The following is a 57,671-nucleotide window of genomic DNA, read 5'->3' on the forward strand; positions in this document are numbered from 1 at the left end:
AGCCCTGTTCGCGGTAGAAACGGAAACTCTCCCGCGCGGCTTGCCGGATGACCGGGTCTTCCACCACCACTTCCGCCACGCGGGCGAAGCGCTGGGCGAAGGCCGGCACTTTCAGGTCAAGGTTGACCAGCAGGTCCTGATGCCCTGCGCAGTCATCCCCCAGCCCGAGCACGATTGCACCTTCTGACTCGCTTTCCGCCGGGCCATGGGGCACGAAGCTTTCGCCCTTGAAAGCCCACAGCCGTGCGTCGAGGTCCTCGCGCTGGGCGGCATCGCTGCAATGCAGGTAGATGCGGTGTCCCATGCGCCAGGCCTTTTCAGTGAGCTTGCAGGCGAAATCCAGTCGCGCCGAGGGATCGGCGCTGGGCAGGATATAGAAGTCGACTTTGGTCATTGCGGTTCCGGAGCCATCGCTGGCGCCACCCGAGGGCGACGCCAACGTCAATCATTGATGTCAGGCCTTGGCGCGGTCCAGCAGGTATTGGGTCAGCAGGGGAACCGGACGGCCGGTTGCGCCCTTGTCCTTGCCGCCGCTGGTCCAGGCCGTGCCGGCGATGTCCAGGTGCGCCCAGTTCAGGTTCTTGGTGAAGCGCGACAGGAAGCACGCCGCCGTGATGGTCCCGGCTTTCGGGCCGCCGATGTTGGCGATGTCGGCGAACGGGCTGTCCAGTTGTTCCTGGTATTCGTCGAACAATGGCAGCTGCCAGGCACGATCGTCGGCTTGCTGGCCGGCGCTGAGCAGTTGGCCGATCAGCTCGTCGTTATTGCCCAGCAGGCCCGAAGTATGGGCGCCGAGGGCGACGACGCAGGCGCCGGTCAAGGTCGCGATGTCGATCACCGCTTGCGGCTTGAAGCGTTCGGAGTAGGTGAGGGCGTCACACAGCACCAGGCGGCCTTCGGCGTCGGTGTTGAGGATTTCGACGGTCTGGCCGCTCATGGTGGTGACGATGTCGCCCGGACGCGAGGCCGTGCCGCTGGGCATGTTCTCGGCGCAGGCCAGGATGCACACCAGGTTGATCGGCAGTTGCAGTTCGAGCACGGCGCGCAGGGTGCCGAATACACTCGCGGCGCCGCCCATGTCGTACTTCATTTCATCCATGCCGGCGCCCGGCTTGAGGCTGATGCCGCCGGTGTCGAAAGTGATGCCCTTGCCGACCAGTGCGTATGGCTTCTCGGATTTCTTGCCGCCGTTGTATTGCATGACGATCAGGCGTGGCGGCTGGGCGCTGCCCTGGCCGACGGCATAGAACGAACCCATGCCCAGGTCCTTGATCTTTTTCTCGTCGAAGACTTCGACCTTCAAGGCCTTGAATTCCTTGCCCAGTGCCTTGGCCTGTTCGCCCATGAACGTCGGGTGGCAGATGTTCGGCGGCAGGTTGCCCAGGTCGCGGGTGAGCGCCATGCCGTTGGCAATCGCGGTGGCGTGGGTCACGGCGCGCTGGACTTCAGCCTGGGCGGCCTTGATGGTCAGCAGGGTGATTTTTTTCAGGGCGCGGGGTTCGGCTTTCTGGCTCTTGAAACGGTCGAACTGATATTCGCCGTCCACCAGGGTCTCGGCCAGCAGGCGATTCTTGCCGTAGCTGTCGCGGCCCTTGACCACCAGTTCGTCCAGCGCCAGTGCAGCATCGCCACCGCCCAGGCCTTTCAGGGTGCCGAGCACGCCGGCAATGATCTTGCGAAACGGACGGTCGCCCAGTTCGGCGTCCTTGCCCACGCCCACCAGCAGCACGCGCTCGGCCTTGAGGTTGGGCAGGCTGTGCAACAACAGGCTCTGGCCGACCTTGCCGGCCAGGTCGCCGCGCTTGAGCACCGCGCTGATCGCGCCGCCGCTCAAGGCGTCGAGCTGGGTCGCGACGACGCCGAGCTTGCGGTTTTCACCCACGGCAACCACCAGCGTGGCGGTCTTCAACGTTTCTGGGCTGACGCTTTTTACAACCAGTTCCATGTCCGGATCCTTGAGTCAATGGTCAAGAGGCCAGGCGCCAGGACGACATTGGCGCGCTGAACAGCTGTCTTCTCTATAAAAAGAAGCGCCGGGCTCGCCGGCGACAAAGGCCGCAGTTTGAACCTCGGCGCCCGAGCCTGACAACCCTCGCAACTGTTAACTTTTTAGCCATGAAGCGTCTGGTTAAAGCGTGCGCAGTGACAGGCGCGTCCAATCACAGGATAATGCGGCTCTTTTTTCGACGGCTCGATGCGTGGGCCGGCTCGATACGTGTCTTGTTTGGCCGCCTTAGCCTGACAATCCTGGAGTGTCTGGTTTGATCGTCTTCCGTTATCTGTCCCGCGAAGTCCTGCTGACCCTGAGCGCCGTCAGCGCCGTGCTGCTGGTCATCATCATGAGCGGGCGCTTCATCAAATACCTTGCCCAGGCGGCTTCGGGCGCCCTGGACCCTGGCTCGCTGTTCCTGATCATGGGGTTCCGCCTGCCGGGCTTCCTCCAGTTGATCCTGCCCCTGGGATTGTTCCTCGGCATCCTGCTGGCCTATGGTCGCCTGTACCTGGACAGCGAAATGACCGTGCTGTCGGCCACCGGCATGAGCCAGCAGCGCCTGTTCCGGATTTCCTTGTTCCCGGCGACGCTGGTGGCACTGGTGGTCGCCTGGTTGAGCCTCAGCCTGGCGCCCCAAGGGGCTAACCAGTTTCAACTGCTGATCAACCAGCAGGACGCCCTGACCGAATTCGACACCTTGGTACCGGGGCGCTTCCAGGCCCTGCGCGACGGGACTCGCGTCACCTATACCGAGGAGCTTTCGGAAGACCGCGTCAACCTGGGCGGGGTTTTCATTACCCAGAAGAACGTGTCTTCGGACACCAAGAAGGACCGCGGAATTTCCGTGCTGGTATCTGAAAAGGGGCGCCAGGAAATCAACCCTGACGGCAACCGCTACCTGATCCTGGAAAACGGCTATCGCTACGACGGCACGCCGGGGCAGGCCGATTACCGGGCGATCAAGTACGACACCTACGGCGTGCTGCTGCCCAAGCCCGAGGCCAGCGACGAAGTCACTGACCGGGATGCGATGTCCACGGCCAGCCTGCTGGGCAACGACGATATCCGCGCCCGTACCGAGCTGCAGTGGCGCCTGTCGCTGCCGCTGCTGGTGTTTATCGTGACGCTCATGGCGGTTCCGCTGTCGCGGGTCAATCCGCGCCAGGGCCGTTTCCTCAAGCTGTTGCCGGCGATTCTCTTGTATATGGCTTACCTCACCATCCTGATTTCCGCCCGCAGTGCCCTGGAGAAGGGCAAGATCCCACCGACGCTGGGCTTGTGGTGGGTGCATTCGATTTTCCTGGCCATCGGCCTCGGGTTGCTCTACTGGGAGCCGCTGCGGCTGAAACTCGCCAGCCGTCGCAGCGCGCTGGAGGTGGCCCGTGGTTAAGCTCGACCGCTACATCGGCAGCAGCGTGTTCATGGCGATCCTCGCGGTGCTGGGGATCATCCTTGGCCTGGCGACCTTGTTCGCGTTCATCGATGAGATGGGCGATGTCAGCGATACCTATACGCTTCTGGACGTCGCGAGCTATGTATTGCTGACCGCGCCGCGCCGCTTGTACGACATGCTGCCGATGGCTGCATTGATCGGCTGCCTGATCGGCCTGGGCAGCCTGGCGAGCAACAGCGAACTGACCATCATGCGCGCCGCCGGCGTGTCCATCGGTCGGATCGTCTGGGCGGTAATGAAGCCGATGCTGGTGTTGATGCTGGTGGGCTTGCTGATCGGCGAATACGTCGCCCCGGCCACCGAGAACACCGCCCAGGCCAACCGTTCCCTGGCCCAGGGCGGCGGTGACGCGCAAAGCGCCAAGCATGGCCTTTGGCACCGCCAGGGCGATGAGTTCATCCACATCAACTCGGTCCAGCCCAATGGCACCCTGTATGGCGTGACCCGCTACCGTTTTGACGACCAGCGGCACATGCTGTCCTCCAGCTTCGCCAAGCGCGCGAAGTTCGAAGAGGACCATTGGCAACTGAACGACGTCACGACCACGCTGTTCCATGACAAGCGCACCGAAGTCGTCGCCGTCCCGCAGGAGCGCTGGGACGTGGCGCTCAGCCCGCAGTTGCTCAGCACCGTGGTCATGGCGCCGGACTCCTTGTCGATCACCGGTTTGTGGGGCTACATCCACTACCTGGCGGACCAGGGGCTGAACAATGGTCGCTACTGGCTGGCTTTTTGGGTCAAGGTGTTGCAACCGCTGGTGACCGCTGCACTGGTCTTGATGGCCATTTCCTTCATCTTCGGTCCGCTGCGTTCGGTGACGCTTGGCCAGCGGGTCTTCACTGGCGTGCTGGTGGGATTTACCTTCCGTATCGCCCAGGATCTGCTCGGCCCATCGAGCCTGGTGTTCGGCTTCTCGCCTTTATTTGCCGTGCTGGTGCCGGCCGGTATCTGCGCGTTGGCCGGACTCTGGCTGTTGCGCCGGGCGGGTTGATTCAACGTTCATCGTGTCGAGCAGGCTTGGGTGGGGAGGGCGCTTGCTCCCTCGCCACTAAGTAGTCATCGACAGGTGAACGTGACGCTTGCGGGGTGTATCAGGTACAATTCCCGGCTATTTTTCGGCGGGCCATGCCTGCAGCCTTTTTGAGTGTTGATCCGTGAGTGATTTGAGTCATATCCGCAATTTCTCCATCATCGCCCACATTGACCATGGCAAGTCGACGCTGGCTGATCGCTTCATCCAGATGTGCGGCGGCCTGGCCGAGCGTGAAATGGAAGCCCAGGTCCTCGACTCCATGGACCTGGAGCGTGAACGCGGGATCACCATCAAGGCCCACAGCGTTACCCTTTATTACAAGGCTCGCGACGGAATTACCTACCAGCTCAACTTCATCGATACCCCAGGCCATGTCGACTTCACCTATGAAGTCAGCCGGTCGCTGGCGGCCTGTGAAGGTGCTTTGCTGGTGGTGGATGCCGGCCAGGGCGTCGAGGCCCAATCGGTCGCCAACTGCTACACGGCCATCGAGCAAGGCCTGGAAGTCATGCCGGTGTTGAACAAGATCGACCTGCCCCAGGCCGATCCGGACCGCGTGAAAGAAGAAATCGAGAAAATCATCGGCATCGACGCCACCGACGCGGTCACCTGCAGTGCCAAGACCGGCCTGGGCGTGGATGAAGTGCTCGAGCGCCTGGTCACCACCATTCCCGCGCCGACCGGCAATATCGAAGACCCGCTGCAAGCGTTGATCATCGACTCCTGGTTCGACAACTACCTGGGCGTGGTTTCCCTGGTTCGCGTGCGCCATGGCCGCGTGAAGAAGGGCGACAAGATCCTCGTCAAGTCCACCGGCAAGATCCACCTGGTGGACAGCGTCGGTGTCTTCAACCCGAAACATACCGCCACCGTCGACCTGAAGGCCGGTGAAGTGGGCTTCATCATTGCCGGTATCAAGGACATTCACGGGGCGCCGGTCGGCGACACCCTGACCTTGAGCTCGACCCCAGATGTCGATGTGCTGCCCGGCTTCAAACGCATCCAGCCGCAGGTCTACGCCGGCCTGTTCCCGGTCAGTTCCGACGATTTCGAAGATTTCCGCGAAGCGCTGCAAAAGCTGACGCTGAACGACTCGTCCCTGCAATACACACCGGAAAGCTCCGACGCCCTGGGCTTCGGCTTCCGTTGCGGGTTCCTCGGCATGCTGCACATGGAAATCATCCAGGAGCGCCTGGAGCGCGAGTATGACCTGGACCTGATCACCACGGCGCCGACGGTAATCTTCGAACTGCTGCTCAAGAACGGCGAGACGATCTACGTCGACAACCCGTCCAAGCTGCCGGACCTGTCGGCCATCGAGGACATGCGCGAACCGATCGTGCGGGCCAACATCCTTGTGCCTCAGGAGCACCTGGGCAACGTCATCACCCTGTGCATCGAGAAGCGCGGCGTGCAGCACGACATGCTGTTCCTCGGCTCCCAGGTCCAGGTGACCTACGACCTGCCGATGAACGAAGTGGTGCTGGACTTCTTCGACCGTCTCAAATCCACCAGCCGCGGCTATGCTTCGCTGGACTATCATTTCGATCGTTACCAGTCGGCTAATCTGGTGAAGCTGGATGTGCTGATCAACGGCGAGAAGGTCGATGCCCTGGCATTGATCGTGCACCGTGACAACGCGCACTACAAAGGTCGCGCATTGACCGAGAAGATGAAGGAGCTGATTCCGCGGCAGATGTTCGATGTGGCAATCCAGGCCGCCATTGGCGGGCAGATTGTGGCGCGTACAACCGTCAAGGCACTCAGAAAGAACGTATTGGCCAAATGCTACGGCGGCGACGTCAGCCGTAAGCGCAAGCTGTTGGAAAAGCAGAAGGCCGGTAAAAAACGCATGAAGCAGGTCGGCAACGTGGAAATTCCACAGGAAGCCTTCCTCGCGGTGCTCAGGTTGGATAGTTAGGTCCTATGTCGCTAAATTTCCCGCTGTTGCTGGTTATCGCCGTGTTCGTCTGCGGCCTGTTGGCGTTGCTTGATCTGTTGTTCCTGGCGCCTCGGCGCCGGGCCGCTATTGCCTCTTACCAGGGCAGTGTCAGCCAGCCTGACGGCGTGGTCATTGAAAAGCTCAACAAGGAACCACTGCTGGTCGAGTACGGCAAGTCGTTCTTCCCGGTGCTGTTCATCGTGCTGGTGCTGCGCTCGTTCCTGGTGGAGCCGTTCCAGATTCCGTCCGGTTCGATGAAACCGACCCTGGACGTGGGCGACTTCATCCTGGTGAACAAGTTTTCCTACGGGATCCGGCTGCCAGTGATCGACAAGAAGGTCATCGAGATCGGCGACCCGCAACGCGGCGATGTGATGGTGTTCCGCTTCCCAAGCGACCCGAACGTCAACTACATCAAACGTGTGGTGGGCCTGCCGGGCGACAAGATCCGCTACACCGCCGACAAACGCCTCTTCGTCAACGGCGAATTGGTGGCCGAGCAGTTGATCGGTTCCGAACCGGGCACGCTGGGCAGCGCTGAGCTCTACAAGGAAAAGCTCGGCGAGGCGGAACACCTGATCCGCAAGGAAATGAGCCGCTACCGCGCCACGCCGGACCATTCGTGGACCGTGCCGGCCGGGCACTATTTCATGATGGGCGACAACCGCGACAACTCTAACGACAGCCGGTACTGGGATGATCCGAACATACCCAAGGACCTGCTGGGCATGGTTCCCGACCGCAATATCGTCGGCAAGGCCTTTGCAGTCTGGATGAGCTGGCCGGAACCCAAACTCAGCCACCTGCCGAATTTCTCGCGGGTTGGCCTGATCAAGTAATCACACACGGCGCTGTTGAACACAGCGCCGAATGCATTTCTGGAGCCTGCACAAGGTTGCCCGAAGGCATGAAGCCAACGATAGTCAGGACGTCATTTTTGAACACAGCGTTAATTGTCCCAAGCCAACGGCGCCTCGTCGCCGTGGCGGTGGAATCCAGCCACGAACTCAGCGTGGGTAAACCGTGAGCGTTTCTCTAAGCCGTCTCGAGCGTCAGCTCGGCTACACGTTCAAGGATCAGGAGCTGATGCTCCTGGCCCTCACTCACCGCAGTTTTGCCGGGCGCAACAATGAACGCCTGGAATTCCTCGGCGATGCGATCCTCAACTTTGTCGCCGGCGAGGCGTTGTTCGAACGCTTCCCCCTGGCTCGCGAAGGCCAGTTGTCGCGTTTGCGCGCACGATTGGTAAAAGGTGAGACCCTGGCGGTACTGGCCCGTGGTTTCGACCTGGGCGACTACTTGCGTCTGGGTTCCGGCGAGTTGAAAAGCGGCGGTTTCCGCCGCGAATCCATCCTCGCCGACGCCTTGGAGGCGTTGATTGGCGCGATCTACCTGGACTCGGGCATGGAAATGGCGCGCGAGCGCGTGCTGGCCTGGCTGACGTCCGAAATCGACAGCCTGACGCTGGTGGACACCAACAAGGATCCCAAGACTCGCTTGCAGGAGTTTTTGCAATCGCGCAGTTGCGAACTGCCACGCTACGAAGTGGTGGATATCCAGGGTGAGCCGCATTGCCGAACCTTCTTCGTCGAATGCGAAGTGGTCTTATTGAATGAAAAAAGCCGGGGCCAGGGCGTGAGCCGTCGTATTGCCGAACAGGTAGCGGCCGCCGCAGCACTGATCGCCTTGGGCGTGGAGAATGGCAATGACTGATACAACCGTCACCCGCTGCGGCTATGTCGCCATTGTCGGTCGGCCGAACGTGGGCAAGTCCACGCTGCTGAACCACATCTTGGGCCAGAAATTGGCGATCACCTCGCGCAAACCGCAAACCACTCGGCACAACATGCTGGGCATCAAGACCGAAGGCGACGTGCAGGCGATCTATGTCGACACCCCAGGCATGCACAAGGGTGGCGAAAAGGCCCTGAACCGCTACATGAACAAGACCGCCTCGGCGGCGTTGAAAGACGTCGATGTGGTGATCTTTGTGGTCGACCGCACCAAGTGGACCGAAGAAGACCAGATGGTCCTCGAGCGCGTCCAGTACGTGACCGGGCCGCTGATCGTGGCGCTGAACAAGACTGATCGCATCGAAGACAAGGCTGAATTGATGCCGCACCTGACCTGGTTGCAGGAGCAGTTGCCGAACGCCCAGATCATCCCGATCTCTGCCCAGCATGGCCATAACCTCGATGCGCTGGAGCGGGTGATTGCCGAGCACCTGCCGGAAAACGATCATTTCTTCCCTGAAGACCAGATCACCGACCGCAGCAGCCGTTTCCTCGCCGCCGAGCTGGTGCGCGAGAAAATCATGCGCCAGATGGGGGCCGAGCTGCCGTACCAGATCACGGTGGAGATCGAGGAATTCAAGCAGCAGGGCAAGACCTTGCACATTCATGCCTTGATCCTCGTCGAACGTGACGGCCAGAAGAAAATCATCATTGGCGACAAGGGCGAGCGTATCAAGCGCATCGGCACCGAGGCGCGCAAGGATATGGAGCTGCTGTTCGACTCCAAGATCATGCTTAACCTGTGGGTCAAGGTGAAGGGCGGCTGGTCCGATGACGAGCGGGCGTTGCGTTCGTTGGGTTACGGCGACCTCTGATCAGCTGACTGGATGTACCGAGAACCATTGTGGGAGCGAGCTTGCTCGCGATGAGGGCCTGCTGTTCAACATGGATGTTGACTGACAGACCGCTATCGCGAGCAAGCTCGCTCCCACATTGGTTTGGGGCTGTTTGAAAACTCTGCTCGTCCATTGAGAACTCTGATTCCCATGCCCTCAGCCCAACCCACCGCCCAACCCGCCTACGTCCTGCACTCTCGCGCGTACCGCGAAAGCAGCGCCCTGGTGGACTTCCTCACGCCCCAGGGGCGACTGCGGGCGGTCTTGCGCGGTGCGCGAGGCAAGGCCGGGACGTTGGCGCGGCCGTTCGTGCCGCTGGAAGTCGAATTCCGTGGCCGGGGGGAGTTGAAAAATGTCGGGCGGATGGAAAGCAACGGCGTCGCGGCCTGGCTCAATGGCGAGGCCTTGTTCAGCGGTCTATACCTCAACGAACTGTTGATCCGCCTGCTGCCGGCCGAGGATCCCCATCCCGCGGTATTTGATCATTACACCGCCACGCTGCTGGCACTGGCCGAAGGGCGTCCGCTGGAGCCGTTGCTGCGCTCGTTCGAATGGCGGCTGCTGGATGACCTGGGCTACGGCTTTTCCCTCCACACTGACCTGCACGGCCAGCCCATCGCCGCCGACGGGCTGTACCGCTTGCAAGTGGACGCGGGCCTGGAGCAGGTCTACCAACTGCAACCCGGGCTGTTCAATGGCGTTGAACTCCTGGCCATGGCCGAAGCCGATTGGACCGCGCCGGGTGCGTTGGCGGCGGCCAAGCGTTTGATGCGCCAAGCCTTGGCCGTTCATTTGGGCGGTCGGCCGCTGGTCAGTCGCGAGCTGTTTCGCAAGCCCTGATCTCCCCGTATGCTGTGGGCCGAATCTCTGTCCATTCAGGAGCGCTTTTCGTGAGCACCAGCAATCGCATTCTTCTCGGCGTGAACATCGACCATGTCGCCACCCTGCGCCAGGCCCGTGGTACGCGCTACCCGGATCCGGTCAAGGCCGCACTGGATGCCGAAGAGGCGGGTGCCGACGGCATCACCGTGCATCTACGCGAGGACCGGCGCCACATTCAGGAACGCGACGTGCTGTTGCTCAAGGATGTGCTGCAAACCCGCATGAATTTCGAAATGGGCGTGACCGAGGAAATGATGGCGTTCGCCGAGCGCATCCGCCCGGCGCACATCTGCCTGGTGCCGGAAACCCGCCAGGAACTGACCACCGAAGGCGGACTGGACGTGGCGGGGCAGGAGGCGCGGATCAAGGCGGCGGTGGAGCGGCTGTCGAAGATGGGCGCCGAGGTGTCGCTGTTCATCGACGCCGACGAGCGGCAGATCGAAGCCTCCAAGCGGGTCGGCGCCCCGGCCATCGAACTGCATACCGGGCGTTACGCCGACGCCGAGACCCCGAGCGACGTGGCCGATGAGCTGCAGCGGGTCGCCGATGGCGTCACCTTTGGCCTGGCCCAAGGGCTGATCGTCAACGCCGGCCATGGCTTGCATTACCACAACGTCGAGGCTGTCGCCGCGATCAAGGGTATCAACGAGCTGAACATCGGCCACGCGCTGGTGGCCCATGCGTTGTTCGTCGGGTTCAAGTCGGCTGTGTCGGAAATGAAGGCGCTGATCCTGGCTGCCGCCAAACCTTAGATTCACTACGAGCCCCTGTGGGAGCGAGCTTGCTCGCGATGACGGTCTGACAGTCAACATTGATATTGATAGCCAGTCTGCTATCGCGAGCAAGCTCGCTCCCACAGGGTTTGGGGTATGCCCTTAAAGTTGCGGGGATTCCTGGCTCGGCTTGCTCTTGTCCACGCCCGGCACGTGCAGGTTGCCCTCGGCCACCTGGTTGCCTTCGAGCTGCGGCTGCGTCACCCAGGTCAGGATGTCGTAGTAGCGACGAATGTTCGCCACGAAATGCACCGGTTCACCGCCCCTGGCGTAGCCGTAGCGGGTCTTGCTGTACCACTGCTTCTGGGACAGGCGAGGCAGGATTTTCTTCACGTCCAGCCACTTGTTCGGGTTCAGCCCTTCCTTGGCCGCGAGCTTGCGTGCGTCGTCGAGGTGGCCGCTGCCGACGTTGTAGGCGGCGAGGGCGAACCAGGTACGGTCCGGTTCCTCGATGCTCTCGTCCAGTTGTTCTTTCATGTAGGCCAGGTACTTGGCGCCGCCCATGATGCTCTGCTTCGGATCGAGGCGGTTGGATACACCCATGGCCTGGGCGGTGTTCTGGGTCAGCATCATCAGGCCGCGTACGCCGGTCTTGGAGGTCACTGTCGGTTGCCACAGCGATTCCTGATAGCCGACGGCGGCCAGCAGCCGCCAATCGACCTTTTCCTTCTTGGCGTAGGTCTTGAAGTGTTGCTCGTATTTGGGCAGCCGCTGCTGCAGGTGCTGGGCGAACGTCGTTGCGCCCATGTAGCCGAGGACGTCAACGTGGCCGTAGTAACGATCCTTCAGGCGTTGCAGGGTGCCATTCTTCTGCACCTTGTCCAGGTAGTCGTTGATCTCGTTGAGCAGGCTGTTGTCTTCGCCGGGGCCCACCGCCCAGCTCTGGCTGCGGGTATCGCCCAGGTCGAACGCCACGCGCACGTTGGGGAAGTAGACCTGGTTCATCGCCACTTCGTTGGAATCGACGAGGGTCAGGTCGATCTGGCCCTCATCGACCATGCGCAGCAGGTCGACGACTTCAACGGCGTCGGACTCTTCGTATTCGATTCCTGGATATTGCTGCTTCAACTGCGCCAGTTGTTCGGCATGGGAGCTGCCCTTGAGCACCATGATCTTCTTACCGGCCAGGGCTGCCGCGTCGGTGGGACGTGATTGGCCATTGCGATAGATGATCTGCGGGGTCACTTCCAAGTAAGGGTGGGAAAACCGCACCTGCTTCTTGCGCTGTTCGCTGCTGACCAGTCCCGCAGCGGCGAGGACCGGGCCGTTGGGCTTGCCGACCTGGCTGAACAGGTCGTCGAGGTTGTCGGCGGTCTCGATTTTCAGCTCGACCCCCAAATCCTCGGCGAAGCGCTTCACCAGCTCGTATTCGAAGCCGGTTTCACCACTGCGATCCTGGAAGTAGGTGGCGGGGCTGTTCCGGGTAACGACCCGCAGCACGCCATCCTCCTTTACGCGCTCCAGTGTGTTGGGTTTCTCAACACAGCCACTGAGCACCAGGAAGAGTCCGGTTGCGATCAGCCATCTGGCGTACCGCGGACGCAAAGCCGTTGGGGAAAACATCTGCGCAGTATACGCAAACGGCCTCGACCGCCATATATCGACAGCAAAAGGCCAGTCTGCTAGAGGTTGCAAAACGTGTCCGCAAGCCAAGCGGGCCGGCGCGCGGCAGGGCTCATGGGGATAAAAAATATCTCCATGGCGTGGCGCCGATGACCGGGTAAGGCTGCCGCCGACAGCGCGACCGACGTTCGGCTGGCACCTGACGTAGCGTTTCGGGTGCCGTCGGCAGCGGTTTAGGCTAGAATGCACGGCCTCAAAGCACACCCCTTCCCGAGGCTGTCCCGAAGATGTTGATCCTGCGCGGCGCTCCTGCCCTTTCTGCCTTTCGCCACAGCAAACTTCTTGAGCAACTGAGCCAGAAAGTACCGGCTGTCAGTGGCTTGTATGCTGAATTCGCTCACTTCGCCGAAGTCACCGGCGGTTTGACCGGCGACGAACAGCAGGTGCTCGCGCGCCTTCTGAAGTACGGTCCAAGTGTTCCGGTCCAGGAGCCAACCGGTCGCCTGTTCCTGGTATTGCCGCGTTTCGGCACTATTTCGCCGTGGTCGAGCAAGGCCAGCGACATCGCCCGCAACTGCGGCCTGGCGAAAATCCAGCGCCTGGAGCGCGGCATTGCCTTCTATGTTGCCGGTGACTTCAGCGAGGCCGAGGCCCAACTGATCGCCGAAGGCCTGCATGACCGCATGACCCAGGTCGTACTGGGTAACCTGGAGCAGGCCGCCGGCCTGTTCAGCCACGCCGAGCCCAAGCCGCTGACCGCCATTGATGTGTTGGGCGGTGGCCGCGCCGCGTTGGAAAAAGCCAACGCCGAGCTGGGCCTGGCCCTGGCCGAAGACGAGATCGATTACCTGGTCAACGCCTTCCAGGGCTTGAAGCGCAACCCGCACGACATCGAACTGATGATGTTTGCCCAGGCCAACTCCGAGCATTGCCGCCACAAGATCTTCAACGCCAGTTGGGACATTGACGGCCAGGAACAGGAAAAAAGCCTGTTCGGCATGATCAAGAACACCTACCAGATGCACAACGAAGGTGTGCTGTCGGCCTATAAGGACAACGCCGCGGTGATCGTCGGCAACGTTGCCGGTCGCTTCTACCCGAACCCCGAGACCCGCCAGTACGGTGCGGTCCAGGAACCGGTGCACATCCTGATGAAGGTCGAGACCCACAACCACCCGACCGCCATTGCCCCGTTCCCGGGCGCGTCCACCGGTTCCGGTGGCGAGATCCGCGACGAAGGCGCCACCGGTCGCGGTGCCAAGCCCAAGGCCGGCTTGACCGGTTTCACCGTGTCGAACCTGCAGATTCCAGGCTTCCAACAGCCGTGGGAGAAGCCGTACGGCAAGCCTGAGCGCATCGTCAACGCCCTCGACATCATGATCGAAGGCCCCCTGGGCGGCGCGGCGTTCAACAACGAATTCGGCCGTCCGGCCCTGACCGGCTACTTCCGTACCTTCGAACAATCCATCACCACCCCCCGTGGTGAAGAAGTCCGTGGTTACCACAAGCCGATCATGCTCGCCGGCGGCATGGGCAACATCCGCGCCGAACACGTTCAGAAAGGCGAAATCCTGGTCGGCTCCAAGCTGATCGTCCTCGGCGGCCCGGCCATGTTGATCGGTCTGGGCGGCGGCGCGGCATCCTCCATGGCCACCGGCACCAGCTCGGCGGACCTGGACTTCGCATCGGTCCAGCGGGAAAACCCGGAAATGGAACGCCGTTGCCAGGAAGTCATCGACCGTTGCTGGCAGCTGGGCGAACACAACCCGATCAGCTTCATCCACGACGTTGGTGCGGGCGGCCTGTCCAACGCCTTCCCGGAACTGGTCAACGATGGTGGGCGTGGCGGTCGCTTCGAACTGCGCAACATTCCGAACGACGAGCCGGGCATGGCCCCGCACGAAATCTGGAGCAACGAATCCCAGGAACGTTACGTCCTGGCCGTCGGCCCGGCCGACTTCGAGCGCTTCCAGGCGATTTGCGAGCGTGAGCGTTGCCCGTTCGCCGTGGTGGGTGAAGCCACCGCCGAGCCGCAACTGACTGTGACCGACAGCCACTTCGGCAACAGCCCGGTGGACATGCCGTTGGAAGTGCTGCTGGGCAAGGCCCCGCGCATGCACCGTTCGGCCGTTCGCGAAGCAGAGCTGGGCGACGATTTCGATCCGTCCACCCTCGACATCGCCGATTCCATCGAGCGTGTACTGCATCACCCGGCCGTGGCGAGCAAGAGCTTCCTGATCACCATCGGCGACCGCACCATCACCGGCCTTGTGGCCCGCGACCAGATGGTCGGGCCATGGCAAGTGCCGGTGGCCGACGTGGCCGTGACCGCCACCAGCTTCGACGTCTACACCGGCGAAGCCATGGCGATGGGCGAGCGCACGCCGCTGGCGCTGCTGGACGCCCCGGCGTCGGGCCGCATGGCGATCGGCGAAACCCTGACCAACATCGCGGCTTCGCGCATCGGCAAGATCTCCGACATCAAGCTGTCGGCCAACTGGATGTCTGCCGCCGGCCACCCCGGTGAAGACGCCCGCTTGTACGACACCGTCAAGGCGGTCGGCATGGAGCTGTGCCCTGAGCTGGGCATCACCATTCCAGTGGGCAAGGACTCCATGTCCATGGCCACGCGCTGGAACGACGAAGGCGTGGACAAGAGTGTGACCTCGCCGCTGTCGCTGATCGTGACCGGTTTCGCCCCCGTCACCGACATTCGCCAGACCCTGACCCCGCAACTGCGCATGGACAAGGGCACCACAGACCTGATCCTGATCGACCTGGGTCGCGGCCAGAACCGCATGGGCGCCTCGATCCTGGCCCAGGTGCATGGCAAGCTCGGTTCGCAAGCGCCGGACGTCGACGATGCCGAAGACCTGAAGGCGTTCTTTGCCGTGATCCAGGGCCTCAACGCCGACGGTCACCTGCTGGCCTACCACGACCGTTCCGATGGCGGCTTGCTGACCACCGTGATGGAAATGGCCTTCGCCGGCCACTGCGGCCTCAACCTGACCCTGGACAGCGTGGCCGAATCGGCCAGCGAAATCCCGGCGATCCTGTTCAACGAAGAGCTGGGTGCAGTGATCCAGGTTCGCCAGGACGCCACCCCGGACATCCTCGCCCAGTTCAGCGCCGCCGGCCTGGCCGAGTGCGTCTCGGTGATCGGCCAGCCGATCAACAACGCCCACATCAACATCACCTTCAACGGCGACACCGTCTTCGAAGGCCAGCGCCGCCTCTTGCAGCGCCAGTGGGCCGAGACCAGCTACCAGATCCAGCGCCTGCGCGACAACGCCGAGTGCGCCGAGCAGGAATTCGACGCGCTGCTGGAAGAAGACAACCCAGGCCTGAGCGCCAAGCTCAGCTACGACGTCAACGACAACGTGGCCGCGCCTTACATCAAGAAAGGCATTCGCCCACAAGTGGCGGTCCTGCGCGAGCAGGGCGTCAACGGCCAGGTGGAGATGGCGGCCGCGTTCGACCGCGCCGGTTTCAACGCGATTGACGTGCACATGAGCGACATCCTGGCCGGTCGTGTCGACCTGAACGACTTCAAGGGCATGGTCGCTTGCGGCGGCTTCTCCTACGGTGACGTGCTGGGTGCCGGTGAAGGCTGGGCCAAGTCGGCGCTGTTCAACAGCCGCGCCCGTGATGCGTTCCAAGGCTTCTTCGAGCGCACCGACAGCTTCACCCTTGGCGTGTGCAACGGTTGCCAGATGATGTCCAACCTGCACGAGCTGATCCCGGGCAGCGAGTTCTGGCCGCACTTCGTGCGCAACCGTTCCGAGCAGTTCGAAGCCCGTGTCGCGATGGTCCAGGTGCAGGAGTCGAACTCGATCTTCCTGCAGGGCATGGCCGGTTCGCGCATGCCGATCGCCATCGCCCACGGCGAAGGCCACGCGGAGTTCGAAAGCGAAGAAGCGCTGCTCGAAGCGGACCTGTCCGGTTGTGTGTCGCTGCGTTTCGTCGACAACCACGGCAAGGTCACCGAAACCTACCCGGCCAACCCGAACGGCTCGCCGCGCGGCATCACCGGCCTGACCAGCCGCGACGGCCGCGTCACGATCATGATGCCGCACCCTGAGCGGGTCTTCCGTGCGGTGCAGAACTCGTGGCGTTCGGACGACTGGAACGAAGACGCGCCATGGATGCGCATGTTCCGCAACGCGCGCGTCTGGGTGAACTAAGACGGTGTACAAGCTCTGCTTCTTCGTCCCGGCCAGCCATGTGGATGAGGTCAAAAGCGCCGTATTCGCTGCCGGTGGCGGGCGAATCGGTGGCTATGACCATTGCGCCTGGCAGGTGTTGGGCCTGGGCCAGTTTCGCCCTTTGGACGGCAGCCAGCCGTTCATTGGCGAAGCGGGGCAGGTCGAGCAGGTCGAGGAGTGGAAGGTGGAGCTTGTTGTCGCCGATGAGCTGATCCGCCCCGTAGTGGAGGCGCTGAAACAGAGCCATCCCTACGAGACACCGGCGTATGAAGTGTGGCGGTTGGAGGATTTTTGATCTTCCCGCTGTTGCAATAAAAAAGAACCCGCTGATCGATTCAGCGGGTTTTTTATTGTGGCGAGGGGTGTCAGGGGCTAGGTGTTGAGTGTCCTCCGGCCCCATCGCGAGCAAGCTCGCTCCCACAGGGTATGGTGTCGATCACTTGTCTTGTGGACAACACTAATCCACTGTGGGAGCGAGCTTGCTCGCGAAGGCGTATTTTCAGGCAAAGAAAATTCAGGCTTTGACATCCGCCTTACGACTGAGCAGCGCCGCCTCCAACGCCCGCCACAACCCCGGCGCTTTCTCCCCTAACAGCAAGTGCCAGACGCCACCGTCCAGCGAGCTGACCCCCTGGCAACCCAGGGCCTTGAGCTGGCTTTCCGACAACCGCTTGCCATCAGCCAACTGCACCCGCAAACGGCTCATCGCCACGCAATCGAGCTGCAACACATTCCCGCCACCGCCCAGGGCATCGAGCCATTGTTGCGCCTGGGCCTCGGAGACACCTGTCGGTAGGGTCGGCTCGACCACTGCGTTCGCGGGCGCACTGACTGGCCTATCGGAAGAGGGCAAGGCCAAGCGAATTTCATCAGCGATGCTGTCGGCCATCGGCCCCACCACTACCTGCAAGCTGCCGCCGTTGCCAGGGCGGACCACGGCCATGGCGCCGAGGGCCTTGAGCTGGGCGTCGGACGCCTTGTTGCGATCCACCATGTCCAGGCGCAAGCGCGTGGTGCAAGCGCCGACGGTGATCAGGTTGTCGCCGCCGCCCAAGGCCTGGATATACGCAGCGGCGCGTTGGTTTTCGGCAATCACCGGTTTGTCGCCCGCCGGCATTTCTTCACGCCCCGGCGTCTTCAGGTCGAAGCGGCGGATGCAGAAATCGAACACCAGGTAGTAGATCAGCGCATAGGCCAGGCCCACCGGAACGACCAGCCAGCCGTTGGTGGATTCGCCCCAGCCCAGCACCATGTCGATAAAGCCGCCCGAGAAGGTAAAGCCCAAGTGGATATCCAACATATTGGTCACCGCCATCGACAGGCCGGTGAGCAACGCGTGGACCAGGTACAACAGTGGCGCGAGGAACATGAAGGCAAATTCGATGGGCTCGGTGACGCCGGTCAGGAACGAGGTCAGCGCCATCGACAAGAAGATCCCGCCCATGACTTTGCGCCGTTGGGGCAGGGCGTTGCGGTACATCGCCAGGCAGGCGGCGGGCAGGCCGAAGAGCATCACCGGGAACATGCCGGTCATGAACTGGCCGCCCTTGGGGTCGCCGGCGAAATAGCGGGTCAGGTCACCGGTGACGACCGCGCCGGTGGTAGGGTCGGTGAAGCTGCCGAATATGAACCAGGCCATGTTGTTGAGGATGTGGTGCAGGCCGGTGACGATCAGCAATCGATTGAACACGCCGAAGACGAACGCGCCGAAGCTGCCGCTGGCCATCAGCAGCTCGCCGAAGGCGTTTATACCGTGCTGGATCGGCGGCCAGATCAGGCCGAACACCAGGCCAAGGCCCACGGCGCTGAAACCGGTGACAATCGGTACGAAGCGCCGGCCGCCAAAAAAAGCCAAGTACTCCGGCAGCTTGATGTCCTTGAAGCGGTTATATAACGCGCCGGCCAACAGCCCGCTGATGATCCCGGCGAGCATGCCCATGTTGATGGTCGCGTCGAGTACCTTCAGCGTCGCGATCATCACCAGGTAGCCGATGGCTCCTGCCAACCCGGCCGTGCCGTTATTGTCCCGGGCGAAGCCCACGGCGATGCCGATGGCGAAGATCATCGGCAGGTTGGCGAAGATCGCTTCGCCGGCATCGTGGATAATCGCGATGTTCAACAGGTCCGTGTCACCCAGGCGCAGCAATAGGCCCGCGATCGGCAGGATCGCGATCGGCAGCATCAGCGCCCGGCCGAGGCGCTGAAGCCCTTCGATGAAATGCTGGTACATGGCGTCTCTCCTTTATTGTTCTTCGACGTGGCTCAGCCCAAGGGCCAGTGTTGATGACAGGCCTGGCGCACGGCGGCGGCGCTGGCGAGGTTGAGCAGATCGGCACTGACGCGGCGGCACTGGGCGGCATCGAGGCGGCGTACGCGATCCTTGATTTCGCCGACCTGCGGCGGGCTGACCGACAGTTCCCTCACACCCAGCCCGATCAGCACCGGCGTCGCCAGTGGATCAGAAGCCAGGGCCCCGCACACGCCGACCCAACGCCCATGCTTTGCGGCACCGGCGCAGGTCTGGGCGATCAGCCGCAACAGCGCCGGGTGCAGGGCATCGACCCGGGCGGCGAGGCCGGCGTGGTCGCGGTCCATGGCTAGGGTGTATTGGGACAGGTCATTGGTGCCGATGGACAGGAAGTCCGCGTGCTCGGCCAGTTGCTCGGCGAGCAGGGCGGCGGCTGGCACTTCGATCATCACTCCAAGCTGCGGACGTTGGTCCAGGCCCATTTCAGCGCCCAGGGCATCGAGGCGCTGGCGAATGTGCAGCAGCTCGTCGACCTCGGTGACCATCGGCAACAAAATCCGGCAGCGCTGCAAAGGACGGGTTTGCAGCAGCGCGCTTAGTTGTTGATCCAGCAGCTCCGGCCGCGCCTGGGACAGGCGAATGCCCCGCAGGCCGAGCACCGGGTTGGCTTCGGCCGGCAGCGGCAGGTAGTCCAATTGTTTGTCACCGCCGACGTCGATGGTGCGGATGATCACCGGCTTGTCGCCCATGGCATCGAGCACCGCCTGATAGGCCTGGCGTTGTTCCTCTTCGTCCGGGGCGGTGTGGCGGTCGACGAAGAGAAATTCGGTGCGCAGCAAGCCGATGCCATCGGCGCCGTTGGCCAAGGACTCGCTTGCCTCGACGCTGGAAGCGACGTTGGCGGCGACTTCAACCTCCACCCCATCGACGGTTCGCGCAGGCGTATGGGCAAGGGTCCGTTGCTCGGCGCGCAGGGCTGCGCGTCGGGTCTGTGCTTGTTGCACGTGCGCCAGGCGCTCGGCGGTTGGCATGAGTTCGAGGCGGCCAGCGTCAGCGTCCAGCACCACCGATTGGCCCGGCGCCTGTTCAAGCACTGCCTCGCCCAACGCCACCAGGCAGGGCAGGCCTTTGCCACGAGCCAGGATCGCCACGTGGGATGTCGCGCCGCCCGCGGCCATGCACACCCCTGCGACGCCTTGGGCGCTGAGTTGCAACAGGTCCGACGGGGTCAGTTCCTGGGAGACGACGATGGCGCCCGCCGGCACGTCGTACTGCCAGGCCTCACCCACCAGCGCCCGCAGGACCCGCTGGCGCAGGTCATGCAAATCGTTGGCGCGCTCGGCCAGCAACGCGCTGTGCAATTGCCGCAGCATTTGGCACTGCAGGTCAATGGAGCGGCTCCAGGCGTGGGTCGCCGCGCATCCTTGATCGATTGACTGGTACGCGGCGTCCAGCAGGACCGGATCTTCCAGCAACGCCAAGTGGGCGCTGAAGATCGCTTGCTCATCAACGTGACGCCGGGCCCGGGCGTTTTCCAGCGTCTGCTGGATATCGCGGCTGACTTGCGCCAGGGCCTGGCGCAATCGTTGCCGTTGTTCTTCGACGTCGTGGCCGCCGGGATCCTCGGGCAATTGGATACCGTCCAATCGAACCAGGGGCCCGCTCACCAGGCCAGGCGCGGCGCAGACGCCTTGCAACACGCCATCTTCAGCGGCATGCCTGGGCGGCTGGACTTGCGGCGCCTTCGCGTGGACCTCTTCGGCCAACGCGGTGGACAGGGTCGCCAGCAGCGCCTGCAATGCCATTCCGGCATCGCTGCCGCGACAACTGACATGCACTTCGGCCTGTTCGCTGATCGCCAGGCCCATCATGCCCATGACGCTGTCGCAGGACGCCGACCGGCCGCCGAAGTGCAGGTGCGAGCGGCTCTTGAAACACTGTGCGGTCTGGCGAACCAAGGCGGCCGGTCGCGCATGCAGGCCGCCGCGATGGGCGATGCGGATCTGGCCGGACACTTCGATGCCGCCATCCAAATCATCGACGCGTTCTTCACCTGGCGCCTTGGCGACAATGTGCAACAAGGGGTCGCCGACCTTGACGCCTTTAAGGGTAATCGGCCGTGCCTGGAAGTGTTCGCCATTGGTAATGATCAGCAGGCTGACCAGGCTCTTGCAGCGTTGGGCCACTTTGTCGAGGTCATAGCGCAGCAGCGCCTGTCCGTGGCTGACCCGTGCACCTTCCTTGACTAGCATGGAAAAACCGTCGCCCTGCAACTCGACAGTGTCCAGCCCCAGGTGCAGCAGCAGTTCGGCGCCGTTGTCGGCCCGCAGGGTCACGGCGTGGCCGGTGCGAGCGACGTGGATCACCTCGCCGTCACAGGGGGCGTAGAGGGTGTCGTTCAGCGGATCGATGGCGATCCCGTCGCCCATGGCGCCGCTGGCGAATACCGCGTCCGGGACGTTGGTGAGGGTGAGCACCGGACCGCTGAGCGGGGCGCTGAGGATCAGCTCTTTATTGTTGTTGGGCATGGGCTCGCTCTCTGTGGAATCTCGTTGGCCTTGCGTCAAAGGCTTATCGGGTCAGTGGGTCCGGGTGACCTTGCTCAAATGCCGTGGCTGATCCGGGTCCAGGCCTCGGGCTACCGCCAGCCGGGCGGCCATGCCATAAAAACTCTGAATCGCCAGGATTGGGTCCAAGGCCGGGTGCTCGGCGCGGCTCAGCGTCAAGTCGCGCTCGACGATGTCATCCGGCGCGGCCAGCAATACCCGGGCGCCGCGCTGGCGCATGTCGGCGGCCAAGCTCAACACACCCGCCTGCTCGGCACCGCGCGGCGCGAACACCAGCAACGGATAATGTTCATCGATCAGTGCCATCGGCCCGTGGCGGACCTCGGCGCTGCTGAAGGCTTCGGCCTGGATCGCCGAGGTCTCCTTGAATTTGAGCGCCGCTTCCTGGGCGATGGCGAACCCGGCGCCACGGCCGATCACCATGAGCCGCTGGCACTCGCGCAAGGCCTCGACGGCAGGGCTCCAGTCCTGGCTCGCGGCGTCGCGCAGTCCTCCGGGCAAGGCACTGCCGGCTTCAAGCAACTCGGCATCGTCTTTCCAGTGAGCCACCAACCGTGCGCTGGCGCTGAGGGTGGCAATAAAACTCTTGGTCGCGGCAACGCTGCTTTCGATGCCGGCGCACAACGGCACGTTGAATTCACAGGCCGCCTCCAGCGGGGAATCCTCTGCGTTGACCATCGCCACGCTCAACGCGCCGCGCTTGCGCAACAGGCGCAGGCTGTTGACCAGGTCCGGGCTCTGTCCCGATTGGGAGAAGGCGAACGCCACCTGGCCGCTGACCTTCAGCGGCGCCTGTTGCAGGGTGACCACCGACATCGGCAGCGACGCCACCGGCAAGCCCAATTGCTGCATGGTGAGGTAGGCGAAGTAGCTGGCGGCGTGGTCGGAACTGCCCCGAGCGACAGTCATCGCCACCTGCGGCGGTTGACGGCGCAGGCGTCCGGCGATTTCCGCCAGCGTCGGGTCCAGCCGCTGTAATTGCTGCTCGACGGCTTCGGCCGAGGCGAGGGCCTCTTCAAGCATTTTGCAAGTCAATGGCTTCTCCTTCGACCATCACGTCGATCAGGTTCAGGGCTCGGTCAAGGCGCACACAGTCGGCCCAGGCGCCTGTTAGCAGGCGTCCACGTTCGGGCAGGCCGAGGTAGTCGGCGGGGAACTGCGACAGGCGTCGGGAGGCGTCTTCAAGGGGCAGGCCGATTTTCACCAGGTTGCGCAGTGCCTGGTCCATCGTCAGGGTGCTGCCGGCCAGCGTGCCATCTGCCAGGCGTACGCCGCCCAGGCATTTGGTCACGGTGTGGCTGCCCAGCTTGTATTCACCGTCGGGCATGCCGGCGGCGGCGGTGGAATCGGTGACGCAATAAAGGCATGGGATCGAACGCAAGGCCACACGCATGGCGCCGGGGTGTACGTGGAGCAGATCGGGGATCAGCTCGGCATACCGGGCATGGGCCAGCGCCGCGCCGACGATGCCCGGTTCGCGGTGATGCAACGGACTCATGGCGTTGTACAAATGGGTGAAACTGCTGGCCCCGGCCGCCAATGCCGCGACGCCTTCTTCGTAGCTGCCCAAGGTATGGCCGATCTGCATGCGCACGCCCCGGGCGCTGAGGGCACGAATCAAGGCGTCGTGCCCGGCGATCTCCGGTGCGATGGTAATCACCCGGATCGGTGCCAAGGCCAGGTACGCCTCCACTTCGGCCATCAATGCGGTGTGGGCGAAATTCGGTTGGGCGCCGAGTTTGCCGGGATTGATGTAGGGGCCTTCCAAGTGCACACCGAGAACACGTGCGTTGCCGCTAGGCCGCTTTTCGCAGAACTCACCGAGGGCCTTGAGCACGCCAGCGATTTCTTCGCTCGGCGCCGTCATGGTGGTGGCAAGCAACGCCGTGGTGCCGAAGCGGACATGGGTGCGGGCAATGGTGTCGAATGCCGCGGCGCCTTCCATGATGTCCTTGCCGCCACCGCCGTGCACATGGAGGTCGATGAAGCCAGGCAGCAGGTAGGGCAGGTCGTTGCTCGTCGGATCACAAGGCTGGCCTTCGATGGACACGACCTTGCCTTGTTCATGGACCAGGCGGCCGCGTATCCAACCGTTGGCAGTGAGGATGTTGTCTTCGGACATGGGGATTCTCTGATCGTCTATCGCCGCAGCTCGGCGACAAAGTCGTAGTAGTCGTTGCGGCAATAGGTGTCGGTCACTTCGATGGGCGTGTTGTCTTCCAGATAACCGACCCGGGTCATCAGCAGCATCGCGGTGCCGGGGGCGATGCCCACCAGGGCGGCGAACTCGTCCGAGGCGTTGATCGCCTGGATGTGCTGCAGGGCGCGCACCACCGGTTTGCCGATGCCGTCGAGAAATTCATAAAGCGAATCGCCCACCGCTTGTGGCTTGGGAATGATCGACGCGGGCAGGGTGCTCATCTCGATGGCCATGACCGTGTCGTCGGCCTTGCGCAGCCGTTTGAGCCGGGCAACTTTGTCGGTGGGCGACAGGCCCAGGCGGATCAATTCTTCGTGGGTCGGCGGGGTGATGTTCCGCTCCAGCCATTGGGAACCGGGCACGAAGCCTTTGAGGCGGAGCATCTCGCTGAAGCCGCTGAGGCGAGAGAGCGGTTGTTCCAGGCGCGGCGTGATGAAGGTGCCCGAACCTTGATTGCGGCGGATCAGGCCCTGTTCGAACAGCACTTCCAATGCCTTGCGGGCGGTCACCCGGGAAATGCCCAGTTGCTCGCTCAGGCTGCGCTCGGAGGGCATCGCTTGCTCGGCTTTCCACTGGCCGGCGTGGATAGCGGCTTCGAGGTTGCGGGCCAGTTGCAGGTAGAGCGGGGTGGGTTGGGTGTCGTCGGGGCGTAGGACCAGGATGTCGTTCATTGGCGATGCGTCCGATGCGATTGTAGGAGTCTTCCTCGGCTAACGGGGTGGAAACTAATACCACTTGAATACCATGTCAACGCTGCTTTTCCTGGGTTGGCTAGCGTTTTCTGGGTGCTTTTCAGGGTTGTTCTTTAAGTGGTATTAGGGTGGTGGGGGTCGGGTATGGAATTGCTGCGTTGGGCTGGGGTTTTTAGAGGTCAGTGGTATGCATGGAGGGCGGGTTTTGAGATTTGATATTTATTTTTGGTGGTGAGCGGTGATGGGGCGTTTTGTGTGGATATCCGTTACCGCAGCAATGGTTATGTACCCAATTCAATCCAAAAAAACCTATCTGGAATTTCGTCTGAAACATCCCTGATCAGATGGGTGGTCTGTCAGACGCACCGAAGTTTCCGACATGTTTTTAAGGTTGTGCCTCGGAAGCGAGGGCTCTAGCTTTCGAGGCCCAAATCTCCTAGCGCAGGGATCGCTTACCAGTCTTTGGGACGACCAGGCGGCAGATCCAAGTTTCAAGGAGCAACATCAGCCTCTGGGGTTCAAACATGGAACTGCCGGATACGATCACTCCCCGCCTTAATACAGGCACCGCCCTAGGACAGGCTTTGATTTCAATGTTCAAGTCTGTCGAAGCGGAGCTGACGTCTGAGAACGCAGCGCCTGGGGTGCTCAAAATCATCATTTTTGGTGGGTGCGCAGTGCACCTTTATACGAACCATCGTGTCTCCATGGACGTTGACGCCGAAATTTATGAGGCAAACCTTCCAGAAGATTTTTATCTTCGAACCTTGCTTGCGGAAGTGCCTGAGCAATTTGTCGACGAAAAATCCGGCCGGTTGATGGAGCTCAACTACGACCTCCAATACAACACTAGCTTCGGTCCGATTCACGAGGACTATTGGGCTCGAAGCCTCCCTCTTGAAGAGTTCTCGGTAGAATCTCCTTTGCACGTTCACATTGCTGCCCCTGTCGATATTGCGATTTCAAAACTGGGCAGAGCAACGGATCAAGATATTGGCGATATCATGGCGCTCCTGAGAGCCGGCTTCATATTGACCGCTGAGCTGCGTCGACTGGCATTGCAGGCGATTGATGTATATGTTGGCAACAAAGAGCCTCCAACCTCTGTTCTTACCTCTATTTTGCAAAATTATTTGGAGAATACAGATGGCGAAGCCTGCTAACGGCCACGTCCTCTCAGCCGCTCTGGACACATTGGTCAAAAGCCCGTTGGATCACGCAGATGATGTCGCACTCGTGAGCGCGGCCAAGGCTGTCTGGTATTCCAACTCGGACTTGATAAGCGCAGCTCAAGCTTTTCTGAGTCAGCACACTGATGAGGTCGAGTTGCGTCGCGCAGGCTATCTGCTCGAACGACTCACCCGATTTTCGTGTGTCACGGACAGTCGTGCATTGGAAGTCTTCAAAGCCCTCGAGCTATTTTTACGCTCGACACCCAAGCAAGCCATAACCTCACAAACCGCTGTTGCGCTTCGCAGACGCCGTGATGAACTCGCTCTCTCTTGGGGGCTGAATGAAGGTCTTGGCTTGAAGGTGCAAACCCTCCTGCCTTTTCAGACCCGGCATTATGAGGCTGAGCAGCGTGCAGCGTTTGTGTAGACACCGAAACCCTGCTAGCCAACCTCAGCGAAACCCTGGCCTCGGCCAATGCGGTGCTGAGCGACCTCCTGTTTGATTTGGACGGTTCGCGGCGGCATGTGGCGTTGGGGGTGGCGCAGATGATCGAGCTGGGGAAGTTGCTGGCGAACAAGGCGTTGGACCGGGTTGAGCTGCGGACTTGACGCCATAGTTGCCGGCCTCATCGTCGGCTCGCCGTCCTGAGCAACCCAGCGGAAGCAAGCTCCCTTGCCACAGGAACCCTTATCCACAGGAGCCCCTCGCCGCAAAAAATAGGGTGCTACGGCCGAATCTCGATCATCGTCCCATCCGGCACCAGGTTCCACACCTCGCGCATGTCCACATTGCGCATGGCGATGCAGCCATCGGTCCAGTCCAGGGTATGGAACAACTGCTCAGGGTTGTCTTCCGAATCGGGGGTGCCGTGGATCATGATCATGCCCCCCGGTTCCACGCCTTCACGGCGGGCGCGGGCGGCGTCGCTGATGTTGGGGTAGGAGATGTGCATCGACAGGTAGAACTTGTCGCTGACCTTGCGCCAGTCGATCCAGTAAAAACCTTCGGGGGTGCGCTTGTCGCCCTCAATCAGCTTGGGACCTTTCTTGGCGCCCTTGCCCAGGGAGATGCGATAGGTCTTGAGCGGCTTTCCGTCGTTGATCAATTGCAATTGATGGGCGGACTTGAGCACCAGCACTTTTTCGATGACCTTGCCGTTGTAGGTTCCCACGGCGGCGGCCTGGGACACAGCGGTGAACGACAAGCAGAACAGCACAAGCAACCAGCGCATTGAAACGATATCCCTAGAGGTGTCGCGGCTATATTGGGTTTTCTAAGTATTGGCAGGCTGAGCCAGTGGCGGTATCGACTCGGATCGCACCGGGTAATCCTCGGCCCGCCGGTCAGCGTAGAAGTATTCTAGGGTACGGCCGACGGTGCGGAAAGCCAGCTCGTCCCAGGGGATGTCCGCTTCTTCGAACAACTGCACTTCCAGGCTCTCGGGCCCGGCGGCGAAGTCCAGGTCCATCAGGTCGGCGCGGAAGAACACATGCACCTGGCTGATGTGCGGAACGTCGATCAGCGTATAGATGCTCAGGTTGCGCACTCGGGCGCAGGCTTCCTCGGCGGTTTCACGCACGGCGGCCTGCTCGACGGTCTCGCCGTTCTCCATGAAGCCTGCCGGCAATGTCCAATAACCGCGCCGCGGCTCGATGGCACGTCGGCACAACAGGACTTTGCTGCCCCAGGTAGGTACACATCCGGCAACGATATTGGGGTTCTGGTAATGGATGGTGTGGCAGGTGTCGCAGACAAAGCGCAGGCGCGAGTCGCCCTCGGGTATGCGCTGGGTCACCGGGTTACCGCACTGGCTGCAGAATTTCATGCTGGGATTCCTGAAGGCTGCGCCTATCTTGGCGTGCGTTGGCCGGTGCGGCAAGTTGTCGTTTCGCGACATGACGCGGTGCGGGGCTTGGGCCGCTTGCTTGATTGGTGCATGATGCTAGGCAGCGAATAAATCGAGAAGTCTCATGCTGGACGAGCTACTGCATCGAGTAAGCAACCATACACCGCGCGATCTGGAGACCGATCGGCGTTTCCCGGAAGCGGCGGTGCTGGTGCCGATCACTCGCAGTGATGAACCGGAGCTGGTACTGACCCTGCGCGCCAGCGGTCTCTCGACCCACGGCGGCGAAGTGGCCTTCCCCGGCGGGCGTCGCGATCCGGAAGATCCGGACCTGATTTTCACCGCCCTGCGCGAAGCCGAGGAAGAAATCGGCCTGCCCCCCGGCCTGGTGGAAGTGATCGGACCCCTCAGCCCGTTGATCTCGCTGCATGGCATCAAGGTCACGCCGTACGTCGGCGTGATTCCGGACTACGTCGAATACCAGGCCAACGACGCCGAAATCGCCGCAGTGTTCAACGTGCCGCTGGAGTTTTTCCGCAAGGATCCGCGTGAGCACACGCACCGTATCGATTACCAGGGCCGCAGCTGGTACGTGCCCAGCTACCGCTTCGAGGGGTACAAGATCTGGGGCCTGACGGCGATCATGATCGTGGAGTTGGTCAACTTGCTGTATGACGCTGATATCGAGCTGCACACACCGCCCAAGACTTTCATCAACACTTGATGCCCGAGGACCCTTCATGAAATACCGCCTGGGCGATGCCCGTGTCGAAACCCATCCACAGAGCTGGGTCGCGCCCAACGCCACGCTGGTGGGCAAGGTCCGCCTCGAAGAGGGCGCCAACGTCTGGTTCAACGCCGTGTTGCGCGGCGACAACGAACTGATCCTGATCGGCAAGGACAGCAACGTGCAGGACGGCACTGTAATGCACACCGACATGGGTTATCCGCTGACCATCGGCACGGGCGTGACCATTGGCCACAACGCCATGCTCCACGGCTGCACCGTCGGAGACTACAGCCTGATCGGTATAAACGCGGTGATTCTCAACGGCGCGAAGATCGGCAAGAACTGCATCATCGGCGCCAATTCGCTGATCGGCGAAGGCAAGGAGATTCCCGACGGCTCACTGGTGATGGGCTCGCCGGGCAAGGTCGTGCGGGAGCTGACCGAGGCCCAGAAGAAAATGCTCGAGGCCAGTGCGGCGCACTATGTGCACAACGCCCAGCGCTACGCCCGCGACCTGGTCGAGCAGGAACAGTGAACACGACTGAACGCCCGGTACCCTCGCCCTGCGTGAACATATGCGCGCTGGACGATGACGACGTCTGCACGGGTTGCCAGCGCACCGTGGCGGAAATCACCCGTTGGAGCCGGATGGACAACGATGAAAGACGCGCTGTGTTGGCGTTGTGTCATGAGCGGGCAAAGGCCAGCGGGCTGGTGTGGATGTTGCCGGCGAGGCGCTGATATTCATTTATCGCGACCGTCGCCCCAACCACCGGTCCAACCCCACCACCCCCAGCGCAATCCCGACGAACCCCGCCAATACCCCCGCAGCATTGATGAACACCTGTGGATAACCCAGGCTCGCCACGTCGATGAACGGGTAGGGGTAGGCCGCCAGCAAATCTCCCCGCAGCAGGATGTAAGCGAAGTACACCAGCGGATAAATCATCCAGAGCCCGATGTGACCCAGGCGCAAGGTGCCTTTGGGCACCCACAGCCCCCAGTAGATGATGAACAGCACCGGCATGACGTCGTGGAGCAATTCATCGGCGATGAATTGCCAGCCTTGCGGTTGCCAGAGGTGGCGTAGCAGCAGGTTATAGGCGAGACCGACCAGGGCGATGCTCACCGCGATGCCGCCGCGTACCGCAGGCAGCAGGAACCAGCGCCGGGCGGCTGATTCGCGCGGGGTCAGTTCCCACGTCAGCACCACGGCGGCCAAAGTATTGGTCAGTACCGTGAAAAAACTGAAGAAATTGACCAGGCCACCCAACAAGCTTGCGCCCAGTTCCCAGCGCCCGAGCAATATCAGGTAGAGCTGGACGCTCAACCCTGCCCAGCCAAGCAATGCCAGCATCCACACGAAACCGGTTCGAACGCCCACGGTTCAATCGGGCCGCTTGGTGCGCATCAGCTTGACGTACAGGCGTTCGACTTTTTCCCGCGCCCATGGCGTCTTGCGCAGGAAGGTCAGGCTCGACTTGATGCTCGGGTCGCTCTTGAAGCAACGGATGTCGATGCGTTCGGCCAGGCCCGACCATTCGTAGTGCTGGACCAGAGCGTTGAGGATCTGCTCCAGCGTCACGCCGTGCAGCGGGTTATTGTTCGGTTCGGTCATGGCAGGCCTATGCAGGAAGAGCTGTAAAGCCGCGCACCTTAGCCGAGGCGCCCTTCGGGGGGAAGTGCCGCCGTAATCGCGGCCATGTGGACCTGACATACTGTTACCGAATCCGAGATGATCCATGTCAACAAAAGCGCTTTCTCTATTTGTAACAGGACATTATCCTTGCGCCGCCCGCTGAAACGCTTCTTCTAGCGTGCCAGAGCGGTTGCATGTGGTGAATTGCTTCCCAGGCTCGTTGCACTGACTCTGCAGAGACAGCGCTATCTCAGCGTGCGGCGTAATCAGTGGTGAGTTGGCTGGTCAACCGCTTTCGCGAGCGAGCCCACTCTCACAGCGGACCGCGCCAATCGAATTTGCCTTTTTTCAACTGAACCATGCCCCCTCAGGATCGTCATCTAAAGTGACTACTTGCGCGGGACTCTTTGAAACGTCACGGAGATACACACTATGAGCGCTGAGGGTGCTTTAAGTCGAAGCCGTCTGCTACCGAGCTTGCTCGGCATTCTGCTTCTATTGATGGGGCTGGCCTTGTTGGCCGGTGGAATCAAACTGAGTACGCTCGGCGGCTCGCTGTATTATTTGCTGGCCGGTATCGGCTTGGCGATCACGGGTGTACTGCTGGTCCTGGCGCGCCGTGCAGCGCTGGGCCTGTACGCGCTGGTGCTCTTCGCCAGTACGGTCTGGGCATTATGGGAAGTGGGCCTGGACTGGTGGCAACTGGTGCCGCGCCTGGCAATGCTGTTTGCCTTGGGCATCGTCATGCTGCTGCCGTGGTTCCGTCGCCCGCTGCTGACCGGCGATGCTTCGCCCATGGGCACCCGCGCGCTGGGCGCCGCCGTCGTGATCGCCGGTATCGCTGCACTGGCCAGCCAATTCACCAACCCCGGTGAAATCAAGGGCCAACTGGACCGCGACAGCGTGCCGGGCATGGCCAACACTGCACCGGCCATGCCGGACGGGGACTGGAACTCCTACGGCCGCAGCGCCCATGGCGACCGCTATTCGCCGCTGGCGCAAATCACCCCAGAGAACGTCAGCAAGCTGAAGGAAGCCTGGTCCTATCGCACCGGCGACCTGCCAGGGCCGAACGATCCGGGTGAGACCACCGCTGAAAACACCCCGTTGAAGGTCAACGGCATGCTCTACGTGTGCACCCCTCACAGCCAAGTGATCGCCCTGGAGCCTGAAACGGGCAAGGAAATCTGGCGGTTCGATCCGAAGCTTTCCACGCAAAAAGCGGAAAACTTCAAGGGCTGGGCGCACATGACCTGCCGCGGCGTGACCTACCACGACGACGCTGTCTACGCGTCCGCCGAGCAGAGCCCGACCGGCACCGCCAGCACCACGCCGGCCAGCACCGTGTGCCCGCGGCGGATCTTCCTGCCGACCGCCGACACCCGCCTGATCGCCCTCAACGCCGACACCGGCAAGATGTGCGAAGACTTCGGCGACAAGGGCCAGGTGGACCTGACCGCCAACATCGGCGGCTTCACCGCGGGTGGTTACTACTCCACCTCGCCACCGGCAGTCACCCAGAACCTGGTGGTGATCGGCGGCCACGTCACCGACAACGTTTCCACCGACGAGCCCAGCGGTGTCATCCGCGCCTACGACGTGCACACCGGCAAGCTGGTGTGGAACTGGGACAGCGGCAACCCGGACGACACGACGCCGATTGCCGAAGGCAAGACCTACACCCGCAACTCGCCGAACATGTGGTCCATGTTCAGCGTCGATGAAAAACTCGGCATGCTCTACCTGCCGATGGGCAACCAGACCCCCGACCAGTTCGGTGGCTTCCGCACACCGGAGTCGGAAAAATACGCCGCCGGCCTGACCGCCCTGGACATCGCCACTGGCAAGGTGCGCTGGTACTTCCAGTTCACCCACCACGATCTTTGGGACATGGACGTCGGCGGTCAGCCGACCCTGATGGACCTGAAGACCGCCGATGGGGTGAAGCCGGCCGTCCTGGCGTCGACCAAGCAGGGCAGCATCTACGTGCTGGACCGCAGCAACGGCCAGCCGATCGTGCCGATCAAGGAAATCCCTGTGCCGCAAGGCGCGGTGGAAGGCGACTTCACTTCGCCGACCCAACCGATGTCCGACCTGAACTTCGTGCCGCCGGTCCTCAAGGAGCGGGACATGTGGGGCGTCACCCCGTTCGACCAGATGTTGTGCCGGATCGACTTCAAGTCGCTGCGCTATGACGGCATGTTCACGCCGCCATCGCTGCAAGGCTCGATCGTCTACCCGGGCAACTTCGGGGTGTTTGACTGGGGCGGTATTTCGGTCGATCCGGTACGCCAGATCGCCTTCGTCAACCCGAGCTACATGGCGTTCAAGTCGAAACTGGTGCCGGCGGCGGAAGTGGCCGGTGGCCCAGGTCGCAAGAGCGAAACCGAAGGCGTGCAGCCGAACAAGGGCGCGCCGTATGGCGTGATCCTCGAAGCGCTGCTCTCGCCCATGGGCCTGCCATGCCAGGCGCCTGCCTGGGGTTATGTGGCGGCGGTGGACCTGACCAATAACAAGACGTTGTGGAAACACAAGAACGGCACCGTGCGTGACAGCTCGCCGGTCCCGATCCCGCTGAGCATGGGCGTCCCAAGCCTGGGTGGCACCTTCACCACCGCCAGTGGCCTGGCGTTCCTCAGCGGCACGCTTGACCAGTACCTGCGCGCCTACGACGTGAAGAATGGCAAGCAGTTGTGGGAAGGCCGCCTGCCTGCCGGCGCCCAGACCACGCCGATGACCTACACCGGCAAGGACGGCAAGCAATACGTGCTGGTCGTGGCCGGTGGTCACGGTTCCCTGGGCACCAAGCAGGGTGACTATGTGATTGCCTACAAACTGCCGGATTAAGCTCAACCGGCGGCCATGAAAAAGGCGACACCTTTACGGGTGTCGCCTTTTTCATGCCTCGATTTCACACTGGCTTTTGTGAACACAACAAGCTTATGTGGCGAGGGAGCTTGCTCAGCCTTGGACTTGTGCTCAGCCTTGGGCTTTACAGTTCGATCTTGACCGCCTGGGAAGCCCGGGTCGCCTTGGCGCGGGCGGCTTCGATGGATTCATCGCGGGCCAGGGCCACGCCCAGGCGACGCTGGCCGTTGACTTCAGGCTTGCCGAACAGACGCAGCGCTGTATCCGGCTCGCTCAGGGCCACGCCGAGGTTCGCGAACGCGGTCTGGGTCGACTGGCCTTCCACCAGGATCACCGCCGAAGCCGAAGGGCCGAACTGGCGGATCAACGGGATCGGCAAGCCAAGAATGGCGCGGGCATGCAGCGCGAACTGCGACAGGTCCTGGGAGATCAACGTTACCAGGCCGGTATCGTGGGGGCGCGGCGAGACTTCGCTGAACCACACCTGGTCGCCCTTGATGAACAGCTCGACGCCAAACAGACCGCGACCACCCAAGGCCTCGGTCACCGCCTTGGCAACGCGTTCCGATTCGGCCAGGGCCGCCGGGCTCATGGCCTGCGGCTGCCAGGATTCCTGGTAATCGCCTTTTTCCTGGCGGTGGCCGACCGGTGCGCAGAACGTGGTACCGCCGACATGGCGCACGGTGAGGAGGGTGATTTCATAGTCGAAATCGATGAAGCCTTCGATGATGACCCGGCCCTTACCGGCGCGGCCGCCTTCCTGGGCGTAATCCCAGGCTTTCTGCACATCGTCAGCGCTGCGCAGCAGGCTCTGGCCCTTGCCCGAGGAACTCATCACCGGCTTGACCACGCACGGGAAACCCAGGGTCTCGACGGCCTTGCGGTAGTCTTCCACGGTGTCGGCGAAGAAGTACGGCGATGTCGGCAGGCCCAGCTCTTCAGCGGCCAGGCGACGAATACCTTCGCGGTTCATGGTCAGTTGTGCGGCGCGAGCAGTAGGGATCACCGTGAAACCTTCGGCTTCCAGTTCCACCAGGGTCGCAGTGGCGATGGCTTCGATTTCCGGCACGATGTAGTGCGGCTTCTCGGCCTCGATCACCGCGCGCAGGGCGGCGCCGTCGAGCATGTTGATCACGTGGCTGCGGTGGGCCACTTGCATGGCCGGCGCATTGGCATAGCGATCCACAGCAATCACCTCGACGCCCAGGCGCTGCAGCTCGATTACCACTTCCTTGCCCAGCTCACCGCTGCCACACAACAAAACGCGGGTCGCGGTGGGCGACAATGGAGTTCCGATACGGGTCATCTGAAGGTCCTCAAACAGGAGCGGATCATTGGGGCGCGCGCCGGGCGAGCTTCCCATGGGAGAAAGCGCGGCATTTTACATGAACCGCGTCAGCCGGCGATGGCCTGTTTGCGCAGACGCCAGGCCATGATCAGCCAGACGGCCGTGACCCCGGCGAATTTCGAGAGCAGGGCGGTCGTCACCACCGCGGGGGTCAGCGCGTCGATCAGGCCGAAGAAAATGAAGGTGTCGAGGGGGATGCTCAAGGCCGAACTGATCCACAGGCGATCATGCAGCGGACGCTTGGTGACGGTGAACACCAGCCAGTCGATGCACTCCGATACGGCGAACGCCGTGGCGCTGGCCAGGGCGATGGTCGGGTCGGAGGTGACGTAGGACAGCACCAGCGCCACCAGCATCGCCACGATGGCGCCGTGGCCGAAACGGGTCTGCACCATGTCGCGCAAGACGAACACCAGCCCGCCCCAGGCCGACCAGATGACGTCCAGGTGCGGCGCGGCGGAGAAAGCGAAGTTGATCAGCACGACGCTGCCGATGTAGGCGATCAGGAAAAGCATGGGGAACACCTGGCAAATACGAGCTGTGGCTGATGAAAGACTTTAATTATGGCGAGCGGATAAATCCCCTCGCCATAAGAGGGTGGCGGCGTCGGTGGATGGAGGGTACTTCAGGTACCGCCAATTCCTCAATCTTCCTCACTGCCGTCCAGCTTCCAATACCCCACCGCCTTCACGAAATCCTGGTCCAGTCCTTTCTCCTCCAGCAGCACCCTGCGAATCTGCCGCGACACTTTGCTTTCGGTCGCGACCCACGCGTACAGCTTGCCGCCGGGCATTTCCAGCTGCTGCACGGTGCGTAGGAGGCTGTCCTGGCGACCCTCGCGCAACACCCAGATCACATGCACCTGCGCCGGGCTGTGGAGGACTTGCTGTTCGGCGCCATTCTCCACTTCCACCACCACCAACGCACGCCGGTTGGCCGCCAAACCTTCGAGACGTCGGGCGATGGCGGGCAGGGCGGTTTCGTCGCCGATCAACAGGTAGCTGTCGAAGATGTCCGGCACGACCATCGAGCCACGGGGCCCGGCGATGTACAGAAACTGCCCTGGTGCTGCTTGCGTAGCCCAGGTCGAGGCAGGGCCGTCACCGTGGAGCACGAAGTCGATGTCCAGTTCGAGGGTGTCCAGGTCATAGCGGCGCGGGGTGTAGTCGCGCATTTCAGGCATCGGGCCCTGGGCTTTGCCAGCGGTGGGGTTGAAGTGTTCCAGGGCGGCGTGTTCCTCGGCATTCTGCGGGAACAACAGTTTTACGTGATCGTCCGTGCCCAGGCTGACGAACCCGGCCAGCTCCGGCCCGCCGACCGTGATGCGGCGCATGCGCGGGGTCAGGTCCTCGACCCGCAGCACTTGCAGGCGGCGGCGTTTGATTTCGTGGCTGACGCGGTGAATGGTGTTTGGATCGATTTCGGTCATTGGTTTGACTCCGAGACAGGTGGACGGTCGCAACCGTCGACGATGGCTTTGGCGGTGGCGTTGAGCAAGTCGCACACCCGCCGGGTTTCTTCAGGACTCCAGCGGCCAGAGTGATTTTGCAGCGCATGGCGCAGGTTATACACCGCTTCCTGGACCTGCGGGGGGCGATCATGGCCGTGCAGCGTGCGCTTGCTGACTTCAATGCGTGCGCGCACCTCGTCCAGCGTTTGGGCCTGCTTCTCAAGTGATAGACGTCCAGCATCGGTCACGCTGTAGCATTTTTTTTCTATTTCAACGCAGCAGGTGACCATCGCGTTTTTTTCCAGGAACGCCAGGGCCGGGTAGATCACCCCAGGGCTGGGGCTATAGGCCCCTTCGAACATCTTTTCGATCCTGCGGATCAGGTCATAGCCATGGCAGGGCTGTTCGGCGATCAGGGCCAGCGACAGCAACTTGAGGTCCCCAGCGGCGAATACACGAGCGTTGCGTCGGTTACGGTCACGACCGGTCGGGTGTCGCTCGAAACCATCGTGTTCGTCGTGGGCGCTGGGATCGGAATAGGGGGCTGCCATGTACTGCTCTCCATGCTGCATAAATAAACTCGAACTGCTGGTTCTTTATTTGAGATACATCTTTGTGCTTGATATATCTTTAAGTTGAGATATATCTAGTGGGGTTGATGTTGCGTTAGTTGCACAAGACCTTACCTGAATGAGCCGGCTCTGAGGGGGGATGTGTTTTCTTTTAAGGTTTTTATTGACTTTTCCAGAGGCCGCTTGGTGCATGGTTTTGTGGGCAGTTTCTTACATCCAAATTGGCGTTTTAAATGAATTAAGGTATTTTTCGCTCTTTTGTATGGTGGAATTACTACAAGTGCGTGGGAATTTGCCTGCTTTTTTTTAGTTGTTAAGAACCGATCATGCCCAGCGTTGAAGTTGCAGTCTTCGAGCTATTAGTCGAACTGAAACTTCAGCCCTTCTCTTTATGGCTATGAACAGGTATTAACAACATGCTCAAACAATTCATGACCGGTGCTTCGCTGGCAGCCGCTGCCCTGAGTTCCTCGCTGGCATTCGCCGCCGATGATGCGCGCTCGTCCATCCATATCAGCGCGAACATCCCGACCCAACAGTTCCATGTGCAGCCGCGCAACCCGGACTTCGGTAAGGATGAGACCATGAGCTACAACACGGTCAGCGGCACCTTGTCGTCGTTGCGCGCGACCTATGACGTGAAGAACACCGAGGGCTCGGTCCACGCCTACATCGAGGGCGGTCCGTCCGCGCTGTACAACGGCAGCAACTCCATCGCCCTGACCACGGCTTTCAACGGCGTCACCCTGACCGCCACGCCTCAGGAAGTGGTGGACGATGCGACCTCCACACCGGGTACCCAGGCTGACATGACCATCGTCGCCGCCAGGCCGCTCGATACCCAGAATGGCCTGTACACCGCCGACATGACCGTCATTTTCGACGCGGTGCCTCGCGCTAACCCGTGATGCCATTCAATGCCCGCTGAGGTTCTCCTCTGTCTTCGGGCATTGCTGCAGGCCGGCCGGTCTTCCCCAGCCGGTCGGCCTGCCCCCGAAACGCCCAGATAGCTCGCTGATTAGAGAGTCCGTTGATGTTTCCGATGACACCCATCGCGGGTGCGCTCGCGCTGCTGTTGTGCGCGAACGCATTGGCCGCGCCGACTGCCCCTGGTACGACACCGAAAAGCTTGTTGTCCCAGGCAAAAGGCTTGCCGGCGGAATTTGAATCCCACTTCTTCGACGTGCCCTTGGCGGTTCGTGTTGAACTCAATCAACAGTTCCTTGGCGAAGCCATGGTGGTATTGAGCCGGGACGACCGCATCACATTGCTCGAATTCACCGAGACCCAGGACAGTTCGATCAATAACGTCGAGCGCCAGCAATGGGAGCAACACCTCAAGCAGGGGCAGCCGTTGGGCGCCTGCGAAGCCGGTTGCCCGTCCGGGCTGCTCGCCGTGCACTACAGTCTCGAAAATTCATTGGTTTCGATCCTGACCCGGGACGTGGAGCGCTCGACGCAAGCCAAGCGTTACTACGATCAGCCGGAAGAAGGCAGCCTGGGCCTGATCTTCAACAACCAACTCAACATCAATGGTGGCCAGGAACAGGACACTGGCGGGCGTTACGGCCTCAATGCCAGTTCCAGCCTCGGCAATTGGAGCCAGTCGCTGGACTTACAGCTCTCGCGCCTTGGCGGTCCGGACGACAAGCTGTACCACGCCGTCCATGAGCTCCATACCCAGCGGGAAATGGAAGGCCAATTCTTTCGCTTGGGTTACTTCACGCCCGGTTCCGATGGCTTGAACCGACAGATTCGTTCGTTCGGCGCCAACCCGGACACCGCTCTGGGCGTGATGTTCGGCAGTTCCGACAGCCTGGCGATCGACAATCCGAAACCCAGTGTCTATCCCATTTATGTCACCGCGAGCCGTCAGGCTTCGGTGGAAATCTATCGCAACGGCCTGCTGATCAATACCCAGGCCGTCAGCGCCGGGCTGCAAAGCCTGGACACCCGCCCCTTGCCTGGCGGGATCTACGAAGTGGAAGTGCGGCTGGTCGAGGACGGGCAAACCACCGCCACCAGCCAGGAACTGGTCTACAAGCCCAACAATTGGAGCAACTCGGAGGACCGCTGGCGCTACAACCTGTTCGCCGGCCGCGAGACCCGGCTCTGGAGCAACTGGGAAGACCAGCCCTCGGGCTTCATGACGGCCGGGGTCGGCCTCAATTACCTGCTGCATCCCCGGGTGATCCTGGGCGCCTCCACCCGCAAGGTGCAGGATAGGATGCAAGTCGGCACCTCGGTGGACTGGACCCTGGGCAGCACCACCAGCCTGTACGCCAACGTCTATAAAACCGAGGACTACGGCAACGGCATGGACCTGCAAGGCCTTTACAGCTATGGCCAGGGCAGCATCGTCGCCAGCCACAACCGCAGTTGGCTGGACACCCGCAACACGTATGAAACCCTGCCGGACGGTACCCGCATCCGCCAACGTGACGTGTATGTCGGCCATACCAGCAACTCTTCACTCTCGGTCAATCATCGCTTGAGCAACAAGACGTCCATCAATGGGCGGCTGGCCTACAGCGAAGGCAACGTCCAGGGCACCGGCCTGGACTTGGGTTGGACCCAGCGGGGCAAATTACGCGGCAGCGATGCCAACTGGCGATTGTCGGTGTTTGATCGCCCCGGTACTTCCAGCACGGCCGACAAGCGCAATCGCGGCCTGGACCTGAGCGTCAGTGTCGCCCTGGGTGGGCCGGGCGAGTACTGGTCGGGCAGCGTCGGCACGCGCACTTCCCGCGATGGCGCACGGGACAACAACGCCTCGCTGTCGTACCGCCGGGACCTGCAGGACCACGTACTGCAAAGCGTCTCTGCCACTGCACTGGCGGATACTTATGGCGTGGGCCTGTCCGGCATCGCCAGCTTCCAGACCGACTCGCTGTATGGCGATGGCTTCGTCCAGCGTTCGTCCTACAACGACAACCTCACCGGCGGCCTCAACCTGAGCAGCACGGTGGCCGTGGGCGGCAGCAAAGCAGCCTTTACCGCCATACCCCATGGGCGCGGCGCGGGGATGATCGTCGATGTGGAGGCCGACGTGGATGACGTGATCCTGCGCGCCGACGACTTGACCGGCGGCAGCACCACCTTGCATCCGGGTCGTAACTTCGTCCCTATCACTGCTTATAAAAACAGCATGGTCACCTTCGACTTCGAAGGCGTGCACCCCCCGGCGGCGAGCATCGAGCCCTCGCGTACTCGTTATCACTTGAACAAGGGCGGTGTGGACTACCGCAAGATCAGTGTGTTGAGAACCGTGACCGTCCTCGGTCGCCTGTTGGACGACCAAGGGCAACCGCTCAAGGGCCATCACGTCATCAACCACGCCAGCCGCGGCGTCAGCGAGGCGGACGGGTTCTTCTCCATGGAAATGAACGCCGGCTCGCCCACTCTGGAGGTGCGTTATGGCAGCGAGTTGTTCTGCCGGTTCCGCCTTGATCCGGACAGCGCCCAGCGGGAAGGGGACGTGCTGATGATCGGTGATTTGCGCTGCACGCCGGACACATTGGCCGATACAACGCTCGCCGAGGCTCATGGTGAAAAACAGCGTTCATGAGGTTATTGCATCGGAAGCAATGTTTGTTCGACGGACCGGGCTTTCCACCCTTCGCGGCGATTCGCTTTGATGCATGAGGTTGTAAAAATGAAACGTATATCCGTGGCAGTCTGTGGCGTGGCTTCGATGTTATTGCTGGCCTGGGCTCCGACTGCCAATGCCTTGACCCGGGACATCAGCGCCACCTTCAGGCCTGATCCTGCCAAGCCCAACGAGAACGCTTTTTTAAATACCACACCGGTCAGTGGTTACTGTTCGGAATATCCGGCGCAATGCGCGAACACAAAAATGTTCAGCATTCGTCTGCCGATCACGTTTAATTCGATCAGCCCTATTCAGGCGGGTCATACGGACGTGAGAAAAGGGGCAATGTTCAAAGTCCCCGCAAACTGGCGTACAGCACAGGTTGTCCATGCAAGCACCGGCGAAACGGAAGTCGTCGAAGTACGCATGTCGGGCATCGGTTCGCGCTATCAACTCCCTGCCAGTGTAGTTGACATGGTGGGTGGGGGTGTCACTGTCGTACTTGCTCATAATCGGTTATGGGGCAGTTATGGTGACAGTTGGGTGAGTGCTCCGGCACCCTGTCAAAACGGCGGTAACCAGCCCTACGGCGATAAATGGTACGGCTTTTTCTGGAAGACGCCCGTGGAAAACGTGTGCTCCAAAAGAGCCCGCTATCCAATCCCGACCTTTGCATACTCCCACCTGGATTTTGCCTATGAGCTGCGCACGCCCAACCCGTTGAAGATGTCCTCCGGCCAATACACGGGATCGCTGACCTACAGCGTCGGGCCGGGGCAGGACATCGACATGGGAGACGTCATGCTGCCCAACGACTCTGCACTGACGCTTAATTTCAATCTCAACGTCGAGCACACCCTGAAAGTCGATGTGCCACCCGGTGGCAACCGTGTCGAACTGGTACCCCAGGAAGGCTGGCAATCCTGGCTCAACAGCGGGCGCAAACCGACCCGGTTGTTTCGCGACCAACGCTTCCATATCTCGGCCTCATCACGTTTCAAGATGGGCCTCGAATGCCAATACATCAGTGGCAACACCTGCGCGATTTCCGAAACCAGCAGCGGTCACCAAGTGCCGGTGAACGTCAGTGTGACGCTGCCTCAGGGCTTGACCGACGGCGCCAATCAGCCGGTCGATCGCCGGCCATTGCTGCTCGATGGCAGCGGCACCGAATTATTCCAGCCGTCGTTCTACCTGGATCGCAAGTCGGGAATGCTGCACTTCGAAGTGGCCCGCAGCGGCGTGGAGGACATGCTGGACAGCGGCGCCAAGGCTTACACCGGCAACGTCACGGTGATCTGGGATTCGGAAGTTTAAAAGGACTTGCTCTATTCGGGGCCAACTTAGGGACATGGAGTTTTTCGATGGGACGATTACCTGTAGCAGTAAAGGGCACGCTTGCGATGTATCTGCTTGCAAGCACGCCGGTGGCCGATGCCTTGACCCAAGACATCAGCGCCGTATTCAGACCCGATCCGTCGAAGCCTCAGGAGGCCGCTTTTCGCAACACCACGCCGTTGAGTGGCTATTGCGCCGAATTCCCGTCGCAATGCCAGGCGTGGAACATGTCCAGCCTGCGGCTGCCGCTGACGGTCAATTCCATCAGGGCGATCCAGGCCGAACATGCCGATGCCCGGCAAGGTGCGATGTTCCAAGTGCCGGCCAACTGGCGCACGGCGCAAATCGTCCATTCGGCTACGGGCGAAACCGAGATCGTCCAGGTGCGTTGGGTCGGTATCGGTTCTCGATACCAGTTTCCTGGCAGCGTGATTGACCTGGTGGGCGGTGGGGTAGACCTCGGTACGGCGCATACCAAATTGTGGGGCCAGAACTGGGGTTATCCGCCGGCATCCTGTCATTTCAGCGGTTTCGGTCGGATGGGCGAGACGTATTACGAGTTTTTCTGGCGCACGCCAATGGAGGTCGTCTGCGCGAAAAAAGCCCAGTACCTGATTCCCAGCATGGCCTATCAGTACCTGGACTTCGCCTACGAACTGCGCATGCCCAACCCTATGAGAATGACCGCCGGCCAGTACACCGGGGACCTGACGATCAGTGTCGGGCCAGGTCGGGAAGTGGACATGGGCGACGTGATGTTACCCAGCGATTCGGCGATCACGCTCAATTTCAGGCTCGACGTCGAGCATGCCTTCAAGGTGGAAGTCCCACCCGGTGGAAATCGGGTGGAGCTGGTGCCCGAACAAGGCTGGCAGGCCTGGCTGAACAGTGGAAGCAAACCGACCCGGTTGTTTCGGGACCAGCGTTTCCATATCTCGACCTCCTCGCGTTTCAAGATGGCGCTCGAATGCCAGCACATCAGCGGCAATACCTGCGCCATTGCCGAAACCGGCACCGGCCATACCGTGCCGGTGGAAGTCAGGGTGACCCTGCCCGATGGCTTGACCGACATGGGCGGCCTGCCCATCAGCCGGCGGCGCCTGTTGCGCGACGGCAGCGGTACGGAGTTGCTCCAGCCCAATGTCTATGTCGATCGCAAGCCCGCGAGCCTGCATTTCGAAGTGACCCGCGACAGCATCGAGCAAATGTTGGCCGGCGGCGCGAGGACCTATACCGGCAACGTCACAGTGATCTGGGATTCAGAAGTTTGAACGGCTCCGAGAGCCGGCAGTATTCAAAAATTGTGAACAACACATGAGGTTCAGGCAGTGATGAAGTACGTATTGGCGTGGATGGGTTTTTATCTGTTTTGTGGTCTGGCTCACGCCGGGCCGCAGATTGGGGTCGGGGTGGTTTACGACTATCTGGATGCGGACAAGAGCACCTACATGAAACGGGTGTTCAACGGCGGCACGTCCACGGCATTCGTCAAGGTCAACGTCCTGGAGATCCACTACAACGAAGATGGCAGCTACCGGGAGGAGCCGGTTCAAAGCCAGGAAGGGGGCTTGGCCAAGGATGGCTTGATGGCCAGTCCAGCGCGGCTGATCGTGCCGGCAAACGGTGTGCAGGGTACGCGCCTGCTGTTCTTGGGCAATCGCGACCGGGAGCGTTATTTCCGGGTGCGTTTCGTGCCAGTGGTGCCGGAAGCCGAAGACGAGTTCGCCATCAGCAAAGAGGAGCGCGAAGAGTACAAGAAGGAACGTGTGGCGGCCGGGGTCAAGGTCCTGGCGGGTTATGGCACGGTGTTCTTCGTACGCCCCAAGGACACTCGATTCCAGACCGTTATCGAGGACGACGCCAGCAAGTACGTGATGCGCAACGACGGCAACAGCGTTTTGGTGATCGATGAATTCAAGGACTGCGCGGCGAAAAAGGAAAACGACTGCCGTCCGACCACCAAGCACCACGTCATGGCCGGCCGCACCTTTTCCTTCGAGAAGGAGGCGGGGCGGGAATACCGCTTCACGTTGATCGAGGGTAGCCAGAGCAAGGCCATCGAGATCAAGGGGTGACGGTCGCCGTCGCCGAACCGTTGCTGACGCACAGGTAATCACTATGTCCAAGACACCGCTACGCCCCCTCGCATTGACCGCGCTGATCCTGCCCTGGGCTTCGGCCTGGGCAGCGGTCGAGCGGGAAACCTTCGAGGTCTATGTGACCATTCCCACGGTCGATTTTTTCGTGCTGCCCCTCGATCCGCAACTGGTCCAACGCGAACAGCGCTTGCCGTTCAGCACCATCACCGGCGAGCTCAGCCCATTGCGGGCGACCTACGAGGTGAAGAACGCCAACGGCTCCATCGACGCGCGCCTGGCGGAAGAAGCGTACCTGTCCAACGGCCGTGAACGCATCGATCTGCGGGTGAGGTTCAACAACGTCCCGTTGACCCTTGATTCCACCCCAGTGGTGTCGGCCAGCGAAGCACGGCCAGGACGGCACGTGCCTTTGGAAATCGCCGCCATAAGGCCCGCAGGCGAAAACTATGTGCCCGGCGATTACTACGGCACCGTGCACATGGTGTTCGATGCCGTGGCGCCCTAGGGCTGGATCTCGCTTTTAACCACGCAATAAGGTATCGACGATGTATAAAACAATAATGTCCGCTGTTGTGCTGGGTGCCGCCACCTTGAACCCTTTGCAGGCGGGGGCGGCTGATGACGCGCGCTCGTCCATCCACATCACGGCGAACATACCGAACAAGCAGTTTCATGTGCAGCCGCGCAATCCGGATTTCGGCAAGGATGAGGTCATGCATTACGATCCGGTGCATAAAACGCTGAGCATTCTGCGTCACACGTACGATGTGAAGAACACCGAGGGCTCGGTCCATGCTTACATCGAAGGGGGGTTACCTTGGCTGACTAACGGCAGCGCCGACCCCCTTAAAGGTATTCCGCTGCTCGTCAGGTTCAATAACGTCACACTGTCTGCCATTCCCCAGGAGGTAGTAGATGATGCGACATCCACTCCAGGCACCCAGGCGGAGATGGTTATCAGGAACGCGTCGGTGATCCAGGATCATCAGACGGGCCTGTACAACGCAGATTTTACGGTGATCTTCGATGCGGTGCCCCGTGTCCCTTTATGAGGTCGTTCATAGCCTCGCCATCAACGGCTTGCATTGAGTCTGGCTACCCGGTTGCAGGTAGCCTGACAGGAACGGTGCCATGCCCTTGAGCACCTGCACCGGCAAGGCCGAGGTGAATTTGAAATTCTGCGCCGACGCTCCCGGCACATAGGCGGTGAGGGTGCCGAAATGGCTGTCGCCGATGTAGAACACGAAGGTGGCGGTGCGGTTGATCGATTTGGAGCTGATCACCCGTCCGCCGGAACCGATGGCTTCGATGCGGTTGTCGCCGGTGCCAGTCTTGCCGCCCATGGCCAATGGCGTTCCGTCGGCCAGCTTGAAGCTGCCCGCCACCCGTTTCGCGGTGCCGGCGTCCACCACTTGGGACAATGCGCCGCGCAAGGCGCGGGCCACTTCCACGGGCATCACCCGCTTGCCGCTGTCCGGGTCGCTGACCAACCGCGTTTCATATGGCGTACCGGTCGCGAATTGCAGACTGTCGACGCGCAATGCCGGGCGCCGCATACCGTCGTTGAGAATGGTGCCCACCAGTTCGGCCAGTGCGGCGGGACGATCCCCGGAACTGCCGATCGCGGTGGCGAGCGAAGGCACGAGGTGGTCGAACGGATAGCCGACTTGCTGCCAACGTTGATGGATATCCAGGAAGGCTTCGATTTCCAGCATGGTACGGATGCGACTGTCGCGGGCACTCTTGTGGCGGCTCTTGAACAACCAGCTATACACCTCCTGGCGCTCGAACCGGCTGGCCTTGACGATCTGGCTGAACTTGGCGTCGGGGTTGTTCAGCAGATAACCCATCAACCACAAGTCCAATGGGTGGACCTTGGCGATGAAACCCTGGTCCGGCAGGTCGTAGGCGCCTGGTCCGTAGCTCTGGTAGAGCCGTTCGAGGCGTTCGTCAGTGAGTTTTTCCGCGCTCTTGGCCGACTTCAAGTGTGCGCGCACGAAGCGATTGAAATTTTCCTGGGTCTCGTTGGGAAAGAAATAACGGTGCACGGCTGCCAGGCGAATCGCGGTAGGGCGCATGCCGTCGAGGAAGGTTTCGAGGCGCTGGCCGGTGTCCTTTTTCTGATACTTCTTCCAGAACTTGAGCAGGAACGAGGTGCCCTCGCGGTCGGCGAACTGGGCCAGGTATTCCTGGCGGCGCGGGTCCTTGTCGTCCTTGAGCAGTTCGGAGCTGTTGTTAGGGCCGGCGTAGGTCGCGTAGCGCACCAAGTCGCGCATCAAGCGAATGAACGGCAGGTTGATGGATTCGCGCAACGAGTCACGCAGCGTGGGCAGGCGACCGTCGTCTTCCTTGCGGAAGTTGTGGAAGGTGTGCAGCCCGCCGCCGGTAAAGAAGGCCTCGCCGGGGCTGGCTGAGTACTTTCGGTCCAGCGCGGCTTCGAGCATCTTCGGCAGGCTGTGGTCGCTGTTTTCGATCAAGTAATCCACCGCCCAGCGGGACAGGCGATCCTGCTCAGCGATCCCGGTTTTCTTCAACGCCGCCGGGGTCTGTTGGGCATAACGCTCGTGCAGCTCGGCGATGATCTGCAGGTAGGTGGTGAGCACGCGCAACTTGGCGGTGGAGCCCAGTTCCAGCTTGCTGCCTTCGTTGATGTCGAAGGGCTGGTCGGTGCTGTCGGTCTGCACCCGCACGCGCGAGCCGTCGGGGGTCAGTTCCAGCAAGGTAAAGCTGTAGCGCACCTGGGTGGTGCTGGTGGGGGTCAGCAGGCGTTCTCCCATCAGGCCGATCTCGGTCGCGAAGGCCGGGTCGGCCAATCGCTTGAGGTATTCGGTGGCCTGGGCCTGCAAATCACTTTGCAAGGTGCTGGTGGCGGAAAGGTCCAGGCGATCGAGGTCGTACAGCGGACGGTTGAGCAGGGCGGCGATGCGACTGCGAGCGGCGCTGATGCCTTTGTTGGTTTCGATGGGTTGGACGGTCGGGTCCTGGACCCAGTCGCGGTAGCTGACCTGGCTGGCGAGAGCGGCCTCGGCCAGCGCGGCATCGATCACGCCGTTCTGGGCCAGTAGCCGGATGTGGCTGTCGGTCAGGCGCGCAAGCTCCTCGTGGCCCTTCGAAAGATAGTGCGACGGCCGGCGCTGGGCGATCATCAACGACAGCATTTCCCGCAGGGCCAGGCCTTTATCCGCGAGGCTCTTGGAGTCGGTGGCGGTGCTGAACAAGCGTTCATTGGCCCGTTTGAAGTCCGCGCCATACCAGACCCTCAGCCCTTCGGCCATGCCATGAACTTCGCCATGCCCGGGCACGGCGGAGAGCGGCACGCTGTTGAGGTAGTCACGGACGATTCGCTGACGGGCTTCAAGGGTTTGCGGGCCGGCCTGGTAAGCGCGGACGCTGGCGGAAATCATCTGGCGGATTTTTTCCGCGCCCGACACAGTCAAGCCTTCGGGGGAATGCCGGTACTTCTCCAACTGCGTCGCCAATGTGCTGCCCCCGGCGGATTGCCCCGGCAGGCTCAACAGCTTGGCCACCTGCGACCACGCCGCCATGCCGAAGCGCGGCCAGTCCACGGCCGGGTTGGCCAGGGGTTGCTTGGGGTCGAGGAGGAAGCGGTTCTCGATGAACAAGAGGCTCTGCACGACTACTGGCGGAATTGCGTCGAAACTGGCGTACAGCTGTTGCGGATATTTGAATTGATAGACCGGCGCGGCGCGGCAATCGGTGATGGTCAGCCCGGCCTGGATCTTCTCCGCATAGGGCACGAACAAGCCTTTGTCGACGTAGTCCATCAAGGCTGGCGAAAAGCGCGCCTGGGCTTCGATCACGTAGTCACGCTTGAGCAGGCGCGGCAGGAACTCCCCCAGCGAGCTGTAGCCCAATCGCTGGTCGAATGGGCCGGCGCCGGGGTAGACGATGGCGTCGCTGGGGCCCGGTTCTACCGAATAGGTCAGGGACTCGGCGTACTGGCTGATCTCGCGCGACTGAAACCGCGACGTGCGCATTTCCTTGGCCACGGCCAGGCCGACCACCACCACGATAATCAGCAACAACAACCAGAACGCCCGCCAGCCATGCCGGGCGCGGCGAGTTTTTTTGGGTAAAGGCGCTTCTTCCATACGTTCAGTCGGGACCACAGGTTTATTCGAATCGGTTTGCCACAAAGCGCCCATAGTCGACTGATCCATTCACGCAGATTGATCGGACTTGCTTGAAGCTTAGACGGTGCTTGGCGTGGGGGGAGGGGAAATTATGGGAAAGCCCTACACGAGCACCTGTGAGATGCCATTGGCTGAGGCATTTTTTTGTGGCGAGGGAGCTTGCTCCCGCTCGGCTGCGCAGCAGCCGCAAAGGTGGCATGTCTGAAGAGTTCAGCGGTTGAAAAACGAGGGCGGCTGCGCCCCCCAGCGGGAGCAAGCTCCCTCGCCACGGGTACTACGCCTTTTTCGGAAAAGTCGCTCAACTATCATCGCGTCGGATCGTCGAGGGTGAGGCTACCGTAAGTAGACACCCCAACCACAGGAAACCAAGGAATGCGTCCTTCGCGCCCAAACTCTCATCGCTTACGTCGCGGACGTTCTTCGGAACCGGGGCGAGGTTATCTCGTTACTACGGTCGTTCACCGACGCACACCGATCTTCAAGGACTGGCGACTAGGCCGCTTACTGATTGCAGAAATGCGCCTGGCTCATGAGCGAGGTCAGGTCAATTCGCTGGCCTGGGTTGTGATGCCGGACCATCTGCATTGGCTGGTGCAGGTGGAGCAAGCTCAGCTCACAAAAGTGATGCAGGCAGTCAAATCCCGCAGCACCCTTACAATCAATCGAGCAATGAACAGAAAGGGCGCCTTCTGGCAAAGCGGCTTTCATGACCGCGCGGTCCGCGACAACGAGGATCTGAAGCCCTTCGCCCGCTACATCATCGCCAATCCGCTTCGTGCAGGGTTGGTAGATCGTATCGGCGATTACCCTCTCTGGGAAACAGTGTGGCTTTAGCCGCTTTTTGTGGCGAGGGAGCTTGCTCCCGCTGGGTGGCGAAGCCGCCCTCGCTTTTCAGCTTTTAGAAGCGGGCGGCTGCGCAGCCGAGCGGGAGCAAGCTCCCTCGCCACAGGGATGGGGGTGTCTGAATCCCAGGGTATTGATGCCTGAAAGCCTTGCTCTAGAGCCATCGCCCCTTGCCAGAACATGACGCTGCACCATCACTGTGCAATACTCGGCGGCGTTTTCTGTAGGACCTGTATCCCAGACAAGACCTCTCCTAAACCCAATTCAGGCGCAGGCTTATCCCTGAATTTTCCAGTTTTTACAGTGAAACTCTCTATCCCTGGCTTTTTATACTGCACGACCCGCTGATCCTGAGGTTGTCGTTCCACAGGACGGTCTGCCCACAAGACAGACCCGGTTTCGGCAATGCTCGCAGGCTCACCCGCCTGCGGCTTTGGAGACTCGGTGGTCAATCCAATAACAAGACGAGGTTGTATCCCTATGCCAGTCGGCAATCATCTGCCCCATGGCGAGACCGCCCAGGGTGGTCCGCTCAAACGTGAGCTCGGCGAGCGGCATATCCGCTTGATGGCGCTTGGCGCCTGCATCGGTGTCGGGCTGTTCCTCGGTTCGGCCAAGGCTATCGAAATGGCCGGGCCGGCGATCATGCTGTCCTACATCATCGGTGGCCTGGCGATCCTGGTGATCATGCGCGCCCTCGGCGAAATGGCCGTGCACAACCCGGTGGCCGGTTCGTTCAGCCGCTACGCCCAGGATTACCTCGGCCCGCTGGCCGGTTTCCTGACCGGTTGGAATTATTGGTTCCTGTGGTTGGTCACTTGCGTGGCCGAGATCACTGCGGTGGCGGTGTACATGGGCGTCTGGTTCCCCGATGTCCCCCGCTGGATCTGGGCGCTGGCTGCACTGGTCAGCATGGGCTCGATCAACCTGATCGCGGTCAAGGCCTTCGGTGAATTCGAATTCTGGTTCGCCCTGATCAAGATCGTGACCATCATCGCCATGGTCATAGGCGGCGTCGGCATTATCGCCTTCGGGTTCGGCAACGACGGCGTGGCCCTGGGTATCTCCAACCTGTGGACCCACGGCGGTTTCATGCCCAACGGCGTGACGGGCGTATTGATGTCCCTCCAAATGGTCATGTTCGCCTACCTGGGCGTGGAGATGATCGGCCTGACCGCCGGTGAAGCGCGCAACCCACAGAAAACCATCCCCAACGCCATCGGCTCGGTGTTCTGGCGGATTCTGCTGTTCTATGTCGGCGCGTTGTTCGTGATCCTGTCGATCTACCCATGGAACGAAATCGGCACCCAAGGCAGCCCGTTCGTGATGACCTTCGAACGCCTGGGCATCAAGACCGCCGCCGGCATCATCAACTTCGTGGTGATCACCGCCGCGCTGTCATCCTGCAACGGCGGGATATTCAGCACCGGCCGCATGCTCTACAGCCTGGCGCAGAACGGCCAGGCCCCGGCCGGCTTCGCCAAGACCTCCAGCAACGGCGTGCCACGCCGTGCATTGCTGCTGTCCATTGCCGCGTTGCTGCTGGGTGTGCTGCTCAACTACCTGGTGCCGGAAAAAGTCTTCGTCTGGGTGACCTCCATCGCCACCTTCGGCGCGATCTGGACCTGGGTCATGATCCTGCTGGCCCAACTCAAATTCCGCAAAGGCCTGAGCGCTTCCGAGCGTGCGGCGTTGAAATACCGCATGTGGCTTTATCCGGTCAGCTCTTATCTGGCGCTGGCGTTCCTGGTGCTGGTAGTGGGCTTGATGGCGTACTTCCCGGATACGCGCGTGGCGCTGTACATCGGCCCGGCGTTCCTGGTGCTGCTGACGGTGTTGTTCTACACCTTCAAGTTGCAGCCGACCGCCGAGGCACAGGGTTCGATGCGATCGGTTTCGTAAGGTCAAGCGCGATGTAAAACAAAGCCCCGGTCAGATGACTGGGGTTTTTTTGTCGCTAATGGCGCGTGACCGTCCGTCGGTTTCGGAGTCCGACCTGTAAGATCTGACAGTAGACCGCCACAGGTTCGTGGCCTAGCGTGGAAGCCCGCCAATAGGAGAATGGCAAGGGTAAAGATGAACGGATTTTCTGCGTTGATAGTTATCGCACTGGTCAATGGACTGATCCATGGCCAGGTTTTTTTCCTGTTGCATGACGCCGTTGGACTGGTCCAGGCGACCAGCAACTTTGCTGCGTTCTGCGTGGCTGCGATGTTTTCGTTTTATGTGAGTGCGCTTTACATCTTCCGGCCCGGGGAGTCGTGGCGAGGTTATCTCGTGGGCAATGGCGCGATGGGCGGGCTGAGTTATGGCTTCGGCGCGATGGGCGATGCGCTGGACTTGCCTGGGTGGATAGCGGTCGTTTTGTCTTTGTATTTCACGCTGAACCTGGTGATGGGGTATGGGTTTATTCGATTCAAGTTGTAGTTGGCACAGGACACTCATGTACCTTCCAATTAAATTAACAGTTCCGACTTTTCCAAAGAAAAGCATGCGGCTATTGGTGGGTAGCGCTGTGTTCTTCCTTATCTCTGCTGCTTGCTCGGCTTGGCATGAGCAAGATGACCGGGTCACAGCTATCAATGCCAGCTATTCCACCCGCTGCGCCGAAGAGGACAACGTATATTTAAAATTGGTGGGAGGGGGTATTCGGAAGTTAAGAATTGAAGCTATGCATCCCGTTTATCTAAAATCGCTGAAGTCCGGAGAATCTGCTGCGGATTTTTCCGGGTGCTCGTTTACTGAGAAGAGTAATTCGCAGGACCAGGTGTTTTTTTCTGTTCCTAAACAAGTTGTTCTCTGGGAGTCGAATGACCTGTTGATAGTGGGTAATACGTTGGAGCGTTTTTGGCGGCCGAACGCTGTCGAGATCTATATCAATGGTGTTGGTCATAAGAATATCCATCTTATCCAGGTGTATAGCAAAGACCTGCGTCAGCCGAACGGAACCGCTAATCAGTTTCTAGTGCTTTACCCTCCAGATGGATATTGGCGTCTTAAGCCCCTTGCGGCGCCTTATCTCGATACCGGGGGGTACGGCACCTCCTTCCTCGTCGGCCCCATAGACGAAGCGTTACGTCCTGTCGTTGACCTGACTAAAGTTGAGTTCATTCCTGCGAATCGGACCTTCGAGTTGGACTATCGTGACGGCTCCCATGGCAGCATGAAAATCGTCGAGATCAATCGGCAACATGCCGTGTTGGACTATACCCATGATCGCCCATCCCTTGCCGGACAACCTCTGGCCGCCATGCGCTCCATGTATGTAGCTCCGGACAATGCAGACGCCTCTCAGGTGACTTATCAGAGCCGGGAGGGAGGGGCGTTGATAGAAGAGCCCCTAATGGAATTTGATCGTGCCGATGTGCAGAGCATCCGCCTCGGCCGTTCGGTCCCTTCCAAACACAACGCTTCGGCGCCAGACATGTGGTTCGGTCATTTCAGAAGAGAATGATGCTTGCTCAGCGCATTGATGAGTCGCGCACCGTGCGTGGAATGGCTGAGCCGGGGCCAGTCAGTTGTGCGTTGGTAGTGATTTCAAATTCCGCCTGATTACCAGTGGTGGAACTACTGCCAACGAATACCGTAAAAATTCCCGATTCCACGGACCGCAAGAGTTTATGGTCAAGCAATGCCCAATCGTCTTGATCGAGTAAAAAGCTAACGGTCGTGCTTTCACCGGGTTGGAGCCTGACTTTTTCGAAGCCTCGTAACACTCGCACCGGGCGCGTGATGCTCGCGACATTCTGTCGTAGATATAACTGGACTGTTTCTTCCCCGGCTCGTTGACCGCTGTTACGGACGACAACCTGAACCGTGAGAGTCTCATCTGCGGTCAGTCGTCGCTTGCTCAGTTTTGGCGCTCCATAGCTGAAGGTGGTGTAACTCAGGCCATGGCCGAACGGGTAAAGGGCTGTCCACTGAGAATCAAGGTATTTCGAACTGAAGTGATTGGTTTCACTCGGCGGGCGTCCGGTGTTTTTATGAGCGTGGTAGATGGGAACCTGGCCTACTGTACGGGGAAACGTGATGGGTAGTTTTCCACTTGGATTTATGTCGCCGAACAGTACGTCCGCTACTGCGTTACCCATTTCGGAGCCTAAAAACCAAGCCTCAAGTATTGCGGGAAACTGTTCATCCACATCGGGTATAGCGAGCGGGCGTCCGTTCATCAGGATAACTACGACAGGCTTACCTGCTTTGACCAACAGAGCGACCAACTCATTCTGCGTCCCTGGTAATCCCAGAGACGTACGGCTGCGTGCCTCGCCGCTCATGTCTGCTGTTTCGCCCAGTACGGCTACAACTACATCGGTATCAGTCACCGCGCGCAGGACTGAGCCACTATCAAACATGTCTGAACGTTCGGGGGAGCCTGCCGGGACGTAGACAACCTCAGTCGTGGGCGAGACGGCACGTTTTATCCCATCCAAAATAGTGACTGATTCGTCGGCGCGACCATCCGCCGACCAAGAGCCCAGTGTGGATAACGCATCATTCGCCAAGGCACCTACCACAACGACTTTGCGCAAGCTCTTGGAAAGTGGCAGCAGTGCACCGTCGTTTTTCAACAACACAATTGATTTTTGCGCCGCCTCCCTGGCTATCGCGCGGGGTTGTGGCAGCGAAAGCTGCGCCGTTTCGCGGGCCGGGTCGCTGTAGCGGTACGGATCATTGAATAAGCCTAGGCGTTGTTTCACCTGAAGTATCCGACGCACCGCGTCATCCACGGCACTCTGCGAAAGCTGTCCGCTGCGTACCAATCCGGGCAATTGCGCAGCGTAGTCACCGCCGACCATCTCTATGTCAACCGTGGCATTGAATGCAAGTCGAGCGGCTTGCCGTGAGTTGGATGCGACACCATGCGCTATCAACTCCATAACACCGGTGTAATCACTGACGATCACCCCTTGGAAACCCCACTCCTCGCGCAATTTTTGTTTGAGCTGCTTTTGGCTGGCATGCATCGGCATGCTGTCCAGTTCATTGAATCCGGGCATGATCATGTCGACACCTGCTTCGATAGCCGCTCGAAACGGGGGCAGATAGACCTCCTCCAACGTGCGCTCGGACAGATCGGAAGTGTTGTAGTCACGGCCACCTTCCGCCGCACCATAAGCGACGAAATGCTTCGCCGTCGTCAGGATTGACGAAGTGTCGGGAGGTCCGTTGCCCCGGAACCCTCGTACTCGCGAAGCGGCCAGCGCCGCGCCTAGGAAAGGATCTTCCCCGGCACCCTCGACCACTCGACCCCAGCGTGGGTCTCGTGCGATATCCACCATCGGGGCGAAGGTCCAATGCAAGCCGCTGGCCGTTGCTTCGACCGCAGCAGCTCTGGCGGTTCGTTGTGACAGGTCTGGGTCCCAGGCTGATGCCTCGGCCAGCGGAACAGGGAATATTGTGCGGAAACCATGGATCACATCGAAGCTGAACAGTAGCGGGATGCCGAGGCGTGAGCCTAGGACCGCTTCGCGTTGAAGTTTTCGAGTGTTCTCGGCGCCATACACACCGATCAATGAACCGGCCTCTGGCAGGCCGATCGTCTTGCGGCCTTTGGTATCCACCGCCGGTCCGGTGGGCGTGTTCTGCATCCCCAGCTGGGTCAGTTGACCGGCCTTTTCTTCCAACGTCATTTGTTCGATCAGCCGTTCAATGAAGGCATCGTCTTTTAGTTTTTTCGAAGATTTTTCTTCAGATTGGGCCGTAGAGTGAAACCACGTTGCGAGGATCAACGTGCAGAGCAGAGCTGCCGTGGTCAGGCATGTCCGATCCATGACATCACCCCGTCGATACGGTTGGCGAAGATTGCGCAACCGCTGCTTCTGAAACCGCAGCTGGGAACTCTACGAATGGGTGATATTGATAAAGCCAAGTCTCGGAAAGAGTTTTTTCATCCAGGCGCAGAAACAGGCGCATCTCGACGGGGTCACTGCCCTCTGCGCCCAGATCAAACTGAGCGCGCCAGTGCCCGGCCTTGTCGTCCGGAACGGGTTCGGTAAATACATTCGAGAAGGTACCCCTGGAGGCCCAGAGTACCGCCTCTGGTCTGACGCCGAAGGCAAGTTTTTCCAGCGGCGTGCCAGTAAACTCTACACAAAACTTGCGCAAGCCCTTTGGGCGGGGCTGACCGGGTTGTCCCCCGTTACCCAGGCGTGTTGCTACACAACGTGCCAGGTCGGAGGGGTAGGGTTCGTCGGCCAACCAGTGTAATCGATACTTCAATTGGTACTGGTTTCCCGCCTCGGCGGGCTCTTCGGGTACCCACATGGCGACGATGTTGTCGTGGATTTCATCGTCGGTCGGAATTTCCACCAATTGCACACTGCCTTTGCCCCAGTCCCCGAAAGGTTCGACCCACACGCTGGGTCGGCGCTGATAGTTCACACCGTCCTGGTAATGATCAAAATTCCGGTCCCGTTGAAGTAGGCCGAAGCCCCGAGGGTTATTGTCTGAAAACGCTGACGCCATGGTGCGTCCGGGATTGTTCAGTGGTCGCCAGATGTGTTCTCCTGCCCCCGTCCAAAGCGCTAGCCCGTCGGAGTCATGCACTTCCGGACGCCAGTCGATTGCCGTACGTTTGATTGTTTCACTGAACCAGTACATGGACGTCAGCGGGGCGATTCCGAAGCGATCGATGTTCTGACGCAGGAATAAGGCTGCATCAACATCCATTACTACGGCTTTGGTGCGGTTCACCACGAATCGATAAGCGCCGCACAAGCTGCGCCCTTCAAGCAGTGCGTACAGCGTCATGGTTGGCTGACGATCATCTGGCGGCGTCTCGAACCAGAAATGGGTGAAGTCTGGAAACTCCTCGGCCTTGTCCGGCTGTGCAACGTCCAGTGCTATACCGCGTGCGGAGATTCCGTACTGGTATTGCTCGCCGATAGCCCGGAAATACGAGGCCCCAAGAAAGGCCAGCCAGTCATTCTGCTTCCAGTTGAGTTTTTTCTGGTCACCCAAGCGGCTTTCCTGAAAGCGGAAGCCGGCGAAGCCGCTGTTTGACGCCAGGGCTTGCGCCGGGCTGTCGCTGGGCATGTCGAACAATGTTTTGTCGTAAGTGATTTCCCGAGGTACGCCTTTGTCAATGACGTGCATTTTGACCGGGACGCGGGAAAATTTGCCCAGATGGAAAAACGTGACGGGGTATTTTCCAGGACCATTGGCGAAGAGTGAGCGTGCGGTATCGAATCGGATCCGCCCCAAGGCCTCGTAATCTATTTTTGACAGGATCTGCTCATCGCTAGTGACGGGGCGCACGTAAGGCTTCAACGCCTTCTCTTCAGCCATCCGCACCAACGTGTCATACGTAAACGGACCCGCTTGCGCCACCGACGCTGACGCCTGCCCGGCCTCCGCCGTATCGACAACCTTGACCGCCCCCAATGCCGCAAAAAGCGAAGCAAAACCAACCAGATCGCGCCGGGTCAACATACGCACCTTCCATGACGAATAAGCCATTGGGGTGAATGGTCAATCGTATGGAGGGTGTCGTCTACTGTCAGAACTTACAGGTAGGGAGTGAATTCGGGCATCTCGAAGAACGGTGCTCCCTCGCCACGAGAGCGGGTGCGAATTTATGCGGCCACGATTTCCTGCGGCTCAAAACTGTCCGCCCGCGCCAGTTGCCACATCCGCGAATAGAACTGTCCGTTCACTTCACCGGTCAGCAATTCCCCCGGCTTCAAAAACACATGCAACTGCGAAAACAGCTTGATCTCGGTCGCCGACATGCGCCGCACCAGATGCTTGGGCTGCAATTGCGAAGGGTGGTCGAGGCCGGCGGCGGCGAGCATTTCCGCCAAGGCCTTGAGGGTGTTGCGGTGGAAATTGTAGACCCGCTGGGCTTTGTCCGGGACGACCAGGGCGCGTTGGCGCAGGGTGTCCTGAGTGGCGACGCCGGTGGGGCATTTGTTGGTGTGGCAGCTTTGCGACTGGATGCAGCCGATGGCGAACATGAAGCCGCGCGCGGCGTTGGCCCAGTCGGCGCCGATGGCCAGGACGCTGGCGATGTCGAAGGCGCTGACGATCTTGCCGCTGGCGCCGAGCTTGATCTTGTCGCGCAGGTTCAGGCCCACCAGTGTGTTGTGCACGAACAGCAGGCCCTCGCGCAACGGCACGCCGATGTGGTCGGTGAACTCCACGGGGGCGGCGCCGGTACCGCCTTCCTTGCCATCGATGACGATGAAGTCGGGCAGGATCCCGGTTTCGAGCATGGCCTTGGCGATGCCCATGAATTCCCACGGATGGCCCAGGCAGAACTTGAAGCCCACCGGTTTGCCGCCGGACAGTTCGCGCAACTGTTGAACGAACTGCATCAGTTCCAGAGGCGTGGAAAACGCGCTGTGTCGGGACGGTGATACGCAATCCTCGCCCATGAGGATGCCACGGGTCTCGGCGATTTCCCGGGTGACTTTGTGCTTGGGCAGGATCCCGCCATGGCCGGGCTTGGCGCCCTGGCTCATCTTGATTTCGATCATCCGCACCTGCGGGTCCTGCGCCTGGGTGGCGAAGCGCTGCGGGTCGAAGCGCCCATCGCTGGTACGACAGCCGAAATAGCCGCTGCCCAGTTCCCAGGTCAGGTCGCCGCCGTGTTCGCGGTGGTAGGGGCTGATGCTGCCTTCGCCGGTGTCGTGGGCGAAGTTGCCGAGCTTGGCGCCCTGGTTCAACGCCCGGATGGCATTGGCGCTCAGGGAGCCGAAGCTCATGGCTGAGATGTTGAACACCGAGGCCGAGTAGGGCTGGGTGCATTGCGGGCCGCCGACCATCACCCGGAAGCCGCTGGGGTCGCTCAGCGGCGCCGGGCGCATGGAGTGGCCGATGAATTCGAAGCCGGTCTGGTAGACGTCGATCAAGGTGCCGAACGGTTTGTCGGCGCTTTCGTTCTTGGCCCGGGAATACACCAGCGAGCGCTGGGCACGGGAGAAGGGCAGGGCATCGCTGTCGGATTCCAGCAGGTACTGGCGGATCTCCGGGCGGATGCCTTCGACCAGGTAGCGAATATTGCCCAGGATCGGGTAGTTGCGCCGCACGGCGTGGCGGCTTTGCAGTAGGTCGAACACCCCTAGCAGGCTCAGCAACCCCGTCACCAGCGCAATCGGCCAGAGCCAGTCGTGTTGCAGGAACGGCAGGCTGGCGAGGGTGAAGATCACGCAGCCGGCGAAGAAGGCGTAGCGGCTCAGCAACGATAGGCTCATGCGGGTTCCTTGGGGGAGGGCGATTGGCGAGACATTAGCGTGGAATGTCACCTCGTGGCGAGGGAGCTGTGTAGGGCTGGAATAATTAGCCTGAGACTGCGGAAAAACCTGTGGGAGCGAGCTTGCTCGCGATGGCGGTCAAACATTCAACACCTTCGTTGACTGTCACACCGATATCGCGAGCAAGCTCGCTCCCACAATTTGAACCAGAGTCGATCAGGCCGGTGTTACTCACCCCGCCATCTTCATCTGCCGCACCGGCAGCTCCACTCGGAACGTCGTCCCCACGCCCACTTCACTGCTCACCGTGATCTCACCGTTGTGTTTTTTCACGATGCCGTAGGACAGCGACAAGCCAAGCCCGGTGCCTTGGCCGATGGGCTTGGTGGTGAAGAACGGGTCGAAGATCTTCTGCAATGTTTCCGGCGGCATGCCTGAGCCGGTATCGGCGACTTCGATCCAGACGTTGTCGCCTTCCACGCCGTTGCGCAGGGTGATGGTGCCGCGTTCGGGGCCGATGGCCTGGGCGGCGTTGACGATCAGGTTCATGATCACCTGGTTGATCTGCGACGGCAGGCACTCGACTTCCGGCAACGGACTGTATTGCTTGACCACGTCGGCCTTGTACTTGATCTCGTTGGC

General features: G+C 60.9%; 48 protein-coding genes and 1 pseudogene (2 of these 49 running past the window's edge). 28 read left to right on the forward strand and 21 right to left on the reverse strand.

Annotated elements, in window-relative coordinates:
• Together J3P79_RS05600 and J3P79_RS05605 are read right to left on the reverse strand one after the other, a co-directional pair.
• On the reverse strand, nt 1-394 hold the 5' portion of the coding sequence (locus tag J3P79_RS05600) for a DNA polymerase III subunit chi (RefSeq protein WP_434608823.1). It extends 35 nt beyond the left edge of the window; only the first 394 of its 429 coding nucleotides appear in the window; the start codon lies at nt 392-394; the stop codon falls past the left edge of the window.
• 60 nt (nt 395-454) lie between these two features.
• On the reverse strand, nt 455-1,945 hold the full coding sequence (locus J3P79_RS05605) for a leucyl aminopeptidase (RefSeq protein ID WP_434608824.1): 1,491 nt from the start codon (nt 1,943-1,945) through the stop codon (nt 455-457).
• 316 nt (nt 1,946-2,261) lie between these two features.
• Here J3P79_RS05605 and lptF point away from each other — a divergent pair, with 316 nt between their 5' ends.
• The 8 genes from lptF to pdxJ all read left to right on the forward strand — a co-directional run bounded on the left by lptF (nt 2,262) and on the right by pdxJ (nt 10,684).
• On the forward strand, nt 2,262-3,383 hold the full coding sequence (lptF, locus tag J3P79_RS05610) for an LPS export ABC transporter permease LptF (protein ID WP_039591485.1): 1,122 nt from the start codon (nt 2,262-2,264) through the stop codon (nt 3,381-3,383).
• Nucleotides 3,376-4,437 (forward strand): LPS export ABC transporter permease LptG, encoded by a 1,062-nt coding sequence (gene lptG, locus J3P79_RS05615; RefSeq protein WP_434608827.1) that lies wholly within the window; start codon nt 3,376-3,378, stop codon nt 4,435-4,437. Before lptF ends, lptG begins: the two co-directional genes overlap by 8 nt.
• Before the next feature lie 163 nt (nt 4,438-4,600).
• Entirely contained in the window at nt 4,601-6,400 is a 1,800-nt protein-coding gene (gene lepA, locus J3P79_RS05620) for a translation elongation factor 4 (RefSeq protein ID WP_045156814.1), read from the forward strand.
• A 5-nt stretch (nt 6,401-6,405) separates the two neighbouring features.
• Nucleotides 6,406-7,260, forward strand: coding sequence for a signal peptidase I (gene lepB, locus J3P79_RS05625; protein WP_434608830.1), 855 nt, complete (start codon nt 6,406-6,408; stop codon nt 7,258-7,260).
• Between the two features lie 184 nt (nt 7,261-7,444).
• On the forward strand, nt 7,445-8,134 hold the full coding sequence (gene rnc / locus J3P79_RS05630) for a ribonuclease III (RefSeq protein WP_030139612.1): 690 nt from the start codon (nt 7,445-7,447) through the stop codon (nt 8,132-8,134).
• Nucleotides 8,127-9,029 carry a GTPase Era gene (era, locus tag J3P79_RS05635; protein WP_039591481.1) on the forward strand — a complete coding sequence of 301 codons (903 nt, stop codon included), beginning with the start codon at nt 8,127-8,129 and terminating at the stop codon, nt 9,027-9,029. The genes rnc and era overlap by 8 nt, the downstream gene beginning before the upstream one ends.
• A gap of 171 nt (nt 9,030-9,200) precedes the next feature.
• Nucleotides 9,201-9,890, forward strand: a complete 690-nt coding sequence (recO, locus tag J3P79_RS05640; RefSeq protein WP_434608833.1) for a DNA repair protein RecO — start codon at nt 9,201-9,203, stop codon at nt 9,888-9,890.
• A 50-nt stretch (nt 9,891-9,940) separates the two neighbouring features.
• Nucleotides 9,941-10,684, forward strand: coding sequence for a pyridoxine 5'-phosphate synthase (gene pdxJ, locus J3P79_RS05645; protein WP_434608835.1), 744 nt, complete (start codon nt 9,941-9,943; stop codon nt 10,682-10,684).
• Between the two features lie 123 nt (nt 10,685-10,807).
• Here the strand turns inward: pdxJ and mltF are convergent, their stop codons facing one another.
• On the reverse strand, nt 10,808-12,268 hold the full coding sequence (gene mltF, locus J3P79_RS05650) for a membrane-bound lytic murein transglycosylase MltF (protein ID WP_434608837.1): 1,461 nt from the start codon (nt 12,266-12,268) through the stop codon (nt 10,808-10,810).
• A gap of 287 nt (nt 12,269-12,555) precedes the next feature.
• Between mltF and purL the strand changes: the two genes are divergently transcribed.
• Together purL and J3P79_RS05660 are read left to right on the forward strand one after the other, a co-directional pair.
• Nucleotides 12,556-16,452, forward strand: a complete 3,897-nt coding sequence (purL, locus tag J3P79_RS05655) for a phosphoribosylformylglycinamidine synthase (protein WP_434608840.1) — start codon at nt 12,556-12,558, stop codon at nt 16,450-16,452.
• A 4-nt stretch (nt 16,453-16,456) separates the two neighbouring features.
• Nucleotides 16,457-16,768, forward strand: coding sequence for an NGG1p interacting factor NIF3 (locus tag J3P79_RS05660; RefSeq protein ID WP_434608842.1), 312 nt, complete (start codon nt 16,457-16,459; stop codon nt 16,766-16,768).
• Between the two features lie 219 nt (nt 16,769-16,987).
• On the opposite strand, the gene nagE is transcribed toward J3P79_RS05660, so the two are convergent.
• The 5 genes from nagE to J3P79_RS05685 are packed head-to-tail and all read right to left on the reverse strand — an operon-like array spanning nt 16,988 to nt 24,159.
• Complete coding sequence (gene nagE / locus J3P79_RS05665) at nt 16,988-18,703, reverse strand: N-acetylglucosamine-specific PTS transporter subunit IIBC (RefSeq protein ID WP_434608844.1); 1,716 nt, start codon at nt 18,701-18,703, stop codon at nt 16,988-16,990.
• 32 nt (nt 18,704-18,735) lie between these two features.
• The gene (ptsP, locus tag J3P79_RS05670; RefSeq protein ID WP_434608846.1) at nt 18,736-21,249 is read right to left on the reverse strand and encodes a phosphoenolpyruvate--protein phosphotransferase; all 2,514 of its coding nucleotides are present in this window, start codon (nt 21,247-21,249) and stop codon (nt 18,736-18,738) included.
• A gap of 51 nt (nt 21,250-21,300) precedes the next feature.
• A complete protein-coding gene (locus tag J3P79_RS05675; RefSeq protein WP_434608848.1) occupies nt 21,301-22,323 on the reverse strand; it encodes an SIS domain-containing protein in 1,023 nt (340 codons plus the stop codon).
• Complete coding sequence (gene nagA / locus J3P79_RS05680) at nt 22,304-23,410, reverse strand: N-acetylglucosamine-6-phosphate deacetylase (protein WP_434608849.1); 1,107 nt, start codon at nt 23,408-23,410, stop codon at nt 22,304-22,306. Before nagA ends, J3P79_RS05675 begins: the two co-directional genes overlap by 20 nt.
• A 17-nt stretch (nt 23,411-23,427) precedes the next feature.
• The gene (locus J3P79_RS05685; RefSeq protein WP_434608850.1) at nt 23,428-24,159 is read right to left on the reverse strand and encodes a GntR family transcriptional regulator; all 732 of its coding nucleotides are present in this window, start codon (nt 24,157-24,159) and stop codon (nt 23,428-23,430) included.
• A 545-nt stretch (nt 24,160-24,704) separates the two neighbouring features.
• Between J3P79_RS05685 and J3P79_RS05690 the strand changes: the two genes are divergently transcribed.
• The 3 genes and pseudogenes from J3P79_RS05690 to J3P79_RS05700 form a co-directional block, all read left to right on the forward strand.
• The gene (locus J3P79_RS05690; protein WP_434608852.1) at nt 24,705-25,343 is read left to right on the forward strand and encodes a DUF6036 family nucleotidyltransferase; all 639 of its coding nucleotides are present in this window, start codon (nt 24,705-24,707) and stop codon (nt 25,341-25,343) included.
• Nucleotides 25,327-25,779: a hypothetical protein gene (locus J3P79_RS05695; RefSeq protein WP_434608854.1), complete on the forward strand. Its 453-nt coding sequence runs from the start codon at nt 25,327-25,329 to the stop codon at nt 25,777-25,779. Before J3P79_RS05690 ends, J3P79_RS05695 begins: the two co-directional genes overlap by 17 nt.
• Nucleotides 25,776-25,961: pseudogene (locus J3P79_RS05700) on the forward strand (DUF6124 family protein); the annotation flags it as partial. The gene J3P79_RS05695 and the pseudogene J3P79_RS05700, both read left to right, overlap by 4 nt.
• A 116-nt stretch (nt 25,962-26,077) precedes the next feature.
• Here J3P79_RS05700 and J3P79_RS05705 read toward each other — a convergent pair.
• Both J3P79_RS05705 and J3P79_RS05710 read right to left on the reverse strand, forming a co-directional pair.
• On the reverse strand, nt 26,078-26,584 hold the full coding sequence (locus J3P79_RS05705; protein ID WP_039591469.1) for a L,D-transpeptidase family protein: 507 nt from the start codon (nt 26,582-26,584) through the stop codon (nt 26,078-26,080).
• 42 nt (nt 26,585-26,626) lie between these two features.
• A complete protein-coding gene (locus J3P79_RS05710; protein ID WP_434608856.1) occupies nt 26,627-27,178 on the reverse strand; it encodes an NUDIX hydrolase in 552 nt (183 codons plus the stop codon).
• 145 nt (nt 27,179-27,323) lie between these two features.
• Between J3P79_RS05710 and J3P79_RS05715 the strand changes: the two genes are divergently transcribed.
• The 3 genes from J3P79_RS05715 to J3P79_RS05725 are packed head-to-tail and all read left to right on the forward strand — an operon-like array spanning nt 27,324 to nt 28,670.
• On the forward strand, nt 27,324-27,923 hold the full coding sequence (locus J3P79_RS05715) for a CoA pyrophosphatase (RefSeq protein ID WP_434608859.1): 600 nt from the start codon (nt 27,324-27,326) through the stop codon (nt 27,921-27,923).
• A 16-nt stretch (nt 27,924-27,939) separates the two neighbouring features.
• Nucleotides 27,940-28,464, forward strand: coding sequence for a gamma carbonic anhydrase family protein (locus tag J3P79_RS05720; RefSeq protein ID WP_434608861.1), 525 nt, complete (start codon nt 27,940-27,942; stop codon nt 28,462-28,464).
• Complete coding sequence (locus J3P79_RS05725) at nt 28,461-28,670, forward strand: DUF1289 domain-containing protein (RefSeq protein ID WP_434608863.1); 210 nt, start codon at nt 28,461-28,463, stop codon at nt 28,668-28,670. The genes J3P79_RS05720 and J3P79_RS05725 overlap by 4 nt, the downstream gene beginning before the upstream one ends.
• Nucleotides 28,671-28,677: 7 nt before the next feature.
• On the opposite strand, the gene J3P79_RS05730 is transcribed toward J3P79_RS05725, so the two are convergent.
• Together J3P79_RS05730 and J3P79_RS05735 are read right to left on the reverse strand one after the other, a co-directional pair.
• On the reverse strand, nt 28,678-29,286 hold the full coding sequence (locus J3P79_RS05730) for a Pr6Pr family membrane protein (protein ID WP_434611368.1): 609 nt from the start codon (nt 29,284-29,286) through the stop codon (nt 28,678-28,680).
• A 30-nt stretch (nt 29,287-29,316) separates the two neighbouring features.
• Nucleotides 29,317-29,547 carry a VF530 family DNA-binding protein gene (locus J3P79_RS05735; protein WP_434608866.1) on the reverse strand — a complete coding sequence of 77 codons (231 nt, stop codon included), beginning with the start codon at nt 29,545-29,547 and terminating at the stop codon, nt 29,317-29,319.
• A gap of 453 nt (nt 29,548-30,000) precedes the next feature.
• Here J3P79_RS05735 and J3P79_RS05740 point away from each other — a divergent pair, with 453 nt between their 5' ends.
• Nucleotides 30,001-32,415 (forward strand): glucose/quinate/shikimate family membrane-bound PQQ-dependent dehydrogenase, encoded by a 2,415-nt coding sequence (locus tag J3P79_RS05740; RefSeq protein ID WP_434608868.1) that lies wholly within the window; start codon nt 30,001-30,003, stop codon nt 32,413-32,415.
• A gap of 145 nt (nt 32,416-32,560) precedes the next feature.
• Here J3P79_RS05740 and purT read toward each other — a convergent pair whose 3' ends face one another.
• From purT to J3P79_RS05760, 4 genes are all read right to left on the reverse strand, one after another.
• On the reverse strand, nt 32,561-33,742 hold the full coding sequence (purT, locus tag J3P79_RS05745) for a formate-dependent phosphoribosylglycinamide formyltransferase (RefSeq protein WP_434608870.1): 1,182 nt from the start codon (nt 33,740-33,742) through the stop codon (nt 32,561-32,563).
• Nucleotides 33,743-33,831: 89 nt separating this feature from the next.
• Nucleotides 33,832-34,299 (reverse strand): preQ0 transporter, encoded by a 468-nt coding sequence (locus tag J3P79_RS05750; protein WP_434608872.1) that lies wholly within the window; start codon nt 34,297-34,299, stop codon nt 33,832-33,834.
• 128 nt (nt 34,300-34,427) lie between these two features.
• Nucleotides 34,428-35,213, reverse strand: coding sequence for a siderophore-interacting protein (locus J3P79_RS05755; RefSeq protein ID WP_434608874.1), 786 nt, complete (start codon nt 35,211-35,213; stop codon nt 34,428-34,430).
• Nucleotides 35,210-35,785: a PadR family transcriptional regulator gene (locus tag J3P79_RS05760; RefSeq protein WP_434608875.1), complete on the reverse strand. Its 576-nt coding sequence runs from the start codon at nt 35,783-35,785 to the stop codon at nt 35,210-35,212. Before J3P79_RS05760 ends, J3P79_RS05755 begins: the two co-directional genes overlap by 4 nt.
• 437 nt (nt 35,786-36,222) lie before the next feature.
• Between J3P79_RS05760 and J3P79_RS05765 the strand changes: the two genes are divergently transcribed.
• The 7 genes from J3P79_RS05765 (at nt 36,223) to J3P79_RS05795 (ending at nt 43,887) form a co-directional block, all read left to right on the forward strand.
• Nucleotides 36,223-36,714 carry a CS1 type fimbrial major subunit gene (locus tag J3P79_RS05765; protein ID WP_434608877.1) on the forward strand — a complete coding sequence of 164 codons (492 nt, stop codon included), beginning with the start codon at nt 36,223-36,225 and terminating at the stop codon, nt 36,712-36,714.
• Nucleotides 36,715-36,839: 125 nt separating this feature from the next.
• Complete coding sequence (locus J3P79_RS05770) at nt 36,840-39,374, forward strand: CS1-pili formation C-terminal domain-containing protein (protein ID WP_434608878.1); 2,535 nt, start codon at nt 36,840-36,842, stop codon at nt 39,372-39,374.
• An 87-nt stretch (nt 39,375-39,461) separates the two neighbouring features.
• Nucleotides 39,462-40,715 carry a hypothetical protein gene (locus tag J3P79_RS05775; protein WP_434608880.1) on the forward strand — a complete coding sequence of 418 codons (1,254 nt, stop codon included), beginning with the start codon at nt 39,462-39,464 and terminating at the stop codon, nt 40,713-40,715.
• A gap of 47 nt (nt 40,716-40,762) precedes the next feature.
• A complete protein-coding gene (locus tag J3P79_RS05780) occupies nt 40,763-42,007 on the forward strand; it encodes a hypothetical protein (protein WP_434608882.1) in 1,245 nt (414 codons plus the stop codon).
• A gap of 60 nt (nt 42,008-42,067) precedes the next feature.
• Nucleotides 42,068-42,811 carry a molecular chaperone gene (locus J3P79_RS05785; RefSeq protein WP_434608884.1) on the forward strand — a complete coding sequence of 248 codons (744 nt, stop codon included), beginning with the start codon at nt 42,068-42,070 and terminating at the stop codon, nt 42,809-42,811.
• 43 nt (nt 42,812-42,854) lie between these two features.
• Nucleotides 42,855-43,340, forward strand: coding sequence for a CS1 type fimbrial major subunit (locus J3P79_RS05790; RefSeq protein WP_434608889.1), 486 nt, complete (start codon nt 42,855-42,857; stop codon nt 43,338-43,340).
• Between the two features lie 40 nt (nt 43,341-43,380).
• Nucleotides 43,381-43,887 (forward strand): adhesin, encoded by a 507-nt coding sequence (locus J3P79_RS05795; RefSeq protein WP_434608891.1) that lies wholly within the window; start codon nt 43,381-43,383, stop codon nt 43,885-43,887.
• Nucleotides 43,888-43,893: 6 nt separating this feature from the next.
• Here the strand turns inward: J3P79_RS05795 and J3P79_RS05800 are convergent, their stop codons facing one another.
• On the reverse strand, nt 43,894-47,001 hold the full coding sequence (locus J3P79_RS05800) for a transglycosylase domain-containing protein (RefSeq protein ID WP_434608892.1): 3,108 nt from the start codon (nt 46,999-47,001) through the stop codon (nt 43,894-43,896).
• A gap of 360 nt (nt 47,002-47,361) precedes the next feature.
• Between J3P79_RS05800 and J3P79_RS05805 the strand changes: the two genes are divergently transcribed.
• The 4 genes from J3P79_RS05805 (at nt 47,362) to J3P79_RS05820 (ending at nt 51,286) form a co-directional block, all read left to right on the forward strand.
• Complete coding sequence (locus J3P79_RS05805) at nt 47,362-47,823, forward strand: REP-associated tyrosine transposase (RefSeq protein ID WP_434608894.1); 462 nt, start codon at nt 47,362-47,364, stop codon at nt 47,821-47,823.
• 489 nt (nt 47,824-48,312) lie between these two features.
• Nucleotides 48,313-49,734: an amino acid permease gene (locus tag J3P79_RS05810; protein WP_045156790.1), complete on the forward strand. Its 1,422-nt coding sequence runs from the start codon at nt 48,313-48,315 to the stop codon at nt 49,732-49,734.
• A gap of 159 nt (nt 49,735-49,893) precedes the next feature.
• On the forward strand, nt 49,894-50,259 hold the full coding sequence (locus J3P79_RS05815) for a GtrA family protein (protein ID WP_434608896.1): 366 nt from the start codon (nt 49,894-49,896) through the stop codon (nt 50,257-50,259).
• Between the two features lie 16 nt (nt 50,260-50,275).
• The gene (locus J3P79_RS05820) at nt 50,276-51,286 is read left to right on the forward strand and encodes a hypothetical protein (RefSeq protein ID WP_434608897.1); all 1,011 of its coding nucleotides are present in this window, start codon (nt 50,276-50,278) and stop codon (nt 51,284-51,286) included.
• Between the two features lie 7 nt (nt 51,287-51,293).
• On the opposite strand, the gene J3P79_RS05825 is transcribed toward J3P79_RS05820, so the two are convergent.
• The 4 genes from J3P79_RS05825 to J3P79_RS05840 form a co-directional block, all read right to left on the reverse strand.
• Nucleotides 51,294-53,645, reverse strand: coding sequence for a glycoside hydrolase family 3 N-terminal domain-containing protein (locus J3P79_RS05825; RefSeq protein ID WP_434608899.1), 2,352 nt, complete (start codon nt 53,643-53,645; stop codon nt 51,294-51,296).
• The gene (locus J3P79_RS05830) at nt 53,611-55,122 is read right to left on the reverse strand and encodes a glucan biosynthesis protein (protein WP_434611369.1); all 1,512 of its coding nucleotides are present in this window, start codon (nt 55,120-55,122) and stop codon (nt 53,611-53,613) included. The genes J3P79_RS05825 and J3P79_RS05830 overlap by 35 nt, the downstream gene beginning before the upstream one ends.
• A 287-nt stretch (nt 55,123-55,409) precedes the next feature.
• Nucleotides 55,410-57,029: an FMN-binding glutamate synthase family protein gene (locus tag J3P79_RS05835; protein ID WP_434608902.1), complete on the reverse strand. Its 1,620-nt coding sequence runs from the start codon at nt 57,027-57,029 to the stop codon at nt 55,410-55,412.
• Between the two features lie 231 nt (nt 57,030-57,260).
• On the reverse strand, nt 57,261-57,671 hold the 3' portion of the coding sequence (locus tag J3P79_RS05840) for an ATP-binding protein (RefSeq protein WP_434611372.1). Its footprint extends 258 nt past the window's final position; the window shows 411 of its 669 coding nt (coding positions 259-669); its start codon lies off the right edge, out of view — the gene reads right to left on this strand; the stop codon is at nt 57,261-57,263.

It is taken from the genome of Pseudomonas sp. R1-7, from assembly GCF_051132105.1.
In the GTDB taxonomy this organism is placed as follows: domain Bacteria; phylum Pseudomonadota; class Gammaproteobacteria; order Pseudomonadales; family Pseudomonadaceae; genus Aquipseudomonas.

What these genes read in the sequence shown, in the direction of transcription:
- J3P79_RS05605 (WP_434608824.1), bottom strand. Translation starts at nt 1,945, where the DNA reads ATGGAACTGGTTGTAAAAAGCGTCAGCCCAGAAACGTTGAAGACCGCC.
- lepB (WP_434608830.1), top strand. Translation starts at nt 6,406, where the DNA reads ATGTCGCTAAATTTCCCGCTGTTGCTGGTTATCGCCGTGTTCGTCTGC.
- era (WP_039591481.1), top strand. Translation starts at nt 8,127, where the DNA reads ATGACTGATACAACCGTCACCCGCTGCGGCTATGTCGCCATTGTCGGT.
- recO (WP_434608833.1), top strand. Translation starts at nt 9,201, where the DNA reads ATGCCCTCAGCCCAACCCACCGCCCAACCCGCCTACGTCCTGCACTCT.
- mltF (WP_434608837.1), bottom strand. Translation starts at nt 12,268, where the DNA reads ATGTTTTCCCCAACGGCTTTGCGTCCGCGGTACGCCAGATGGCTGATC.
- purL (WP_434608840.1), top strand. Translation starts at nt 12,556, where the DNA reads ATGTTGATCCTGCGCGGCGCTCCTGCCCTTTCTGCCTTTCGCCACAGC.
- nagE (WP_434608844.1), bottom strand. Translation starts at nt 18,703, where the DNA reads ATGTACCAGCATTTCATCGAAGGGCTTCAGCGCCTCGGCCGGGCGCTG.
- ptsP (WP_434608846.1), bottom strand. Translation starts at nt 21,249, where the DNA reads ATGCCCAACAACAATAAAGAGCTGATCCTCAGCGCCCCGCTCAGCGGT.
- nagA (WP_434608849.1), bottom strand. Translation starts at nt 23,410, where the DNA reads ATGTCCGAAGACAACATCCTCACTGCCAACGGTTGGATACGCGGCCGC.
- J3P79_RS05685 (WP_434608850.1), bottom strand. Translation starts at nt 24,159, where the DNA reads ATGAACGACATCCTGGTCCTACGCCCCGACGACACCCAACCCACCCCG.
- J3P79_RS05690 (WP_434608852.1), top strand. Translation starts at nt 24,705, where the DNA reads ATGGAACTGCCGGATACGATCACTCCCCGCCTTAATACAGGCACCGCC.
- J3P79_RS05695 (WP_434608854.1), top strand. Translation starts at nt 25,327, where the DNA reads ATGGCGAAGCCTGCTAACGGCCACGTCCTCTCAGCCGCTCTGGACACA.
- J3P79_RS05705 (WP_039591469.1), bottom strand. Translation starts at nt 26,584, where the DNA reads ATGCGCTGGTTGCTTGTGCTGTTCTGCTTGTCGTTCACCGCTGTGTCC.
- J3P79_RS05710 (WP_434608856.1), bottom strand. Translation starts at nt 27,178, where the DNA reads ATGAAATTCTGCAGCCAGTGCGGTAACCCGGTGACCCAGCGCATACCC.
- J3P79_RS05715 (WP_434608859.1), top strand. Translation starts at nt 27,324, where the DNA reads ATGCTGGACGAGCTACTGCATCGAGTAAGCAACCATACACCGCGCGAT.
- J3P79_RS05720 (WP_434608861.1), top strand. Translation starts at nt 27,940, where the DNA reads ATGAAATACCGCCTGGGCGATGCCCGTGTCGAAACCCATCCACAGAGC.
- J3P79_RS05730 (WP_434611368.1), bottom strand. Translation starts at nt 29,286, where the DNA reads ATGCTGGCATTGCTTGGCTGGGCAGGGTTGAGCGTCCAGCTCTACCTG.
- J3P79_RS05735 (WP_434608866.1), bottom strand. Translation starts at nt 29,547, where the DNA reads ATGACCGAACCGAACAATAACCCGCTGCACGGCGTGACGCTGGAGCAG.
- J3P79_RS05740 (WP_434608868.1), top strand. Translation starts at nt 30,001, where the DNA reads ATGAGCGCTGAGGGTGCTTTAAGTCGAAGCCGTCTGCTACCGAGCTTG.
- purT (WP_434608870.1), bottom strand. Translation starts at nt 33,742, where the DNA reads ATGACCCGTATCGGAACTCCATTGTCGCCCACCGCGACCCGCGTTTTG.
- J3P79_RS05750 (WP_434608872.1), bottom strand. Translation starts at nt 34,299, where the DNA reads ATGCTTTTCCTGATCGCCTACATCGGCAGCGTCGTGCTGATCAACTTC.
- J3P79_RS05755 (WP_434608874.1), bottom strand. Translation starts at nt 35,213, where the DNA reads ATGACCGAAATCGATCCAAACACCATTCACCGCGTCAGCCACGAAATC.
- J3P79_RS05760 (WP_434608875.1), bottom strand. Translation starts at nt 35,785, where the DNA reads ATGGCAGCCCCCTATTCCGATCCCAGCGCCCACGACGAACACGATGGT.
- J3P79_RS05765 (WP_434608877.1), top strand. Translation starts at nt 36,223, where the DNA reads ATGCTCAAACAATTCATGACCGGTGCTTCGCTGGCAGCCGCTGCCCTG.
- J3P79_RS05770 (WP_434608878.1), top strand. Translation starts at nt 36,840, where the DNA reads ATGTTTCCGATGACACCCATCGCGGGTGCGCTCGCGCTGCTGTTGTGC.
- J3P79_RS05775 (WP_434608880.1), top strand. Translation starts at nt 39,462, where the DNA reads ATGAAACGTATATCCGTGGCAGTCTGTGGCGTGGCTTCGATGTTATTG.
- J3P79_RS05780 (WP_434608882.1), top strand. Translation starts at nt 40,763, where the DNA reads ATGGGACGATTACCTGTAGCAGTAAAGGGCACGCTTGCGATGTATCTG.
- J3P79_RS05785 (WP_434608884.1), top strand. Translation starts at nt 42,068, where the DNA reads ATGAAGTACGTATTGGCGTGGATGGGTTTTTATCTGTTTTGTGGTCTG.
- J3P79_RS05790 (WP_434608889.1), top strand. Translation starts at nt 42,855, where the DNA reads ATGTCCAAGACACCGCTACGCCCCCTCGCATTGACCGCGCTGATCCTG.
- J3P79_RS05795 (WP_434608891.1), top strand. Translation starts at nt 43,381, where the DNA reads ATGTATAAAACAATAATGTCCGCTGTTGTGCTGGGTGCCGCCACCTTG.
- J3P79_RS05800 (WP_434608892.1), bottom strand. Translation starts at nt 47,001, where the DNA reads ATGGGCGCTTTGTGGCAAACCGATTCGAATAAACCTGTGGTCCCGACT.
- J3P79_RS05805 (WP_434608894.1), top strand. Translation starts at nt 47,362, where the DNA reads ATGCGTCCTTCGCGCCCAAACTCTCATCGCTTACGTCGCGGACGTTCT.
- J3P79_RS05810 (WP_045156790.1), top strand. Translation starts at nt 48,313, where the DNA reads ATGCCAGTCGGCAATCATCTGCCCCATGGCGAGACCGCCCAGGGTGGT.
- J3P79_RS05815 (WP_434608896.1), top strand. Translation starts at nt 49,894, where the DNA reads ATGGCAAGGGTAAAGATGAACGGATTTTCTGCGTTGATAGTTATCGCA.
- J3P79_RS05820 (WP_434608897.1), top strand. Translation starts at nt 50,276, where the DNA reads ATGTACCTTCCAATTAAATTAACAGTTCCGACTTTTCCAAAGAAAAGC.
- J3P79_RS05830 (WP_434611369.1), bottom strand. Translation starts at nt 55,122, where the DNA reads ATGGCTGAAGAGAAGGCGTTGAAGCCTTACGTGCGCCCCGTCACTAGC.
- J3P79_RS05835 (WP_434608902.1), bottom strand. Translation starts at nt 57,029, where the DNA reads ATGAGCCTATCGTTGCTGAGCCGCTACGCCTTCTTCGCCGGCTGCGTG.